The sequence below is a fragment of the Pseudomonas sp. R19M genome, from assembly GCF_050312585.1.
GTDB classification, from domain to species: Bacteria; Pseudomonadota; Gammaproteobacteria; order Pseudomonadales; family Pseudomonadaceae; genus Aquipseudomonas; species Aquipseudomonas palleroniana.
Genome location: NZ_JBNPJV010000054.1, coordinates 1 through 55,705 on the forward strand (window position 1 = coordinate 1; position 55,705 = coordinate 55,705).

Sequence of the window (55,705 nt, forward strand, 5' to 3'; positions counted from 1 at the left end):
CTGACCCACTGCAATCGGGAGCAAGCCCCCTCCCACACTTGAGGTGTGAACGATTAAGTCGGGTAGGTAATCCGCCCATCCACCAGGGTGTAACGCACCGTCGCCGGCAGGCTATGGCCGATGAACGGGCAGTTTTCGCCCTTGGACAGCCAGTGTTCCCCTGCCACCGTGGAACTGCCCGTGTCAAACAGCACCAGATCCGCCGCAGCCCCCACCGCCAACTTGCCCACCGGCAAGCGCAGCGCCTGGGCCGGGCCTGTGCTCAGGCGTGCCAGCAATGTCGGCAAATCGAGCAAACCTTCATCGACTAACGTCATGGCCAGTGGCAGCAACAGCTCGACGCTGCTGATGCCCGGCTCTGTCGCGCCAAAGGGTGCCAGTTTGGCATCGCGCTCATGGGGTTGGTGATGGCTGGAGATCGCCGACACCACGCCGGACTTCACCGCCGCACGCAAACCTTCACGGTCGGCACGGGTGCGCAGTGGCGGCTGCACGTGATACAGGCTGGAGAAGTCGATCAGCGCCTCATCCGTCAGGATCAGTTGATACAGCGCCACATCCGCCGTCACCGGCAAGCCACGGGCCTGGGCCTGCGCGATCAGGGCGACGCCCCGGGCGCTGGTCAGTTGGCTGAAATGCGCGCGTACGCCGCTTTGTTCCACCAGCAGCAGGTCACGGGCCAGGGCGACGGTTTCGGCGGTCTCCGGGATGCCCGGCAAACCGAGGAAGCTGGCGACGGCGCCTTCATGGGCCAGGCCGCCTTCGGCCAGGTCGTGGTCCTGGGAGTGGAAGACCACCGTCAGGTCGAATGTGGCCGCGTATTCCAGGGCGCGTAACAGCGTGCGGGTGCTGCGAAAGCTTTCCAGCCCATTGCCGAAGGCCACGCAACCGGCGTCGCGCAGGGCGATCAGCTCGGCGAGTTGCTCACCGTCCAGGCCCTTGCTCAAGGCGCCGACAGGGAACACTTTGCAATTGCCGGCTTCGCGGGCGCGGTCGAGGATCAACTCGGTCACGGCCGAGGTATCCAGTACCGGCTTGGTATTCGGCGGGCAGCACAGGCTGGTCACGCCACCGGCGGCGGCGGCGCGGGTTTCACTGGTGATGTTGCCTTTGCGGCTGTAGCCCGGTTCACGCAGGGCGACGTTCAGGTCCACAAGGCCCGGAGCGGCCACCAAGCCCTTGGCGTCGATGGTCTCGTGGGCGCTGAAACCGCTGGGCGCGGCACCGATGGCGATGATCTTGCCGGCTTCCAGGTGAAGATCGACAACTTGATCCAGGCCACTGGCCGGATCGATGACACGGGCGCCGAGAATGCTGAGCTTCACTGGGCGTTCTCCTGCTCGAATTGACGTTGCGCGGTTTGCCCGCTCATGGCCATGGACAGTACCGCCATGCGGACCGCGATGCCGTAGGTCACCTGGTTCAAGATCACCGACTGCGCACCGTCGGCCACCGCCGACTCAATCTCCACGCCACGGTTGATCGGGCCTGGGTGCATCACGATGGCATCCGGCTTGGCGCCGGCCAGACGCGCAGTGGTCAGGCCGAACAGGCGGTAGAACTCACCTTCGCTGGGCAGCAGGCCACCAGCCATGCGCTCGCGTTGCAGGCGCAGCATGATCACCACGTCCACATCCTTGAGCCCTTCGGTCATGTCGGTATAGACCTTCACGCCGTATTGCTCGATGCCTATGGGCAGCAGGGTTTTCGGGGCGATCACACGGATGTCCGGGCAGCCCAGGGCTTTCAGGGCGAGCATGTTCGAGCGCGCAACCCGCGAGTGCAGGATGTCGCCGACGATGGCCACCGAGAGGTTTTCAAAGCTGCCCTTGTGCCGACGAATGGTCAGCATGTCGAGCATGCCCTGTGTCGGGTGGGCATGACGGCCGTCGCCGCCATTGATGATCGCCACCTGCGGGCATACGTGCTCGGCGATGAAGTGCGCGGCGCCGGAGTCGCCGTGGCGGACCACGAACATGTCGGCGGCCATGGCTTCCAGGTTACGCAGGGTGTCGAGCAGGGTTTCGCCCTTGCTCGCCGACGAGGTGGACACGTTCAGCGTGATCACGTCGGCCGACAACCGTTGGGCGGCCAGTTCAAAGGTGGTGCGGGTGCGGGTGGAGTTCTCGAAGAACACATTGCAGATCGTCTTGCCGCGCAGCAGCGGGACCTTCTTCACCGCCCGGCCACCGACTTCGAGGAACGAGTCGGCCGTGTCGAGGATTTCGGTGAGCAGTTCGCGGGGCAAACCGTCGAGGGACAAGAAGTGTTGCAACTGACCCTGAGCATTGAGCTGCAGCGGGCGCTTGGCATCTAGAGGCGTCATCGCGGGGACTCTTTACAAGGCGGTTTAAAGGGCGAGGTCTTGCAGTTCGAGTTCGAGCGGCGTGGGACCGGACAATTTTACCCGCTGGTGGGCCTGCAGCGACAGTGTGGCGCCGACCACATCCGGGCTGATCGGCAATTCGCCAGCATCCAGGTCCAGCAGGCACACCAGCGTCACGCTGGCTGGGCGACCGTAGTCGAACAATTCGTTCATGGCGGCGCGGATGGTGCGTCCGCTCATCAGTACGTCGTCGATCAACACCAGGTGCTGGCCTTCAATCTCGAACGGCAGGGCCGAAGGGCGTACTTGCGGGTGCAGGCCGTTCTGGCTGAAGTCGTCGCGGTAGAAGGACACGTCCAGAGTGCCGAGCGGCGACTCGCTGCCCAGCGCTTCCAGCAAGGCTTGGGCCACCCAGACACCGCCGGTGCGGATGCCGATGAAGCGTGGTTCGCTGATGCCACGGTGTTGCAGATGGGCCGTAAGGCGCGTCGCCATCTGGCTGATCAGGTCGGCGGGATTGGGCAGGCTCATGGGTGCTCCTTCTAGGTCTCGCGCTGGCAAGATCCGGGCTCAAACGTAAAAAGACGCGGCAAGCCGCGTCAGTCAGGATTCAAATAAAGCGGTGTTTTCGTCCAGCCAACCCTGCAGCAGCAGGGCGGCGGCAATAGCGTCCACGGGGTTGTCGCGGTAGCTGCCTTTCTGGCCGCCACGGTCGCGGCGCTCGCCCTTGGCTTCAAAGGTGGTGAGGCGTTCATCGTGGGTATAGAAGGGCAGGTTGTAGCGCCCATTGAGGCGGCGGGCGAACTTTTCGGCGCGCAGGCACATGTCGCTGGGGGTACCGTCCATGTTCAAGGGCAGGCCGACCACGACGGCGTCGGGTTTCCACTCCTTGATCAGGGCTTCGACCTGGTTCCAGTCCGGCACGCCGTTCTGGGCTTTCAAGGTACACAGCTCGCGGGCCTGGCCGGTAATCACCTGGCCGACCGCTACGCCGATCTGTTTGGTGCCGTAGTCAAAACCGAGGATCAGACGCAAAGCCATCAGGCGTGCCCCGCCTGGCTGGTCAGCAGGTTGAGGTTGACGCGCAGCTTGGCGGCGGCCGCTTCCAGGCGCAGTTCACTGGCGGTGTTGAACAGAATGTCGGCATCGAAGGGGCAGGTCAGCCAGGCGTTACTGGCCAGTTCCGCCTCCAGTTGCCCGGCCTCCCAGCCGGCGTAACCGAGGGTGATCACGCTTTGCTCAGGGCCAACGCCGTCGGCAATGGCGAACAGCACATCCTGGGACGTGGACAACGACACACCTTCCAGGTCGACCGTGGCCTGGAACTTCGGCCCAGTGGGGTGCAGCACAAAACCGCGATCGGTTTGTACCGGCCCGCCGATATAGATCGGTACGCCCTGGCAGCGGGCCGGTGGGTCAACCTCCGGTCGCAGTTGCTCGAGGATGTCGGCCAGGTTCAGCTCTTGCGGGCGGTTCACCACCAACCCCATGGCACCCTTGGCGGTGTGCTCGACGATATAGGTCAGGGTCTGCGCAAAGTTCGGGTCGGCCATATGGGGCATGGCGATCAGGAATTGGTGCTTGAGGTAGGTCGGGTTGACGTTTTTCATGTCCACTAGTGTGGCGTTGGAGGGGCTAACTGACAAGCTGGGGATGTGCGGCAAATGGCAATTGTCATCAATTGCTGGACAACCGATCACCCCGGGCGAACTTCCAGGTGCGGATGATTTCCAGGCGGTCCACGTCGTTCAAGTCACCGCTGAACGGCGCAAAGGGCGCTGCCAGGCGCACGATGCGCTGGGCGGCCTGGTCGAGCAGGGGCTGGCCGGACGACTCCAGCACTTGCACCTCATAGAGCGTGCCGTCGCGGTTGATCGACACCAGCAAGCGCAGATTGCCGTAGATCTGCTGGCGCCGTGCCTCATCCGGGTAATTGAGGTTGCCGATGCGTTCGACCTTCTTGCGCCACTCGTCCTTATACCAGGCACCCTTGTCGCGCATGGTCGAGGCAGCGTTCAAGCGATAGATGCGTGGGCGCTTGGCATAAAGTTGTTGTTCGTTGGCCAGCTCCGCCTCCAGGCTGGAAATCTGGTCGGAGAGCTGCGAGCTGTCGAAAGTCGGCGCCGGTTTCACCGGCTCGGGTTGCGGCTCGGTCTTGGTCTTCTCGCGCTGGGCCGGGGCTTTTTGCGGTTTGGGTGCGACGGTGGTCACGGCAGGTTTGGGCGTGGCTTGCTTGACCTCGGGCTTGGGCGTCGGCGGTGGGGTGACTTTATTGACCTTGTTGTCCTGGAATGGCGCCACTTCGGTGGTCTTGGGCACCGCTTTCTTGTCCAGGGTGCCGCTGCCTTGCTGGTTTTCCTGTGCCAGAAAGTCTGCTTTCTCGGGCTTTTTCTCGCTCTTGAACGTGGCGAGGGTGATCTCCAGGGTCTTGGTGATCTGCTTGGGTTCGGCGAAAGTGAAACCCAGGCCGAGGAGCAATGCGAGGTGGACCAGTGCCGCGAGGAACAGGGTAAATCCGAGCCGATCAGCCGGGCGCACGCCGCTGTGGGAGAGTTCGGGGGGCAGATTGGACGGGAGGGTCATGGCAAGAAAACCAACATCGCGCGTTTCACAGGTGGCGCATGATAACGCAATGTTGGTTTGTGTCCGGCTGTTCTATGTCACTTGGCTTGTAGCTTGCGCTCAATCGCCGCCATCAGCATTTCGCCGATATTCGTGCCGAAAGCATTGTCGATCTCGCGAATGCAGGTCGGGCTGGTGACGTTGATTTCGGTGAGGTTTTCGCCGATGACGTCCAACCCGACGAACAGCAGGCCCTTTTCACGCAGGGTGGGGCCGACCTGGGCTGCAATCCAGCGATCCTTGTCCGACAGAGGGCGCGCTTCACCGCGACCACCGGCCGCCAGGTTGCCGCGCGTCTCGCCCGCCGCCGGGATGCGTGCCAGGCAATAGTCCACCGGTTCGCCGTCGATCATCAGGATGCGTTTGTCGCCGTCCTTGATCGCCGGCAGATAGGCCTGGCCCATGATCTGCTGGGCGCCCAGGGCGGTCAGGGTCTCCAGGATCACCGACAGGTTCGGGTCACCGGCGCGGTGGCGGAAGATCGACGTACCGCCCATGCCGTCCAGCGGCTTGAGGATCACGTCACCGTGCTTGGCGGCAAATTCACGCAATACATCGGCGCGACGGCTGACCACGGTCGGCGGCGTGCACTGTGGGAACAGCGTGGCGAACAGCTTTTCATTGCAGTCACGCAGGCTCTGCGGCTTGTTGACGATCAGTACCCCGGCGCGCTCGGCCTGTTCCAGCAGGTAGGTGGAGTAGACGAATTCCATGTCGAACGGCGGGTCCTTGCGCATCAGGATCACGTCCAGATCGCTCAGCGGGCTGTCGATTTCGTCCGCAAGTTCGAACCACTTCTCAGGGTTGGCAAACACCTGCAGCGGGCGCATGCGTGCGCGGGCCTCGCCGTCGCCCTGGTACAGGTCGCGCTGCTCCATATAGAACAACGTCCAACCGCGGGCCTGGGCGGCCAGGAGCATGGCCAGCGAGCTGTCCTTTTTATAGGAAATGCTGGCGATAGGGTCCATGACAATGCCGACGCGAACGCTCATGGGGGATTTCCTCTAGCAAATAAGGGCGCATAAAAGTGGCGTCAGAGTGGCGCTGCGGCTGTTGTGGGTCAAGGAAAAACCACTGGGCGGGCCGCTCGATAGATTGCGCCCTGAGACTGTGCTAAAAAGACTGCCACGGCGCAGCAGCCCTCCAATTCCAAGGCTTCTGGCGTTCATCCTGTGCAACATCAGGCAGTACACACCGAAAACCGATTCGCTGTGGCGATGGTAGAGCAGATATGGAACAGCATTCCCACGCCTTGAGAGTGATGGTGATCGACGATTCGAAAACGATCCGCCGCACCGCCGAGACCCTGTTGAAGAACATGGGGTGCGAGGTCATCACGGCCATCGATGGTTTTGATGCCTTGGCGCGGATCGTGGATCATCACCCGCACATTATCTTCGTCGACATTATGATGCCGCGCCTGGATGGCTATCAGACCTGCGCACTGGTGAAGAACAACCCGGCGTTCAAGTCGATCCCGGTGATCATGCTGTCCTCCAAGGATGGCCTGTTCGACAAGGCCAAGGGGCGTATCGTGGGTGTCGATCAGTTTTTGACCAAGCCTTTCAGCAAGGAAGAGCTGCTGAGCGCGATCAAGGCCTACGTGCCTGCCTTCGCCGCAGTAGAACAAGCACACTGATACCGCCTCACAAGGGCCGGCATCCATCAAAGTAATGGGGAAAACCATGGCACGTGTTCTGATCGTCGACGATTCGCCGACCGAAATGTACAAACTGACCGGCATGCTGGAAAAGCATGGCCACCAGGTACTGAAAGCCGAAAACGGCGCGGACGGCGTGGCCCTGGCCCGCCAGGAAAAACCCGACGCCGTGCTGATGGACATCGTGATGCCGGGTCTCAATGGCTTCCAGGCCACCCGTCAGTTGTCCAAGGAGCCGGAAACCAACGGCATCCCGATCATCATCATCACCACCAAAGACCAGGAAACCGACAAGATCTGGGGCGCACGCCAGGGCGCCAAGGATTACCTGACCAAGCCGGTGGATGAAGACACCCTGATCGCCACCCTGAACAAGGTGTTGGCCGGCTGACGGTTCACCATCATGACCGAGTCGCAAACCGCCTTCGAGTTGCTGCTGGACATCGACCGCCGCTGCCGCCTGCTGGCCGCCGACCTGCCGTCCCAGGAAACCCGCCAGCAGCGCTGGAGCGGGATCGCCTTTCGCGTGGGGCCGAACGGTTATGTGGCGCCCATGGGCGAAGTCGCCGAGGTGCTGCATGAACCGCGTTGCACCTTGATGCCCGGGGTCAAACCCTGGGTCAAGGGCGTGGCCAACCTGCGCGGGCGCCTGCTGCCGGTGATGGATCTGGGTGGGTTCCTCGGCCTTGAGCGGTCACCGGCGCCCAAGCAGCGGCGGGTGCTGGTGGTGGAGTTCAACGACCTGTTCGTCGGTCTGCTGGTGGATGAGGTGGTGGGCATGCAGCATTTCGCGCAAGACGCATTGATGGCGAGCGCCACCCCCGGCGCGCCGTATATTCAAGGCCAGTTCAACGGCGACCCGCCGTGGCAGGTCTTCAGCCCCTTCGCTCTGGCCCAGGCCCCAGGTTTCATGGATGTTGCCGCATGACCACCGCTACCACGTCCAAACCCGAGGCTGGGTCGCGCAGCCGTTCGCAGATCATCGTGCTGTTTATCGCGTTGATCGTGTTCATCATGCTGCTGTTTGCCAACTTTGCGTACCTCAACACCCAGTCCACCTACGACAAGCAGTACATCGGCCACGCCGGTGAATTGCGCGTGCTGTCGCAGCGTATTGCCAAGAACGCCACCGAAGCCGCCGCCGGCAAGGCCGCGGCGTTCAAGTTGCTGGGCGATGCACGCAATGACTTTGCCCAGCGTTGGGGTTACCTGAAAAAAGGCGACCCGCAAACCGGCCTGCCGGCGGCACCCCACGCCGTGCGTGCCGAAATGCGTGCGGTGCAGACCGACTGGGAAGCGCTGCTGAAAAACACCGACGCGATCCTTGCCAGCGAACAGACCGTGCTGTCCCTGCACCAAGTGGCTGCGACACTGGCCGAGACGGTGCCGCAGTTGCAGATGGAGTCGGAAAAAGTCGTCGACATCCTGCTACAACGCGGTGCCCCGGCCAGCCAGGTGGTATTGGCCCAGCGCCAATCGCTGTTGGCCGAACGTATCCTCGGCGCGGTGAATACCGTGCTGGCCGGCGACGACACCTCGGTACAGGCCGCCGATGCCTTTGGCCGCGATGCCAACCGTTTCGGCGAAGTGCTCAATGGCATGCTCCAGGGCAACCCAGGGTTGCGCATCAGCCAGGTCGAGGACCACGACGCCCGGGCGCGGTTGGCGGAAATTGCCGAGCTGTTCGAGTTCGTCTCCGGTTCCGTGGATGAGATCCTTGAAACCTCGCCGCAACTGTTCCAGGTACGGGCCTCGGCGAGCAATATCTTCAACCTTTCGCAAACCCTGCTCGATGAAGCCTCGCACCTGGCCACCGGCTTTGAAAATCTCGCCGGCGGGCGCAGCCTCGACACCATTGGCGGCTACGTGCTGGGCCTGCTGGCGCTGACCTCGATCATCCTGATCGGCTTGGTGATGGTGCGCGAAACCAACCGGCAACTGCATGAAACCGCTGAAAAGAACGAGCGCAACCAGAACGCGATCATGCGTCTGCTCGATGAGATCGAAGATTTGGCCGACGGCGACCTGACCGTCACGGCCTCGGTGACTGAAGATTTCACCGGCACCATTGCCGACTCCATCAACTATTCCGTGGACCAATTGCGCGACCTGGTCGCCACCATCAACCTCACGGCCGGGCAAGTGGCCGGTGCGGTGCAGGACACCCAGGCCACCGCCATGCACCTGGCCCAGGCTTCGGAACACCAGGCCCAGCAGATCGCCGAGGCCTCCACCGCAATCAAGCAAATGGCCCAGTCCATCGATCAGGTGTCGGCCAATGCCGCCGAATCCTCGGCGGTGGCCGAGCGCTCGGTGGAGATTGCCAACAAGGGCAACGAGGTGGTGCACAACACCATCCACGGCATGGACAACATCCGCGAACAGATCCAGGACACCGCCAAGCGCATCAAGCGTCTGGGTGAGTCGTCCCAGGAAATTGGCGATATTGTCAGCCTGATCGACGACATCGCCGACCAGACCAACATCCTCGCCCTCAACGCCGCGATCCAGGCGAGCATGGCCGGGGATGCCGGGCGCGGGTTTGCGGTGGTGGCCGATGAAGTGCAACGGCTGGCCGAGCGTTCGTCGGCCGCGACGCGGCAAATCGAGACCCTGGTGCGCGCGATCCAGGCCGACACCAACGAAGCCGTGATCTCCATGGAACAGACCACCACCGAAGTGGTACGTGGCGCGCGACTGGCCCAGGACGCCGGCGTCGCGCTGGAAGAGATCGAGGGCGTATCGAAAACCCTGGCGGCGCTGATCCAGAGCATCTCCAACGCGGCGCAACAGCAGACGTCGTCGGCGGGGCAGATTTCCCTGACCATGAACGTGATCCAGCAGATCACCACCCAGACGTCGTCGGGTTCCACCGCCACCGCGGAAAGCATTGGCAACCTGGCAAAAATGGCCAGCCAGTTGCGCAGGTCGGTATCCGGGTTCACCTTGCCGGCGGCCAAGCAAACCGATGATTGAAACGCGATGCAACTGTGGGAGGGGGCTTGCTCCCGATGGCGGTGCATCAGTCACCTGAGCCATTGGCTGAACCACCGTCATCGGGAGCAAGCCCCCTCCCACAGTTGGCCGCCGCAGGCCACAGGTTTCAAGAACACCAGCCACTCATGAATTCTAAGCGGAGCAGTTATGGTTGATCGGCACGACTACGTGGCCCTCGAATGGGTCAAGGGCGACATTGCCGAAACCCTGAAACAGGCTCGTTCGGCGCTGGACACATTTGTCGAAACCGGCGACAGCGAAGCCATCGACGAGTGCCTGGCCGGCATCCACCAAGTGCAGGGTGCGCTGCAAATGGTCGAATTCTACGGTGCCGCCTTGCTCGCCGAAGAACTCGAAGAGCTGGCCCTGGCGTTCCAGGCCGGGCGTGTCGGCCAGCGCGATGAAAGCATCCGCCTGCTGCAACAGGCCCTCGGCCAATTGCCGCTGTATCTGGACCGCGTCCACAGTGCCCGGCGTGACCTGCCGCTGGTGGTACTGCCGCTGCTCAACGACCTGCGCAGCGCGCGCGGTGAAAGCCTGCTGTCGGAAACCAGCCTGTTCAGTCCGCAACTGCTGACGATTGCGCCGTTGAGCGATGAGGTCCTGGCGCAACGTGCGCCGCCTGAACTGCATGAGCAACTGCGCCAGTGGCACCAACTGCTGCAACAAGCCTTGGCCGGCCTGCTGCGTGAAGATCACGGCCCCAGTAACCTGGTGGACATGGCGCGGGTCTTTGCGCGCCTCGAAGCGTTGTGCCAAGGCGCGCCGTTGTTGCCGTTGTGGCAGGTCACCTCGGCGCTGGTCGAAGGCATGCTCACCGGGGTGATCGCCAACAGCCCGGCTTTGCGCAGCCTGCTCAAGGCCAGCGACAAACAACTCAAGCGCCTGCTGGCCCAGGGGATCGGCGGGATCAACCAGCCGGCACCGGATGAACTGCTCAGGAGCCTGCTGTTCTACGTGGCCAAGGTCACTCGGCCGACGCCGCGCATGCAAAGCCTCAAGGAGCGCTACGGCCTGGACGAAGCCTTGCCCGACAGTGCCGTGGTCGATGCCGAGCGTGCGCGCCTGGCCGGGCCGGATCGCGACGGCATGGGTTCGGTACTCGGCGCTTTGTGTGAAGAGCTGGTGCGGGTCAAGGAGCGCCTGGATCTGTTCGTGCGCAGCGACCGGCAACACACCAGCGACCTTGATGCGTTGCTGGCGCCGCTGCGCCAGATAGCCGATACCCTGGCGGTACTGGGGTTTGGCCAGCCGCGAAAGGTGATCATCGATCAACTGGCCGTGGTCCTCAGCCTTGTCCAGGGGCAGCGCGAACCCAACGATGCGGTGCTGATGGACGTCGCCGGTGCCTTGCTGTACGTCGAGGCCACCCTGGCGGGCATGGTCGGCACCGTGGAACCGCAAAGCCGTGAAGAAAGCCGTCTGCCCACGACCGACCTGACCCAGATTCACCAACTGGTGATCCGCGAATCCTGCCAATGCCTGCGGCAAGCGCAGGAGCTGGTCATCGACTGCATCGAAGCGGACTGGGACCGCCAGCGCCTGGAGTCGCTGCCGCAGCTGCTGAGCCAGGTGCGCGGTGCGCTGGCGATGATTCCCCTGCCACGGGCGGCCAGCCTGATGCGGGGTTGCTCGGATTACGTCGACGAACAGTTGATGCTCAGCGACAGCCCACCTGCCGAGGTGCAATTGGGGCACTTTGCCGAGGTGGTCAGCAGCCTGGAATACTACCTGGAGCGCATGCTCCAGGACCCTGACGCTTCGGGTGAGCGGGTGCTTGAGCTGGCGACCCAGGGTTTGGCCGCGCTGGGCTACCTGCCTGCCGAAAAGCCCTGGCGCCAGGCGCTGGTCGCGCCCGACGGGGCGCTGTCGGCCGAGATCATCCCCAGCCAGTCCCAGTTCGATGCCTTGGCCAGCCCGGCCTCGCGCTTGAACCCGCCGGCCCTGCACCGCCCCGGCAGCTTGCTGCCGCCACCGGCCGACGAAGAACCGATTGACGATGAGCTGCGCGAGGTCTTCCTCGAAGAAGTCGACGAAGTGCTCGAGGTGTTGCACCGCTACCTGCCGGACAGCGCCGACAAAACCGCCCAGGGCGAAATGCGCCGGGCGTTCCACACCCTCAAGGGCAGCGGTCGCATGGTGCGCGCGCTGGTCCTGGCCGAGCTGGCCTGGGCGGTGGAAAACCTGCTCAATCGGGTCCTGGAGCGCAGCGTGACCCTTGGCCTTGAAGTGCAACAGGTGCTGGATGAAGCGGTGGCCCTGTTGCCGACACTGGTCGCCGACTTCGCCAACGACGAGCAGCGCCAGCGCGATGAAGTCGATGCCCTGGCGGCCCGTGCCCATGCCTTGGCCAGCGGCGCCGAACCGCATGACCCGCTGTTGCTGGAGATCTTCCGCAACGAAGCCCAGAGCCATCTCGAGAGCCTCAACCAGTTCCTGCAACAGGCCGCCGAACACGTGCCGCTGCAAGTCAGCGATGAGCTGCAACGCGCCCTGCATACGCTCAAAGGCAGTGCCTATATGGCCGGTGTTCTACCCATCGCCGAACTGGCGCGCCCCCTTGACCACCTGACCCGCGAATACAAAGCTCACCGCCTGCCGCTGGACCTGGACGAAGTGGAGTTGCTGCTGGAGGCCGAAGGCTTGTTCCAGCGTGGGCTGCGTGATTTGGACAGCGACCCCCTGGCGCCGATAAAAGGCGCGCAAGACCTGATCAGCCGTACCCAAGGCCTGCTCGATCAACAACTGCAAGCGTTGCTCGACGCACCCAATACTGGCCTGCGTACCAAGCGCGACCCGCAATTGATCACCAACTTCCTGGCCCAGGGCATGGATATCCTGCTCGACGCAGAAAGCCTGTTACGGCGCTGGCAGCAGCACCCTGGCGAGCGCCAGGAACTGACGGCGCTGCTGGACGAATTGACCACCCTGGGCGAGGGCGCACACGACGCCGACCTGCACAGCATCGACGCACTCTGCGAAGCCTTGCTCGACCTGTATGGCGCCGTGGAAGAGAGCAGCCTGGCGGTCAGCGAACGGTTTTTCCAGGAGGCCGAACAGGCCCATGAAGCGCTGATCAACATGCTCGACCAACTGGCCGCCGGCCAGGAAATCAGCCCGGCACCGGCGCGGGTCGAAGCCTTGCGCGAGCTGCTGGATGAAGCCCTCGACCCCTCCGCCACCGGCCTGATCAAACGTGACGGCAGCCGCGCTCCGAGCATTACCGAACTGGGCGCCGCGACTGCAAGGCTCGACCACGACACGGCCATGGACGATGAACTGGTCGAGATCTTCCTGGAAGAAGCGGTCGATATCCTCGACAGCGCCGGGCAATCGCTCAAGCGTTGGTTGCTGGAGCCCGACAGTGCCGCGCCGTTGTCGTCATTGCAACGCGATCTGCACACCCTCAAGGGCGGTGCGCGCATGGCCGAAATAGGGCCGATCGGCGACCTGGCCCATGAGCTGGAGGGCCTTTATGAGGGCCTGGTGGACCGCCGCTACAGTTATTCCACCGAGCTGTCCCAGGTGCTGATGGCCTGCCACGAGCGGCTGGCCTTGCAACTCGAAGAACTGCAACACCACCAGCCCTTGAGCGACAGCGGCGAGCTGGTCGCCAGGGTGCGCGCATTGCGCCAGGGCAGCACTGCGCCCGCTGCCGCCACGGCAGCGCCCACCCAGGGCGCCGACCCTGAGCTGCTGGATATCTTCCTCGAAGAAGCCGCCGATATTCTCGACAGCTCCGGCAGTGCGCTGGCGCGTTGGCAGGCTGAGCCGAGTAATCGTCAGGAGGTGGAAACCCTGCTGCGTGACCTGCACACCCTCAAGGGCGGTGCACGCATGGTCGAAATCGCGCCGATTGGCGACTTGGCGCATGAACTGGAATTTCTCTGCGAAGGGTTATCCGCCGGCCAGCTGGCGCCTTCCGCCGAACTGTTCGCGTTACTGCAAGGCTGTCATGACCGCCTGGCGCAGATGATCGACGCCGTAGCACAGGGGTTGCCGGTTGGCTCGGTGGACAAGCTCATCGGGCGCATCAAAAGCCTGGTGCAGGCCGGCGACGAGCCGCCGGTACCGGTCGCCTTGCCCGGCGGCAAGACCGAGGCTGCGGTCGACCCTGCGGCGGACATGGTGAAAATCTCCGCCGACCTGCTGGACGACCTGGTTAACCTGGCCGGCGAAACTTCGATCCTGCATGGGCGCATCGAGCAGCAAGTCAACGACGCACGTGTTGCCCTCAATGAGGTGGAGACCACGATCGAGCGCATGCGCGACCAGTTGCGTCGCCTCGAGACTGAAACCCAGGGCCGCATCCTCAGTCATCAGCAGGCCGAGGCCGAGCGCCTGGGCTATGAGGAGTTCGACCCGCTGGAAATGGACCGCCATTCGCAGCTGCAACAATTGTCGCGAGCGCTGTCGGAGTCGGCGTTCGACCTGTTGGACCTCAAGGAAACCCTCGACCGCCGCAATCAGGACGCCCACAACCTGTTGCAGCAACAAGCCCGCATCAACACCGAGTTGCAGGAAGGCTTGATGCGCACGCGCATGGTGCCGTTTGAACGGATGCTGCCGCGCCTCAAGCGTATCGTGCGGCAGGTGGCGGAGGAGTTGGGCAAGGACGTGGAGTTCGTGGTCGGCAATGCCGAGGGCGAAATGGACCGCAACGTGCTGGAACGCATGGTGGCGCCGCTGGAACACATGTTGCGCAACGCCGTCGACCATGGCCTGGAGTCGCGCGAGGTACGGCTGTTGGCCGGCAAGCCGGAGAAGGGCCGCATCACCTTGGACCTGACCCATGAAGGCGGTGATATTGTCTTCGACATGCGCGACGACGGCGCCGGCGTACCCTTGGACGCGGTGCGGCGCAAGGCGATCAAGCGCGGCCTGCTGGCTCCTCAGCAGGAGATGAGCGACCGCGATGTATTGCAGTTCATTTTGCAGCCAGGCTTTTCCACTGCGGAAAAAATCACGCAGATTTCCGGGCGTGGCGTCGGCATGGACGTGGTGCATGAAGAAGTGCGCCAACTGGGCGGCTCGATGGTGATCGACTCGACACCGGGCATGGGCGTGCACTTCCGTATTCGCCTGCCGTTTACCGTCTCGGTCAACCGTGCGCTGATGGTGCAATGCGCCGACGATCAATACGCGATCCCGCTCAACACTATTGAGGGGTTGGTGCGCGTGCTGCCCCATGAACTGGCGGGGCACTATCAGCAAGACCCACCGAGTTATGAATACGCCGGCCAGCGCTACGAATTGTTTTACCTTGGCGATCTGTTGCATACCGGCGCCCGCCCGAAATTGCTCGGCCAGTACCAGCCGGTGCCGGTGCTGCTGGTGCAATGCAATGAACGTCACGTGGCGGTACACGTGGACGCCATGGCCGGTACGCGAGAGATCGTGGTGAAAGCCCTGGGGCCACAGTTTGCGGGCGTGCAGGGTTTGTCCGGCGCGACGATCCTGGGTGACGGACGCGTGGTGCTGATCATCGACTTGCTCGCCCATATCCGCGCCCGGCAACCGGCCTTGCCGGCCCAGGTGGTCGATGCGCCGCTGGTGCTCAACGACCCGCTGAAAAAGCGCCCGCTGCTGGTGCTGGTGGTGGACGACTCGGTCACTGTGCGCAAAGTCACCAGCCGCCTGCTGGAGCGCAACGGCATGAACGTCCTCACCGCCAAGGACGGCATCGATGCCATTGCCGTGCTTGAAGAACACACGCCGGACCTGATGCTGCTCGACATTGAAATGCCGCGCATGGACGGCTTTGAAGTGGCGATGCAGGTGCGCAACGACCCGCGCCTGATGCGCCTGCCGATCATCATGATCACCTCGCGTACCGGCCAGAAACACCGCGATCGCGCCATGGCCATTGGTGTCAACGACTACCTCGGCAAGCCGTATCAAGAGTCGGTGCTGCTGGAAAGCATCGCCTATTGGAGCAAGTCCCATGCTTGACCACCGTGCCAGCCTAGTCACCGGCCTGCTGCTACCTCTGGCTGACCGCCACTTGGTGTTGCCCAACGTCGCCGTGGCCGAACTCATCGACTTCCAACGCGGCGAACCGGCCAGCGATGCTCCCCCTTGGTATTTGCGGCAAGTCACCTGGCGCGATCGGCAGTTGCCATTGATCAGTTTTGAAGCGGTGTGCGGTGAAGCCATTGTCACGAGCGAGCGCTCGCGGATCGTGGTGCTGAATACGCTGGGTGGGCGGCCGACATTGAAGTTCATTGCGATGGTGATCCAGGGGATTCCCCGCTCGTACAAGCTCGACAGCCAGTTGAGCTATGTGGACGTCCCCCTGTGCCCCCTGGAGTTGGCGGCGGTGCAGGTGGGGGAGCAAGTGGCGAAGGTGCCGGACTTGATGGGGCTGGAAGCGCTGCTGGTCGAGTCCGGCCTGGCCTGAATTGCTCTGTTTTCAGGCCTTGTACGAATCAACGTGTTGGGGCAGGCCACGTCCCGGGTCGGTTGACCGAGCAACAACCTGAAAAAACTGTCGGAGCATTCTTTGCTGCCTGTAGGAGTAACGAAGGTAGGCGGTTGCTCAGGATTTTTCCTGCAAGATTTTGGGACGTGCATGAACTTGTCGCGTGCAGTCGTCGCGCCTAGTCTTCGTCCCGTCATCGCAAAAAACGGTGACACGGACGTGCAAGTCCGGTTACATGTCGGCGCACCAGCGCCCATAGCCATTCAGTGGGCGTTTTTATGTCTGCTGTACTTGTTATGGCGGCTGTGCGTGGGAGATTCTTCGGGATCTGCCGGGGTCCGATATGCCCGGTCTTGCACACCTGCGCACGGCTGCCACCTTAATTCGCGTGCAAGCGGAAGAGGGCAGTTTCCATCCCATATCGGAGCTGCGAATCATGATCAAACCTACGCCTCACCCACCAATCTTCACCGTAAACCCTCATCAAAACACCGAAACCCTGCTGGTCAACGCCAGCGAAACCCTGTCCTCCCTCAACGCTCTCACCTGCAATCTGGCTTTTGACCTGGACACGTCCCAGCGCGCCGTTATGCTCGGGATCCAGCAAATGGTGGAGTTGGGGCAGTTGTTGGTGGATCGTGCGCTGGAGCAAGTCAGCCCGTCGCCGGAAATGTGAAGCGGTCCCTCTGCGGGACTGCTTACTGACAAACACCGCTGAGCGAGTGTGGGAGGGGGCTTGCTCCCGATAGCGGTGGGTCAGCCAAGGATGTATCGACAGGTAGCAAGCCATCGGGAGCAAGCCCCCTCCCACACACAAATATGTTCGCTTCCAGACCTAGGCATGCCATAGGTCATAGGCACTTTGCATCGACAGCCAAAGGCGTTCGGCAACTTCAACTACGGGGTTACCGGCACGGTGCTGGGCATTCCGGAAGGCGTGCTGTTGCGAGCGGCCGGTGCTGCGCAAAAGGCGGCGGGGACGTCCCGGGCGGAGTTTGGAGACTGGTGGGGAGACGCGCCGTACGGCGATGATCAGATTGACCAGCACTGGATCAAGGAGGGTATCGAATATGCGAAAAGCCAAGGATATTAAATGGCCGGTTCAAGGCCTGCTCAACGGGCTGCTGGTGATGTGTCTCGGGTACTTGGCGATCAGTTGGTTGATGAGCTCCGGTACGCCGCAGTTGGATGAGGTAGTACTCAAGTATTCCCTGGGTAACGGCACCTCTATCTACGGCGCTCGGGATGGTCAGGGGGGCGCGACGGTGGGTTTTTCCTACAGGTACTACGTGCATAAGGATCTGGGAAATGATCAGGAACTACTCAAGACATTGGTCTCGGCACATCCCTTTCTGAAAACCCAGGAGCCCACTGTGCAAGTCAGTGGGCATGAGGGCGTGCTTCGCTTGGATGTTCGGGGGCGAGTGTATGAGTACAGCAGCTACGTTCTTGAAAGCCTTGGAGGAGTCAAGGTGGTGATGGCGTTGTGATTGACCGATGCTGCGCGTTGGGCCTGCAACATTCAATGTAGTGAGCGGGCTTGCCCCGCGCTGGGTGGCGCAGCCGCCCCAAACCCAGGCGCCTCGGTCTATCTGAAACACCCCAGCGTCCCTGTTGGGGCGGCTTCGCCACCCAGCGCGGGACAAGCCCGCTCACTACAGGAAGTGTTTTTGCCTTGAGCACGTGGGCGCACCAGCGTCTATAGCCATTCAGTGGGCGTTTTTTATGTCTGCTGTACTTGTGATTGCGGCTGTGCGCGGGAGATCCCTTGTGCTTTAAAACTTGATCGTTCCCAAAATGGGACCTATCGTTCCCTTTTTGGGACTCTTTGGCCGCCGTCATGCATACCTTGCCGCTCAGCACTGTGCTCTTTACCGTCACTCAGCAAAAAGTGCTTGGCCTGCTTTACGGCAAGCCCGATCAAAGTTTCTTTACCAATGAAATCGCACGCTGGGCCCAAGTGGGCAAGGGCAGTCTCACCCGTGAGCTGGAGCGTTTGCAGTTGGCAGGTATCTTGAACATGACACGCCAGGGCAATCAGACCCACTACCAAGCCAACCCCCAATGTCCGATTTACTCGGAGTTGTTGGCCATCGTGCGCAAGACCTTGAGCCTGGACGAGCCATTGCGTAATGCACTGACACCGTTTGCCGAACAGATAACCTGGGCCTTTATCTACGGTTCCATCGCCAAGGGCGAGGCGCACTCATCCAGTGACATAGATGTCATGTTGGTTGGCGAAAGCCTCAACTACAGTGAAGTCATGGAGCAGTTGATGCCGCTGGAAGAACAGCTGGGCCGCACCATCAACCCGACGCTTTACACCCCTGAAGACTGGATAGGCAAATGGCATGCGGGGAACAGTTTTGTACGGCGGGTCATGCAGCAGGACAAGATCAACCTGATTGGGGACAACCCCCTGGAACCCACGGATGGACAACAAGGCACACCTGGAGAACCTGCAACGTAGTGGTGGCTTAAAGGCTGAACCGCCGGATCGCAAGGAGTGCGATGGGTTGATGCGTTCAGCCAGGGATCGGTTGAAGGACGCTGGTAATCCACAGTTATCGTTCGCCAGTCGTTTCGATCTGGCCTATAACGCCGCTCATGCTCTCGCTCTCACGGCGCTACGCCTGCAAGGGTATCGCTCTGAGAAACGCTATCTGGTCTTTCAATGCCTGATTCATACCTGCGACGTGAGTAAGGTGGCGGTGAGGTTGCTGGCGCTATGTCATGAGCGTCGTAACCTGGCGGAGTACGAAGGTTATATGGATGAAGACGATTCGCTGTTAGCCCAGTTGATTGACAACGCGAGGACATTGCTGAGTAGCGTGGAGTATCTGTTGGCGAGCTATCAGTGGGAATGACTTGATCAAATGTGGGAGTACTTGAAAACCGCCAACCCTCCCATAGAACGTGAATGCCTGTATTCATTCGGGTTATCGTTAACCCAAGCGTAACAGTCCAACGACCAGCTTGATTGATACCCCCCAGTTTCACTCCTAAGGTACAGCCCACGACAGCAATCCTCGTGGAGCGACCATGACAACAACAATCACCCCCGACTCGCGCTGGACGCGGCGGCGCGACGAGAAGCAGCGGCGCCTCGGGTTGGTCCGGCAATACGCAGACGGGGCCGTGCTGGCCAGTGACAAAATCGTCGAGGCCCTTGAAGCTCTGATCCTCCCCGGCGACCGCGTCGTGCTGGAAGGCAACAACCAGAAGCAGGCCGATTTCCTCTCGCGCTCCCTGGCCAAGGCCGACCCGGCCAAGCTCCACGATTTGCACATGATCATGCCCAGTGTCGGCCGTTCCGAGCACCTGGACCTGTTTGAAAAAGGCATCGCCCGTAAGCTGGATTTCTCTTTCGCCGGCACCCAATCCCTGCGCATCAGCCAGTTGCTGGAAGATGGCCTGCTGGAAATCGGCGCGATCCACACCTATATCGAACTCTATGCGCGACTGGTGGTGGACCTGATCCCCAACGTGGTGCTGTCTGCCGGCTTCATGGCGGACCGCGCCGGCAATATCTACACCGGCGCGAGTACCGAAGACACCCCGGCTTTGATCGAGCCCGCTGCGTTCAGCGATGGCATCGTCATCGTGCAGGTCAATAAGTTGGTGGACGACGTTACTGACTTGCCCCGCGTCGATATCCCGGCGAGCTGGGTGGATTTTGTGGTGGTGGCCGACAAGCCGTTCTACATCGAACCGCTGTTTACCCGCGACCCGCGCCACATCAAGCCGGTGCATGTGCTGATGGCGATGATGGCGATCCGCGGCATCTACGAAAAACACAACGTGCAGTCGCTCAACCACGGCATCGGTTTCAACACCGCCGCGATTGAATTGATTCTGCCCACCTATGGCGAATCCCTCGGTCTCAAAGGCAAGATCTGCCGTAACTGGACCCTGAACCCACACCCAACCCTGATCCCGGCCATCGAAAGCGGCTGGGTGCAGAGCGTGCATTGTTTCGGCACCGAGCTGGGCATGGAAAACTATATCGCCGCACGGCCCGATGTATTTTTCACCGGCCGTGATGGCTCGATGCGCTCCAACCGGATGTTCTGCCAACTCGCCGGCCAATACGCGGTGGACCTGTTTATCGGCGCCACCCTGCAAGTGGACGGCGATGGGCATTCCTCCACCGTCACCCGTGGCCGCCTCGCCGGTTTCGGTGGCGCGCCGAACATGGGCCACGACCCGCGCGGCCGCCGGCATGGCACACCGGCCTGGCTGGATATGCGCCACGACGACGCGCCGGAAGCCTTGCTTGAGCGCGGCAAGAAACTCGTGGTGCAAATGGTCGAGACCTTCCAGGAAGGTGGCAAACCCACCTTCGTCGACACGCTGGATGCGGTGGAAGTCGCCCGTAAAAGCGGCATGCCGCTGGCGCCGATCATGATCTACGGCGATGACGTCACCCACCTGCTCACCGAAGAAGGCATTGCCTACCTGTACAAGGCGCGCTCGCTGGAAGAGCGCCAAGCGATGATCGCCGCCGTTGCAGGCGTAACGGCCATCGGCATGCGCCACAACCCCAAGGACACCGCCCGCATGCGTCGTGAAGGTTTGATCGCCTTGCCCGAAGACCTCGGCATCCGCCGTACCGACGCCACCCGCGAGCTGTTGGCCGCCAAGAGCGTGGCCGACCTGGTGGAGTGGTCCGGTGGTTTGTACAACCCGCCCGCCAAGTTCAGGAGCTGGTAAATGCGCGCCCTCAAACTGCATGAACTCAGCCTTGCCGATCGGCTGGCCGACCTGGCCGTCGATGCGCTGATCGATGAGGCCGACCTGTCGCCCAAACCCGCCTTGGTGGACCGTCGCGGCAACGGCGCCCACAGCGATCTGCACCTGGGCCTGATGCACGCCTCGGCGTTGTCGTTGTGGCCGATGTTCAAGGCCATGGCCGAGGCGGCGATCGAATTCGGTGAAATCGGCCTGCCCCTGCGCGAAGCCCTCGGGCGGCTGGGTCGCGAAGGTGAGCAAGCGATGCTGATCACCACTCAAGGCGTGAACACTCATCGTGGGGCGATCTGGGCGCTCGGTCTGCTTACCGCCGCCGCCGCGTTGCAACCCCGCGCTATCACGCTGACTGCCGCCAGGCTGGCCCTGCTCAATGACCGCTATGCGCCGCAGCCCTTGAGCCACGGCGTACAAGTTGCGCAACGCTACGGCGCGCGTGGTGCTCGCGAGGAAGCCCAGCTCGGCTTCCCTTCGGTGATGCAACGCGGCTTGCCGCAACTGCGTAAAAGCCGCCTGCAAAACGTCGGTGAGCAGAACGCTCGGCTGGACGCGTTGTTGGCGATCATGACCGAGCTGGCGGACACCTGCGTGCTCTACCGTGCCGGCCCTGAAGGGGTCAGCGCCATGCAGCAGGGTGCCCAAGCCGTGTTGGAGGCCGGCGGCAGCGCCACCCTCGCCGGGCGCCGCCGACTGCACGAATTGGACCTGCAACTGCTGGCCCTGAATGCCTCCCCCGGCGGCGCTGCCGACCTGTTGGCCGCCTGCCTGTTTATCGACCGCCTCGACGGAGCGTTGTGATGGAAACCTTATCCTTTGAATTCCCCGCCGGGGCGCCGCCCAAAGGTCGTGCATTGGTGGGATGTGTCGGTTCGGGAGACCTGGAAGTGCTGCTGGAGCCAGGCACGGCGGGCACGCTGACGATCCAGGTGCAAACCTCGGTGAATGGCGCTGAACAACGTTGGCGTCACCTGTTTGAGCGGATTTTCCAGGAGCAGACGCCACCGGCGTTGCGCATTGATATTCACGATTTCGGCGCGACGCCCGGCGTGGTGCGGCTGCGTCTGGAGCAGGGTTTCGAGGAGGTCGGGCATGACTGACTTGCTGGCTAAACACAGCTTCGTCGAACTGGGCGCTCGTCAGCGGGCCAAGGCATTGCTGGACGCCGGCTCCCTGCGCGAACTGATCGATCCGTTCCAGCGCGTGATGTCGCCCTGGCTCAGTCGCCAGGGCGTGGTACCCCAGGCCGACGATGGCGTGGTGATCGCCAAGGGCAGCATGGCCGGGTTGCCGGTAGTGATCGCGGCCATCGAAGGGAATTTCCAGGGCGGCAGCCTCGGTGAAGTCGGTGGCGCAAAAATCGCTGGCGCCTTGGAGCTGGCGGCCGAAGACAACCGCAACGGTGTGCCCACGCGTGCCGTGCTGTTGCTGGAAACCGGTGGCGTGCGCCTGCAGGAAGCCAACCTGGGCCTGGCCGCGATTGCCGATATCCACACGGCGATTGTCGACCTGCGCCAATACCAGCCCGTGGTCGGCGTGGTGGCCGGCAGTGTCGGTTGCTTTGGCGGCATGTCCATCGCGGCCGGGCTGTGCAGCTACCTCGTTGTCACCCGTGAAGCCCGCCTGGGCCTGAATGGCCCGCAAGTGATCGAGCAGGAAGCGGGCCTGGATGAGTATGACTCCCGTGACCGGCCTTTCATCTGGAGCCTCACCGGAGGGGAGCAGCGCTTTAACAGTGGCCTGGCCGACCGCTATGTCGCGGACGATGCCGTGCAGATCCAGCAGACCGTCACCGCGCTGCTGCAACAAGGCTTACCCGCTAAACAGCGCAGCCGTCAGGCCGAGTACTACTTGGCGCGCCTGGCCGAACTGGACGCCACGCCGCAGATCGATCCGGCGACGGTGCGCAAGCTGTATCAAGGAGAACGCCCATGAGAGGCTTGCAGTGGTTCAACGCATTGAGCGCCGGGGCGACGCCTGTTGAGGGCTTGCCGGCTTCATTGAGGGTCGCCGACGCTGCCTTGGGCGGGCAAGCCGTGCGCTTTATCGCCGTGGTCACCGACCCACAAAACCGCTTTGCCCGTGCCCGCAATGGGGAAGTCGGCTTGCTCGAAGGCTGGGGCCTGGCCAAGGCGGTGGATGACGCCATCGCCCGTGGCGACCGGCGTCCGATCATTGCCATCGTCGATGTGCCCAGCCAAGCCTACGGGCGTCGCGAAGAAGCCCTCGGCATTCATCAGGCCCTGGCCGCCGCCGCCGACAGTTACGCCCGCGCTCGGTTGGCCGGGCACCCGGTGATTGCGCTCTTGGTGGGCAAGGCTATGTCGGGTGCGTTTCTCGCCCACGGCTACCAGGCCAATCGCTTGATCGCCCTGCGCGACCCGGGCGTGATGGTGCATGCCATGGGCAAAGCTTCTGCCGCGCGGGTGACCCTGCGCAGCGTCGAAGAGTTGGAAGCCCTGGCGGCCAGCGTGCCGCCCATGGCCTACGACATCGACAGTTATGCCAGCCTCGGTCTGCTCTGGGAGACGCTGTCGGTCAGCCAGATCGAACAGCCTACGGCGGATGACGTGGCGCGGGTCAGCGACTGCCTGGTGCACGCGATCAAGGATATCGCCAGCACCGATCTGAGCGGGCGCCTGGGCGCCTCCAATCGCGCCGCCTCCAGCCACGTACGCCAACTGCTGCGGGAGCAATGGTGAACGCGCACGATTTGCTCTGGGGCATGACCCCGGCGCAACTGCCTGCCGATGCACCGGCCTGGGCGCTGGACGCGATCAGCGCCGGCCACCCGGTGGTGGTGCGTCGCGCCATCACCGAGCCTGGCTCTGTGGCGGTCGGTGTGCGTGGGCGTTTACGCGAGCAACGTTTTGCCACGACCATGCCCCTGCACTCGGTGCAGCGCAGCGTCACGCCGCAAGCCCTGCGTGAGCGGCGCTCGTCGCGGGAGGTGCCGGCATTGCGCGCGCTTGATCAGCTGCGTCCGTTGCTGGCGTCTTTGGACTGGGGCGTCAGCGGCAGCGCCGGCTTTGAGTTGGCCAGCGGCATCGAAGCGCTGCATGCCCAAAGCGATCTGGATTTGATTTTGTGTGCGCCTGAACCGCTTGATCGGCATGCCGCGCGGGACCTGCTGGCGTTGTTGGACACGGCGGTATGCGCGGTGGACCTGCAACTGCAAACGCCCTTCGGCGCGGTCGCTTTACGCGAATGGGCTGGCCCATCACGCCGAGTGCTGTTGAAAACCGTCAGCGGCGCGCACCTCGTATTCAACCCCTGGCAGGCCGTGGCATGAGCAGCCTGCTGGTGTTTCCGGGGCAGGGCGCGCAACGGCCGGGCATGCTCCAGCCATTGCCTGCCGTTGTGCTGGATGAAGCCAGCCATGCCTTGGGTGAAGACGTTCGCCGACTCGACTGCGCGCAAGCCCTTGAGTCGACGCGTGCCGTGCAATTGTGCCTGTTGATCAGCGGCGTGGCCCACGCCCGCCAGCTGCAATACACACCGGATTACGTGGCGGGCCTCTCCATCGGTGCTTATCCGGCCGCGGTGATCGCCGGTGCCCTGGATTTTGCCGACGCGGTCAGACTGGTCAGCCTGCGCGGCGAACTGATGCAGCAGGCTTATCCACAAGGGTATGGCATGACGGCGATCATCGGTGCTCAGCTAGCCACCGTCGAAGCCTTGCTGGCCGCTATCCACAGCCCGCAAACCCCGGTGTACCTGGCCAATATCAATGCCGACAACCAGGTCGTCATTGCCGGCAGCAACGCGGCGATGGCGCTTGTCGCCGAGCGCATCAAGGGCAACGGCATTGCCAAGCGCCTGGCGGTGAGCGTGCCGTCCCACTGCGCGCTGCTGGAGCAACCCGCCCAGGTGTTGGCACAAGCCTTCGTTGCACTCAAGGCGCCGCGCATCACCTACCTGAGCAGTACGCGTGCCCGACCTATCCACAACCCCGAGCAACTGCGCGATGACCTGGCGTTCAACATGTGCCGCATCGTCGACTGGCGCGGCACCGTGCAAAGCGCCTACGAGCGCGGCGTGCGTCTGCAAATCGAATTGCCACCGGGCTCCGTGCTGACCGGCCTGTCACGCCGGGTGTTCGAGCAAGGCACGGTGATCGCCTATGAAGGCGCGCGCCTGGACACCTTGCAGGCCCTGCTGCAAGAGGAGGAACGCCGCCACCGATAAAGCCCCACCCAAGGCATTCGAAGTACAAAAACAACAATTTCGATCGAGCACTTTGAGGACAACAACAATGATTATCTACGGTGTGGCATTGCTGGCGATCTGCACGCTAGCGGGCGTGATCATGGGCGACATGCTCGGCGTGTTGCTGGGCGTCAAATCCAACGTGGGCGGAGTGGGCATTGCGATGATCCTGCTGATCTGCGCCCGTCTGTGGATGCAAAAACGCGGTGGCATGACCAAGGATTGCGAGATGGGCGTGGGCTTCTGGGGCGCGATGTACATCCCCGTGGTGGTGGCGATGGCGGCGCAACAAAACGTGGTGACGGCCCTGCACGGTGGGCCGGTGGCGGTACTGGCGGCCATCGGTTCGGTACTGGTGTGCGGTTGCACGATTGCCCTGATCAGCCGCACCCACAAAGGCGAACCGCTACCCGATGAAGAGCCGCTGATCGCGTCGGCAGGAGGTCGCTGATATGTGGGACCTCATCGAGAAAGGTCTGGAACATAACGGCCTGGTTACCGCATTCGCCTTCGTGGGTGTGGTGATGTGGATTTCCGTGGTGCTGTCCAAGCGCCTGACGTTCGGGCGCATTCATGGCTCGGCGATTGCCATCGTTATCGGGCTGGTACTGGCCTGGGTCGGCGGCACACTCACCGGCGGGCAAAAGGGCTTGGCCGATGTGGCGTTGTTCTCCGGCATTGGCCTGATGGGCGGTGCGATGCTGCGGGATTTCGCCATCGTTGCCACCGCGTTTGAAGTGCAAGCCACCGAAGCGCGCAAGGCTGGGTTGATCGGCGTGATCGCGTTGCTGCTGGGCACGGTGCTGCCGTTTATTGTCGGCGCCAGCATGGCCTGGGCCTTTGGTTATCGCGATGCGGTCAGCATGACCACCATCGGCGCCGGTGCGGTGACGTACATTGTCGGCCCGGTGACCGGCGCGGCGATTGGCGCGACGTCGGATGTGATGGCGCTGTCGATTGCCACCGGCTTGATCAAGGCGATTCTGGTGATGGTCGGCACCCCGGTGGCGGCGCGCTGGATGGGCTTGGATAACCCGCGCTCAGCGATGGTGTTTGGCGGTTTGGCCGGCACGGTGAGCGGGGTGACGGCGGGGCTGGCGGCGACGGATCGGCGGTTGGTGCCTTATGGTGCGCTGACGGCGACGTTTCATACCGGGCTTGGGTGTTTGCTCGGGCCTTCGGTGCTGTACTTCATTGTGCGTGGGCTGGTTGGCTGACTCTGGAGTTTGTGTTGTCTGGTCTGGCGTCATCGGGAGCAAGCCCCCTCCCACACTTGATTGGGTTCACATATCAAAATGCAGGAGGGGGCTCCCACATTTGATTGGGGCGCAGATCAAAATGTGGGAGGGGGCTTGCTCCCGATAGCGGTCTGGCGGTTGGCATACATCCGACACTCCGCCAGCAACGCGAGCAAATTCGGGTCGCGTTCCTTGGCCTTCAAGAACACCACGCCAATATGCTGCTGCAACCGATACCGCGGTTGCAGCGGTATCAGTTTCACCCGGTTCTCATACACCGCCGCAATCCTTCCCGGCAGCAGGGCATAGCCCACTCCCGAACTGACCATGCTCAGTAACGTGAAAATGTCATTCACCTGCATCGCGACCTTCGGTTCGAACCCCGCTTGCTTGAATACGCGATTGCCATCCTGGTGGGTGGCGAAGCCTTGCGTGAGGGTGATGAAGGTGGCGTCGCGAACGGCGGCGAGGTCGATCTGCTGCTCGCGATCGAACGGCGAGTCGGCCGGGGTGGCGAGGAAGATGTCGTCCGAGAACAGCGCGATCTGTTCGCAGTCAGGGTCGTTGGCGTGCTCATCGAGGGAGATCAGGATCGCGTCCACTTCCATATTCTTGAGCTTGTAGAGCAGGTCGAAGTTGGAGCCCAGGATCAGGTCGATGTTGAGTTCGCTGCGCCGGATTTTCAGGCCCATGATCAGTTGCGGCACGGTCTTGACCGTCAGCGAATACAACGCGCCGAGCTTGAAGCGTTCGGCGGAGAAACCCGCGGCTTCACGGGTCAGGCGCACGCTGTCGACCACATCGGCGACCAGTTTTTGCGCGCGCTCCTCCAGCACGTAGGCACTTTCCAGCGGGGTGAGGTTGCGCCCTTCATGTTTGAACAGTGGGCAACGCAGGGCATTTTCCAGGGAGTGGATGGCGCGGTGCACGCTGACGTTACTGGTTTGCAGCTCGGCGGCGGCGCGGGCCAGGTTACCGGTGCGCATGAACGCCAGGAAGATTTCCAGCTTCTTGAGGGTGAACTCTTCGTCGATCAGCATGGCCGTGGCTCTTGTTCGAATGCGTTCGATTGTGCCCGCAAAACCGCGTGGCGTCCTCGGAACGTCACAAGACGCTTGCACTCTTATGCGCAAGGTTGGACGCTAGCTCGCCAATGGTTAACGGTTAGGGAGGTCGGTGACAGATGTACCACGGTGAACGATTCAACGCCTGGAGCCATTTGCTCGGCACAGTGGCGGCGTGTATTGGTGCAGTGTGGATGTTGGTGGTGGCGAGCCTGGATGGCAGCCCGTGGAAGATTGTCAGCGTGGCGATTTATGGCTTTACGTTGCTGGTGCTGTACAGCGCGTCGACCGTGTACCACAGCGTGCGCGGGCGGCGAAAAGAGATCATGCAGAAGGTCGATCATTTCTCTATCTACCTGCTGATTGCCGGCAGTTACACGCCGTTCTGCCTGGTGACCTTGCGTGGCCCGTGGGGTTGGACGCTGTTCGGCATCGTGTGGGGGCTGGCGGTGATCGGCATCCTGCAGGAGATCAAGCCGCGCTCCGAGGCGCGCATCCTGTCGATCGTGATCTACGCGGTGATGGGCTGGATTGTGCTGGTGGCCGTCAAGCCGCTGATCGCCGCGCTGGGCACGGCGGGGTTTACCTGGCTGGCGGCGGGTGGGGTGCTGTACACCGTCGGCATCATCTTCTTTGCCTTGGAGGACCGGCTGCGGCATTCCCACGGGATCTGGCATCTGTTCGTGATCGGCGGCAGCCTGCTGCACTTCGTGGCGATCATGCATTACGTCTTATAAGCGCTCCAGTAGCTCCCTGGCGCGCAGTCCGAAGATCTCCACCAGCTTGGCCAGCATATGCGGCGGCGGCTCGTCGGCGCGGGTCAAGGCATACAGGGTGATGGGCAGCGGCGGTGTGAGCGTGCGGATGCAGGTGGTGGTCGTCGAGGCACCTGATGCAGTGAAGGGATCGATCACCGTCAAGCCCGCGCCGGACTCCACCATGGCCCGGGCCAGGGAGTAGGTCTGTACGGAGAGGGTCACCCGAGGCGCCGGGTCGACGCTTTCCAGGTAACTCTCGAGTTTTGCCGCCAGTGGGTCAGCGCTGGACAAGCCAATCAGCGGTGCGCCGGCCAGATCCGATAAAGGCAAAGGTTGAGCCGACGCGGTTTCGGGCCAATAGCCTTTGGACGCCAACGCCACCAGCACACCGTTGGCCAGCACCTGGGTGGCCAGCCCCGGATGGCCGGAGAAGTTGAGCGTCAGCGCCAGGTCGATCTCGCGCATCAACAGCTTGTGGACCAGCTCGCGGCTGTGGTCGCTGGACAGCTCGCAGGCGATGTCCGGGTAGTCACGCTTCCACTCCAGCACCGCCGGTGGCAACAGTGACAATGCCAGCGCCGGAATCGCACCGATGCGCACGCTTTGCCCAGGCTCGTGGCGCAGGCTCTTGGCCAGGCGCCGCACCCCTTGCAGGCTCTGGGTGACTTTCTCCACTTCACTTTCCAGCGCCAGGGCTTCCGGGGTGGGCTGCAATTTGCCGCGCACCCGCAGGAACAGCGGGAAGCCGAGCTGCAATTCGGCGTGTTGCAACACCTTGGTCACCGCCGGTTGCGAGACGTGCAACAACTGCGCGGCGGCGCTGACGGAGCCGGTCTGGCGGATGGCCTGGAAAATTTCGATATGCCGCAAGCGCATGGCTAGTCCATAACCTTTGTTTATAGGTGGACCATCTTTATTCATTGTCGGTGACCTGTCACCTGCCTCTACCCTTGGAACCTCTTACTTCAACCACGGGTGGCGGGGATGGCCAAGCGAGTTTGCATCATCGGCGGTGGCGTCATCGGTTTGGCCAGTGCTTACGCGTTGGTGCGGGCGGGCCATGAAGTGACACTGATCGAGGCTCGCGACAGTGTGGGCAGTGAAACCAGTTTCGCCAACGGTGGGCAGTTGTCTTATCGCTACGTCGCGCCGTTGGCCGACGCCGGTGTCCCCCTGCAAGCCATTGGCTGGTTGCTGCGCGGTGACTCGCCGCTAAGGCTACGCCCGCGCCTGGACCTTCAGCAATGGCGCTGGATGGCCGCGTTTCTTGGTGCCTGCCGTGGCTCGGTCAACAAGAGCAATGCCGCGCACCTGCTGCGCCTGGCGTCCCTGAGCCAGGACACGTTGCAGCGCTGGCGCGAGGATGATCATCTGGATGGTTTCGACTGGCGGCGTAACGGCAAGTTGGTGACCTTCCGCCACGCGGCCACGTTTGAACAGGCACGCAGCAAAGTCACGGATATCCTCCAGCAGCAAGTGCTGTCGGCGGTGGATTGCGCGCGGCTTGAACCCGCACTGGCAGACGGTGGTTTTGTCGGCGGCATTTACACGCCGAACGAGGAAGTTGCCGATTGTCATGCCTTTTGCCGGCGGCTCGCCGAGCGGCTTGAGGCGTCGGGCCGGTGCAGGTTTTTACTGGGGCGGCGGGTGACTGCGATTCGCCACGCCAACGGCGTGGTGCGCGCCGTCGAGTTGGGCGATGAAGTGCTGCCCGTGGAACAACTGGTACTCGCGGCCGGCCATCGCAGTGCTGAGTTGGGCCTGCCGGGGTTGGCGCTGCCACTGTATCCGCTCAAGGGCTACAGCCTGAGCGTGCCCATCGGCCCACAGCACCGGGCGCCGAGTGTGAGCATCACCGACTACGACCGCAAGATCGTCTACGCGCGCATCGGTGAGCAACTGCGGGTGGCGGCCATGGTGGACATCGTCGGTTTTGACGCCCGCCTTGAACCCAAGCGCCTGGCGCTGATGAAGCGTCAGGCGTTGGAGACTTTCCCTCTGGCCGGCGACTATGCCCACGCGGTCGAATGGGCAGGCATGCGTCCGGCCACTCCGACCGGCGTGCCGCTGATCGGCGCCAGTGTTTATAGCAACCTGTGGTTGAACCTGGGCCATGGCGCGCTCGGGTTTACGCTGGCCAGCGGTAGCGGCCAACTGCTGGCCGAGTTGATTGGCCAGCAGGTTCCTTCCATTGATATGCAGGGCCTGGCGCCCCGCGCTACATGAGGATGTCCCATGACCATCAGCCGAATCGACAGCAACGAGCGCCTCTCTGACGCCGTCACCTTCAAGGGTCTTGTATTTCTTTCGGGTCAGGTGCCGGGCGAAGGCCAGGACGTGGCGACACAAACCCGCGAGGTCCTGGCAAAGATCGATGCGCTGCTGGCCCAGGCCGGTAGCGATAAGGACCATCTGCTCAATGCGACTATTTATCTGAAAGATATCGGCGCGGGTTTTGCCCCGATGAATGAAGTGTGGTCCGCATGGCTATCCCCGGGCATGGCGCCAACGCGCACCACGCTGCAAGCGGAGCTGGCGCGGCCCAGTGTACAGGTGGAAATCAGCGTGATCGCTGTACGTCAATAATCCGAACAACCAACGGAGCATAACAATGAAAAAAATCCTGTTGAGCGGCTGCACCCTGGGGCTTTTACTCGGGGCACAGGCTTATGCGAACGAAGCACCGCTGGAGGGCACGCTGAGCAAGATCGCCAGCAGCCGGTCCATCACCCTGGGCTACCGCGACGCATCGGTGCCGTTTTCCTACGTAGGGGATCAGAGCGGCAAGCCCATGGGGTATTCGGTGGAGTTGGCGAACAAGATCGTCGAGCGCATCCAGCAGAAAACCGGGGTGGCGGACCTCAAGGTCAAATACAACCTGGTGACCTCCCAGACCCGCATTCCCCTGGTGCAGAACGGCACCGTCGACCTGGAGTGCGGGTCCACCGGGGTGACGGCCGAGCGACAGAAGCAGGTGGCCTTCTCCTATGGCTTTATCTACGTGAAGGGCCAGTTGCTCACCGCCAAGGACAGTGGCATCCAGGGGTTCGACGACCTCAAGGGCAAGAACGTGGTGACCACTGCGGGCACCACCAACGAGCGCTTTCTCAAGAGCTATGACGCCGAGCACAAAACCAATATGTTCGTGATCAGCGCCAAGGATCATGGCGAAGCGTTCAAGATGCTGGAGACCGGCCGTGCGGCGGCGTTCTACATGGATGACGCGCTGCTGTACGGCGAGCGCGCCAAGGCCAGGGACCCGCACCACTGGGTGGTGGTCGGCAAGGAGCAATCGAGGGAAATCTACAGCTGCATGGTGCGCAAAGACGACCCGCAATTTCTGGCCGTGGTCAACGAGACACTCGGCGACCTGTATCGTAGCGGGGAGATCAACGGGATTTACCAGCGCTGGTTTGAACAGCCGATTCCGCCCAAGGGCCTGAACCTGGAATTCCCGATGACCGCTGAGTTGAAGGCGATTATCGCCAAGCCGGTCAGTGATCCGGTGGACTGATAACCCCGCCTGGATAGAGGTGGATGTGGGAGGGGGCTTGCTCCCACATTATCGGGATTAGTTTTACCAAACAGGCTTAGAAATCGCCCCACAGTTGTTGGGCCACCGCCAGCGCCACCACCGGTGCCGTCTCGGTACGCAACACCCGTGGGCCAAGGCGGGCGGCATGGTAGCCGGCGCCTTGGGCGGTTTCGACTTCGGCGTCCGTCAGCCCACCCTCGGGGCCAATCAGGAAGGCCAGGCTCGAGGGCTTGGCATGGCTGACCAGCGGCGCCGCGACCGGATGCAGCACCAGCTTCAGGTCGGCCTCGGTCTGCTTCAACCAGTCCGCCAACAGCAGCGGCGGATGGATCACCGGCACCGTTGAACGTCCGCATTGCTCGCAAGCGCTGATCGCCACCTGGCGCCAGTGCAGCAGGCGTTTGTCGGCGCGTTCGTCTTTGAGGCGCACCTCGCAACGCTCGCTGAAAATCGGGGTAATGGCGTTGACGCCCAATTCGGTGGCTTTCTGGATCGCCCAGTCCATGCGCTCGCCCCGGGACAGGCCCTGGCCGAGGTGGATGTGCAGCGGTGATTCGGCCTGGCCTGCGAAACGTTCCGTCAGCTGCACGGTGACGCGCTTTTTGCCGACTTCCAGCAAGCTGCCCAGGAATTCCTGGCCGGAGCCGTCGAACAATTGCACGGCGTCGCCTTCCGTCATGCGTAGCACGCGGCTGATGTAATGCGCCTGGGCTTCGGGCAATTCGTGATCGCCGAGACTCAGCGGGGTGTCGGTGAAGAAACGGGACAATCTCATTTGTGTTCTCTGGAAAAGGGTCTGCAGAGCGGACGCGCAACGTCCGGGGATGCGTTCCCACGCAGAGCGCGGGAACGATCAGTCAGCCGGGATCGCGGAAGTCGGGGTGGAAGTTGTTGGGCACCGCCACGCTGACGCGGCTGTTGGTCGCAATATCGATGCCTTCGCTGGCCACCTCGGCGAGGAAGTCGATCTGCTGTGGCGTAATCACATAGGGCGGCAGGAAATACACCACGCTGCCCAGCGGCCGCAACAGCGCGCCACGTTCCAGGGCATGTTCGAATACCTTCAGGCCACGGCGTTCCTGCCAGGGGTAGGCGGTCTTGGTGGCTTTGTCCTGGACCATCTCGATGGCCAGCACCATGCCGGTCTGGCGGACTTCCGCGACGTGGGGGTGGTCAACCAGATGCGCAGTCGCGCTGGCCATGTGCTGGGCCAGGGCCTGGTTATTTTCGATGACGTTGTCTTCTTCGAAAATATCCAGGGTGGCCAGGGCCGCCGCGCACGCCAACGGGTTGCCGGTGTAGCTGTGGGAGTGCAGGAAGGCGCGCAGGGTGGGGTAGTCGTCGTAGAACGCGCTGTACACGTCTTCGGTGGTGACCACGGCGGCCAGCGGCAGGTAGCCGCCGGTGAGGGCCTTGGACAGGCACAGGAAGTCCGGGCGGATGCCGGCCTGTTCACAGGCGAACATACTGCCGGTGCGGCCGAAGCCCACGGCGATTTCGTCGTGGATCAGGTGTACGCCGTAGCGGTCGCAGGCTTCGCGCAGCAGCTTGAGGTAGACCGGGTGGTACATGCGCATGCCGCCGGCGCCCTGTATCAGCGGCTCGACGATGACGGCGGCGACCGTTTCATGGTGCTGCGCCAGGGTCTGTTCCATGGCCTGGAACATAGTGCGCGAGTGTTCTTCCCAACTCATGCCCTCAGGGCGCAGGTAGCAGTCCGGGCTGGGCACTTTGAGGGTGTCGAGCAGCAGCGCCTTATAGGTTTCGGTGAACAGCGGCACGTCGCCTACCGACATCGCGGCGATGGTCTCGCCATGGTAGCTGTTGGTCAGGGTGACGAAGCGCTTCTTGTTCGGCAGGCCCCGGTTGAGCCAATAGTGAAAGCTCATTTTCAGCGCGACTTCGATGCAGGACGATCCATTATCGGCGTAGAAGCACCGGGTCAGGCCCTCAGGCGTCATTTGCACCAGGCGCTCGGACAGCTCAATCACCGGCTGGTGGCTGAAACCGGCGAGGATCACGTGTTCAAGCTGGTCGACCTGATCCTTGATGCGCTGGTTGATGCGCGGGTTGGCGTGACCAAACACATTGACCCACCAGGAACTGACGGCGTCGAGGTAGCGCTTGCCTTCGAAGTCTTCCAGCCACACGCCTTCACCGCGCTTGATGGGGATCAGCGGCAATTGCTGGTGGTCTTTCATCTGGGTGCAGGGATGCCACAGCACCGCGAGGTCGCGTTGCATCCACTGGTTGTTCAAGCCCATCGGTTTTCTCCTCGAAGCGGTCCTGCGCACCACGCAGGCGAAACAATCGCGCAAGCCTATGCAATGGGCGGCCGTGTCACAACCCATTACGTGCGAATAGGCAGTAAACACAGGACGGTCTGTCACGTTTCTTCTGGATAGTCCTTAATCCCTTGTTAATTTAATCTGCCTACTCTCAATATCGTATTTCTTGATATTTCAAAGCAAAATTTTCCGCTTTAATTCGATAGGTAAATCGCTAGGCTTGGCACAGCTCTTACGGGATTAAGTACATGCAGCTACGCAATTCAGAGGCCCGCTATGGTTGGGTCAGTATGGTCTTGCACTGGGGCGTTGCCCTGGTGGTGTTTGGTTTGTTCGCCCTGGGCTTGTGGATGGTCGGTCTCGACTATTACAGCGCCTGGCGCAAAGAAGCTCCGGATTTGCACAAGAGCATCGGCATCACGCTGTTTGCCATCATGCTGGTGCGGATCGTCTGGCGCTTGATCAGCCCGCCGCCACCACCGCTGGCCAGCTATAGCCGCCTGACCCGTATGGGGGCCGCATTTGGCCACGCGTTTCTCTATGTCGGGCTGTTTGCCGTGATGATTGCCGGTTACCTGATTTCCACCGCCGATGGTGTCGGTATCCCGGTGTTTGGCCTGTTTGAAATTCCTGCCTTGGTTTCCGGTCTACCGGACCAGGCAGATACCGCGGGTGTGGTGCATTTGTACCTGGCCTGGGTGCTGGTGGTTTTCGCCGGTTTGCATGGCGTGGCTGCATTGAAACACCACTTTATCGATCGTGATGTGACCCTGACGCGAATGCTGGGGCGCAAAGCCTGATGTTCAACCTCGACTCACAAGGAATAGAAAGCATGTTGAAAAAGACTCTCGCCGCTCTGGCAATCGGTTCTGCCCTGCTGTCCGCAGGTTCGGCAATGGCTGCCGACTATGTGATCGACAAAGAAGGCCAGCACGCCTTCGTCGACTTCAAGATCAGCCACCTGGGCTACAGCTATATCACCGGTACCTTCAAGGACCTGGACGGCAAGTTCAGTTTTGACGCGGCCAAGCCTGAAGACGCCAAGATCGAAGTCAATGTGCGCACTGCCAGTGTGTTCACCAACCATGCTGAACGTGACAAGCACGTCAACAGCAAGGACTTCCTGGAGTCGGGCAAATTCCCGGACGCCAAGTTCGTTTCCACCAGCGTCAAGCCAACCGGCAAGAATGCTGATGGCAAGCAGACTGCCGATGTGGCTGGCGACCTGACCTTCCACGGCGTGACCAAGCCTATCGTGGTCAAGGCTACGTTCCTGGGCGAAGGCAAGGATCCATGGGGCGGCTACCGTGCCGGCTTTGAAGGGACCACCTCGATCAGCCGCAAGGAGTTCAACCCGGGTGGCATGGACGTAGGTCCACAGTCCGACGTGGTTAATCTGTACATCACCTTTGAAGGTGTGAAAGCGAAGTAATTTTCGCCTCGCATACAAAAATGCCCCGCATCTTTCGATGCGGGGCATTTTTTATGGGGCTTGAAAACTCAGCGGTTGCGGGTCAGCAGCGCTGGTTTTTCACCACGAGGACGGCCTGGCAGTTGATCCAACTGCTCGGGTGTCGGGAAGCGGTCGGCTTTGGACTCCTTGTGGATGATCTTCGGCGCCGGGCCACCACGCGGGTTCTGCACGGCAGGTTCAGACGAGCGAGGCTGGTCGTCACGGGCCGGGCGGCGGTTACGCGAATCTTCGCGACGGGCCTGGCCGTCACGTGATGCGCCATTACGTCCGCCATTGCGCTTGGCCGGTGGGGTGCCGGCGGTGCCGCCGCTGCTGTTGCGTGGGCCGTTCTGGCGGCCGCCTTGAGGCTGGCCGCTGCGCGGAGCGCCCGCGCCTGCGCCCTGTGCCGGAGCACCTGGGCGGCGGCCACGGCCCTGGGCCGGTTTGGCCTGAGGCACGTAGTCGACACGGTTACCGAAGTTATCGATATCGTCGTCCAGGAACTCGTCCGGAGCACGGTCGGCTGCGGCGCGGGGCGGCTGGCTCGGCTGGCGCTGTTCGCGGGCCGGGGTGCCTTCGCGGGGCTTCTGCTCGCGGGCTGGGCGTTCGCCACGGCCGTTGCTCGCGGACTTTTCCTTGCCCTTGTCTTTGCCCTTGTCACGACGCCCGCCGCCACCACCGCCGCCGTTCGGGCCATCGCCCTTAGGACCGCGTGGGTTGCGTGGGTTGCGCACGTCCGGACGCTCGCGCGCTTCAGGCTTTTCAGCCTCTACGGCGCTGGCATCGAAGCCCATCAGGTCGCCGTCGGCGATCTTCTGCTTGGTCATGCGCTCAATGCTTTTCAGCAGTTTTTCTTCGTCCGGTGCAACCAGGGAAATGGCTTCACCCGAACGACCGGCGCGGCCGGTACGGCCGATACGGTGCACATAGTCTTCGTCGACGTTAGGCAGTTCGAAGTTGACCACGTGCGGCAACTGGTCGATATCCAGGCCTCGGGCGGCGATGTCGGTGGCAACCAGGATGCGTACGGTGCCGGCCTTGAAGTCGGCCAGGGCCTTGGTGCGCGCGTTCTGGCTCTTGTTGCCGTGGATGGCGACGGCGGTGAGGCCGTGTTTGTCCAGGTACTCGGCCAGGCGGTTGGCGCCGTGCTTGGTACGGGTGAACACGAGCACCTGTTCCCAGGCGCCGGCGGTGATCAGGTGGGCCAGCAATGCACGCTTGTGGCTGGCGGCCAGGCGGAACACGCGTTGCTCGATACGCTCGACCGTGGTGTTCGGCGGCGTGACTTCGATGCGCTCCGGGTTGTGCAGCAGCTTGCCGGCCAGGGCGGTGATGTCCTGGGAGAACGTCGCCGAGAACAGCAGGTTCTGGCGCTTGGCCGGCAGGCGGGCGAGGACTTTTTTCACGTCATGGACAAAGCCCATGTCGAGCATGCGGTCGGCTTCGTCCAGTACGAGGATTTCGACGTGGGACAAGTCGACGCTGCCTTGACCGCACAGGTCGAGCAAGCGACCCGGGCACGCCACCAGCACGTCAACACCCCGGGACATGGCCTGAACCTGCGGGTTCATGCCGACGCCGCCGAAGATGCAGGCACTGACGAACTTCAAGTCGCGGGCATACAGCTTGAAGCTGTCATGCACCTGGGCTGCGAGTTCGCGGGTTGGGGTCAGGACCAGTACGCGCGGTTGGCGCGGGCCGTGACGCTGGGATTTGTCTGGGTGACCGTTGGGGAACAACCGCTCCAGAATCGGGAGGGCGAAACCACCGGTTTTACCAGTACCTGTCTGTGCCGCAACCATCAGGTCGCGACCTTGCAACACGGCGGGAATGGCCCGCTGTTGCACCGGAGTAGGCTCGGTATAGCCCGCAGCCTCGATGGCGCGGACTAAAGCCTCGGAGAGACCGAGGGAAGCAAAGGACATGAGTAATCCTGTTTTAGTTAGGGCTTGGCCCAAAGGGATAATCTTGCCGGGCGTGAATGGCGCTTAGGGGAGCGCAACCCCGTCCGGTCCTGCTGCGTCTGGCGGGCACTCCACCGGCTCGCGCGGGCTGAAAGCTGCGCAGTAGCTGGGTTAGGTGCCTTTTTCAAGACCTCAGCGGCCGGGCGTAAGCCTGGCGGAAAGGCCGGAGTATAACAGAGCAATCACTGCGCGCTGCTTTCCTGCTGCTCAACGGTTCCTGCGGGCGTGGTAATCGGGGTGCTGTGTAGGTGGGCATCGCCGTATTTTGCGCTCAATACGGCATAGGCCGGCTCTTGTTTGAAGCGCTTGAGCTCGGCGGCGAAACGTTGCACCAGCAGGTCCATGCCCGCGCCACGGCGTACGGCCAGAAATTGCTGCTGGCGACTGACCACCAGCGGTGCCTGGCTGACCTTGCCTTCCAGGCCCAGGTCCTTGATCACATGCATTCCCACGCGACGGTCCGTGATCAGCAGGTCGATGCGCCCCAGCATGAGTTTGCCGAAATTGGCTTCGTGGCTGGGAGCGGGTTCGCGGTTGAAGGCCGTGGAGTCACTGAAGGCGCTGCCATACAGGTAGCCTGGCGAGATGCCGACCGTCAGGCCGCGCAACTCGTCCAGGGTCTTGGCGGGGTGAGGGCGTTCGTTGGCGTAGAACAGCACGAACTCGACCTCCGATAACGGCTCGCTGGGGTAAAGCAGCAGGGCATCGCGGTCGTGGCTGTGGAAAATATCCAGCGCACCATCGGCGTGGCCTTGGTCGAGCATTGCCAGGCAGCGCTTCCAGGGCAGGAACTGCCATTGCACATCCACCCCCAGGCGCTGGAACACGGTCACCGTGGTTTCATAGTCGAGCCCGCGCATGGTGCCGTTGTCGTCGTAGACGTAGGGCGTCCAAGGCTCAGTGACAATGCGCAGCTTCTCGCCGTAAGCGGCCAGGCTCAGGCAAGCGAAAAGCGCAGCAGTCAACAGCTTTAAAATGACAGGCATGCCGGGAGATTACGACGCTCCAGCCCTAAAGAGAAGCTCTGGCACGCGCATTGGCGGCGCGAGTTATTTCGCCGGAGCGTCCATCAAGTGGGCATGGGCCTTGATCGGAGGTGGCGCGGATTTCGCAGTTCCGTGGCTACGTAAAACGACAAAGGCCCTCGTTTGGACGAGGGCCTTGGCACAACCGGGCAAGCGTTAGCGTGGCAGCTTGAGGTTGTTCCAGATGGCGAGGCTGGGTTCAGCCTGGTTCAGGGTATAGAAATGCAGCCCTGGCGCACCGCCTTGTAACAATTGTTCGCACATTTGCGTGATGACCTGTTCACCGAACGCCTGGATGCTCTTGACGTCATCACCATAGGCTTCCAGTTGCTTGCGCACCCAGCGTGGGATTTCAGCGCCGCACGCGTCGGAGAAACGCGCTAGCTTGCTGTAGTTGGTAATCGGCATGATGCCCGGCACGATTGGGATGTTCACGCCCATGGCCCGTACACGCTCGACGAAGTAGAAGTAACTGTCGGCGTTGAAGAAGTACTGGGTGATCGCGCTGTCGGCGCCGGCATTGGCCTTGCGTACGAAGTTGCGCAGATCGTCTTCGAAGTTACGTGCCTGAGGGTGCATCTCCGGGTAAGCCGCCACTTCGATATGGAAGTGATCGCCGCTTTCTTCGCGGATGAAGCTCACCAGGTCATTGGCGTGGCGCAGTTCACCGCTGGCCATCCCCATACCGGACGGCAGGTCACCACGCAGGGCGACGATACGCTTGATGCCGGCTTGCTTGTATTGGGTCAGCAGGCTACGCAGGTCGGCCTTGCTGTCGCCCACGCACGACAAGTGCGGAGCGGCGGGAACTTTGACTTGGCTTTCCAGCTGCAGCACGGTGTTGATCGTACGGTCGCGGGTGGAACCGCCGGCACCGTAGGTGCAGGAGAAGAAGTCAGGGTTGTAGCGGGCCAGTTGCTCAGCAGTGGCCATCAGTTTTTCATGCCCAGCATCGGTCTTGGTCGGGAAGAACTCGAAGCTGTAGCGACGGTCTTGGGACATGGTCGGATCCTTGGAAACTCAAAATGCCGGGAGGTGTACACCGTCAATGTGGGAGGGGGCTTGCTCCCGATAGCAGTCGTTCAGTCAACAGAGCTGTTGAATGTGCTACCGCCATCGGGGGCAAGCCCCCTCCCACATAAAGCCCGCTCTCACGTGAGTAGAGAGCGGGCAGCAGGCAAATCAGTAGCGGTAAGCGTGCGGCTTGAACGGACCTTCAACGGTCACGCCGATGTAGTCGGCCTGGGTCTTGGTCAGTTGAGTCACAACGCCGCCGAAGCCGCGGACCATTTCCAGGGCCACTTCTTCGTCGAGTTTCTTCGGCAGTACTTCTACCGTCAGGCGCTCGGCTTTCTGGGCCGGCGACAGGTCGGCGTACTTCTGGCCGAACAGGAAGATCTGCGCCAGTACCTGGTTGGCGAACGAGCCGTCCATGATGCGGCTTGGGTGGCCGGTGGCGTTGCCCAGGTTAACCAGGCGGCCTTCAGCCAGCAGGATCAGGTAGTCGTCGTTCTGCGGGTCGAAATCGCCGGCACCGGTACGGTGAACCTTGTGTACCTGCGGCTTCACTTCTTCCCATGCCCAGTTCTTGCGCATGAAAGCGGTGTCGATCTCGTTGTCGAAGTGACCGATGTTGCAGACAACAGCACGCTTCTTCAGGGCTTTGAGCATGTTCGCGTCGCAAACATTCACGTTGCCGGTCGTGGTGACGATCAGATCGATCTTGCCCAGCAGGGCCTTGTCGATGCTCGCTTCGGTGCCGTCATTGACGCCATCGATAAACGGCGAAACCACTTCGAAGCCGTCCATGCAGGCTTGCATGGCGCAGATCGGGTCGACTTCGGAGACTTTGACGATCATGCCTTCCTGACGCAGCGACTGGGACGAACCCTTGCCCACGTCACCGTAGCCGATCACCAGGGCTTGCTTGCCCGACAGCAGGTGGTCGGTGCCGCGCTTGATGGCGTCGTTCAGGCTGTGACGGCAGCCGTACTTGTTGTCGTTCTTGCTCTTGGTCACCGAGTCGTTGACGTTGATGGCCGGGATTTTCAGCTCGCCCTTGGCCAGCATGTCCAGCAGGCGGTGTACGCCAGTGGTGGTTTCTTCGGTCACGCCGTGGACGCGGTCCAGGATGGCCGGGTATTTCTTGTGCAGCAGCTCGGTCAGGTCGCCGCCGTCGTCGAGGATCATGTTGGCATCCCAAGGCTTGCCATCTTTGAGGATGGTTTGCTCCAGGCACCACTCGTACTCTTCTTCGGTCTCGCCTTTCCAGGCGAATACCGGGATACCGGCGGCAGCGATCGCGGCAGCGGCCTGGTCTTGAGTCGAGAAAATGTTGCAGGACGACCAGCGTACTTCGGCACCCAGTGCAACCAGGGTTTCGATCAGCACGGCAGTCTGGATGGTCATGTGGATGCAGCCGAGAATCTTCGCGCCCTTGAGCGGCTGCTCAGCGGCATACTTGCGACGCAGGCCCATCAGGGCAGGCATTTCGGATTCGGCGATAAAGGTTTCGCGACGGCCCCAGGCAGCGAGGGACATGTCGGCGACTTTGTAGTCGTTGAAATCTGCAGGCGTGTTGACAGCGCTCATGAAGAGCCTCCATTCGTAGTGTGCGAATGGGCGCCGTTGTGCGTTTAGTATCAGGCCAGGGCAACCAGGCCGGACAACGCCCCATCCGAGCCTGACAGGTTGAACCTGCTGCAGCGCCCCTCGGACAGGTGGCGGGAGAACGGTATCAATCGTAGATGACCGTTTTGAAACGGTGGCGATTATAGCCGTGTGCGCCTGACTTCCCAAGCCTTTCCGTCGGTCATATGAAGATCGCTCATGGGGTTGATAGGCAATGGCTCATAGAGCCAGAGCCCAGGCTCTGCCATGATGTCACCCATCATTCGGCAAGACGCTTTGGAGTGACCATGAACTTCCACACCCGCAAGTGGGTAAAACCTGAAGACCTCAACCCCAACGGCACCCTGTTCGGCGGCAGCCTGCTGCGCTGGATCGATGAAGAAGCGGCCATCTACGCGATTGTCCAACTGGGCAACCAGCGCGTGGTGACCAAGTACATTTCCGAAATCAACTTCGTCAGCGCTTCGCGCCAGGGCGACATCATCGAACTGGGCATCACGGCTACCGAGTTCGGCCGCACCTCCATCACCCTGACCTGTGAAGTGCGCAACAAGATCACCCGCAAAAGTATCCTCACCGTGGAAAAAATGGTGTTCGTCAACCTCGGCGAAGATGGCTTGCCTGCGCCCCATGGGCGTACCGAGATCAAATACGTGAAGGACCAGTTCCAGGACGACGCCGTCGCCGGGTAGGTGTTGAATCTTTACCGGGTTATTCCGTAAGGATCTTTGCGTGGCTCTCTTATCACTCAGGCCTACACCCTGTAGAGAGAGCCCCGTGTATGAAAGTGTCAACCTCGCCTGTCCAATCTTCGTTTCCTCAAGCGCTCGAACAGGCGGTGAAGACGCCTCTGCTCAAGGAGGTGGGCCCGCGCAAGTTAAGCCTTCATCGTTACAGCGATGGCCGCGTAAAAGTGGTTCTGTCGCCGCCGGCGGTGAGCCATCTTGTGCTCAGTGGTGGCGGTGCGAAGGGTATCGCTTTCCCCGGAGTGCTACAGGCGCTCGAGCAGGCCAATAAGCTCCCTGGCGTCAAAGTGATTTCCGGTTCATCGGCCGGAGCGATTTCCGCGACGCTGATCGCCAGCGGCATGGGCGCGCAGGCGTTCGGTGAGTTGTCGAACAGTATCGACCTGCCCAGCCTGCTCAATAGCCAGGACCCGGTGACGGCCTGGCTGCAAACCATCAGCTCCGAACTTGGCAAGCTCGCCGGGCGTCTGCCTGGCGCCGCCGGCAACATTTCCCAACTGCTGCTGACCCTGTTGCCGCGCCTGCAAACCGAGGCCTCGCCGCTGGAGGAGATGATACGCAACGAGTCGCGCAAGTCGATCCTCGCCCATATCGCCGCAATGCCCGGGGCCAAGCCGCCCGCCGAGGTGATGAAGATCGCCGCCAGGCTCAGAGCCGGTGGTGCGCCGACGTTCCGCGATCTGGAGGTGTTGAGCCGGCATATCCCGGCGATCAAGTCACTCAATATCACCGGCACGGGCATGTTCGATGGGCGGCCGCAGTTGGTTGTGTTCAACGCCAGTCTCACTCCGGATATGGACATTGCCCGGGCAGCGCGTATCTCGGGTGCCTTGCCGGGGCTGTTCAAAAGCCCTGAGGAGCAAGGCCATGCATTCCAGGCACAGGCTCAGATCACGGCGTTTCAGGACGGTGGCCTGCTGGCCAATACGCCCGCGCCGGGGGTGATCGGCGGCGCCGTTGCGCAGGGCCCGTTGAATCGGCCCGAGTCGCTGGTCGTCGAGTTTGAGTCCGCAGCAGCAGGGCCGAAAAAAAGTGGGGGATTCTTCAGTCATTTGGTCGACCGCTTTACCGGTACGCCCCACGCCGCAGCGGGCGCTTATCAGGAGCAGCAACTCAAGGCGTATCGCGATCAGACGGTGACCTTGCCGCTGAAAACCAACAAAGGTGACTTTCGCGGCCTGCTCAACGGTACGGTCAACTTCACCATGACCCCCGAACAGAAACAGGAGTTGCAGGCACGCAGCCGGCAAGCGGTCGCAGGGCATCTGGATCAGCGTGCGCAGGCGCGTGAAGTGCACGAGTTTCCTTCATTGGAAAGTGCGGTGCTGGCGATGGACGATGAACTGCTTGCCGGCGTGCAAACGGAACTCCAGAAAGACCCGGCTGCCGCACAGGTGTTGATGTTTCGCAGGCATGCACAACAAGCCTTGCACGCCTTGGACAGCGCCATCAGCGAGGCCAATCAAGCCGGTGGCGCCCTCAAGGTCACGCCCAAGGTGGCGGCAGCCTTGCGTAATCTGGACGCGCTGGCTCGTAAACCTGAGCACATCGAGTGGCTGGCGCAGCGCTTGAGTGCGCCGGGCCAGCGCAACTTCCAGCAGTTGCTGCAAGTGGCTGCCAAACAGGCTTCGCCCCTGTCCAAAGTGATGAGCAGTGCCGTCGCTGAGATGAAAAGACGCGATATCGCGGTGAAAGCCGAGAATTTCACGCGTGAAGTGATTTACCCCTCAATGCGCCGCCCGGGCCAATCGAAGGCCAATCTTGAGTTATTGCAGCGCTCGGCGCGTGACTTGGCCGATGCGACCACGCCCGCCGAGTTCAACCGCGTACTCGACGGCATCATTGAGCACTACGGTGCGCGCAATAAACCCTGGAGCAAGCCGGTCAGGTCGACCACCGTTGAAATGGCCAAGGCCTGGCGCATTCCGGTTTAAATACGGTGCCACTGAACAGCCATCGTTGCGGCGTGTCGTAGCTACAGGAACCCCCTAAGGACACTGTAGATCATGGCCACCCCCGAAGACGGCAAGACCCCCAACCTGTCGCAGGAAGAGCAGCAGGACGTAGACAAAAACCAGCCGCCCCGCGCGGCTGTGTTGCATGAAATCATCCGTACCCAGGGCGACCAGGAACTGGAGCGCAACGTTGCGGCGTTGTGGTGGTCGGCGCTGGCAGCCGGGTTGACCATGGGGTTGTCATTGATGGCCATGGGGCTGCTCAACTCGCGCCTGCCGGAGGGCGAAGCCTTCAAGGTCATCGCCAGTTTCGGCTATTGCGCGGGGTTCCTCGCGGTGATCCTGGCGCGCCAGCAACTGTTCACCGAGAACACCCTGACCGCCGTGCTGCCGGTGATGAGCAAACCTACGCTGAACAATGCGGGTCGGCTGCTGCGGCTGTGGTCCGTGGTGCTGGTGGGTAACTTGTGCGGCACCTTGCTGGTTGCCTACGTGATGCTTCACTTGCCGATCTTCGACAGCAAGACCGACCTTGCCTTCCTCGAGATCGGGCGCAAGATCATGGAGAACGACGCCGGCCAGATGTTCGCCAAGGGCATCGTTTCCGGCTGGATGATCGCCACCATGGTGTGGATGATCCCGTCGATGGAAAGCGCCAAGATCTGGATCATCGTTCTGATCACCTACCTGATGGCGCTGGGCGACTTCACCCATATCGTGGTGGGGTCGGCGGAAGTGTCCTACCTCGTGTTTGCCGGTGAACTGTCGTGGCATGACTTCTGGCTGGTATTTGCCGGCCCGACCCTGGCCGGCAACATCATTGGTGGCAGCTTCATCTTTGCGTTGATCAGCCATGCGCAGATCCGCAGCGAAGGCAGCCTGCCCGGCAAACAAGCTGCGGACCCAAGGCATCCGCAGCCCATCAACAAGGATCAGTGAGGTTCGGGTGTGGCCTCGGGTTCGCCCTGGGTCACATGCTTGACCAGCTTGCCGATGCTCAAGCCCTGCAGCAGGATCGATGACAGCACCACGATGTAGGTGATGCTCAGCAACAGGTCGCGTTCCGGGCCCAGCGGCAAGGCCAGGGCCAATGCCACCGAAACGCCGCCGCGCAAGCCGCCCCAGGTGAGAATGCGGATGGTGCCACGCGGCACGCTGCGCCAGCGACGCAGCAGCAGGATCGCGGGAGCCACCGTCAGCAGGCGCGACAGCAGGATCGCCACGGCCAGCAAGCTTGCCGCGAATACATGCAGCCAGTTGAACGGCAGCAGCAACAGCTCCATGCCGATCAGCGCAAACAGCAGGGCGTTGAGCATGTCATCGAGCAGTTCCCAGAAACCGTCCAGGTAGCGCCGGGTCATGTCGTTCATCGCCAGCTTGCGGCCCAGGTTGCCGATGATCAGCCCCGCGACCACCATCGCAATCGGTGCAGAGACGTGCAGTTCGGTGGCCATCGCCGAGCCGCCGATGACCAGAGCGAGGGTCAGCATCACTTCGACCTGATGCTGTTCAATGCTTTTGATCATCAGGTACACCAGGTAACCAATCAAGCCGCCGAACACCACGCCACCCAACGCCTCGTGGGCGAACAGCATGGCGGTGGCACCCACGGTGGGGGTTTCGCCCAACTGCGCGATGCCCAGCAATACGGTAAACACCACGACCGCTGTGCCGTCGTTGAACAGCGATTCGCCGACGATGGTGGTTTTCAAGGGTTTCGAGGCGTTGGCGGTACGCAGTACGCCGAGCACCGCAATCGGGTCAGTGGGCGAAATCAGCGCGCCGAACAGCAGGCAGTAGAGGAAGCTCACGTGCCAGCCAAACAGGGCAAAGATGTAATACGCCAGGCTGCCGATCACCACGGTAGCAATCAACACGCCGAAGGTTGCCAGCAGGCCGATGGGCCAGCGGTAACTGCGCAGGTCGTTCAAATTGACGTGCAAGGCGCCGGCAAACAACAGGAACGACAGCATCCAGTTCATCAGCAAGTCGCCGAAGTCGATCTGGCCGATCAGTTGCTGGATGCGGTCTTCCAGGCCAGGGTAGCCAAGCACGCTCAACCCTTGCAGGATCAGTGAGAAGAGCAGGGCCGTGACCATCACGCCAATAGTGGGCGGCAGGCCGATAAAACGGAAGTTCACATAGGTGAGCAGTGTGGTGAGGCAAATGAAAGCGGCGACAAGTTCAAGCATCCGGGGTCCTTGGAAGTGGTTTGGATCGTTCGTCAATGGGTGGATGGACCGCAGCAGCGGTGGGATGTTGCAAGCGCTGGATAGAACCTTTTCGGTTCGACAGGGCTCATAGCGGGTGAGTGCGGTCGCGAATGTTTAGTGCTAAAACTCTAACCGCTGGTTAAAACAACAAAAGGAATCTGTGATGACGGTGGCATTCTGGTGTGTATTGATCGCGATTTTCCTACCTTACCTGTGCACGGGAGTGGCCAAGTTCAGCGGCGGCAAATTCGGACCGCGGCAGAACCACGACCCACGTGCCTTCCTGGATACCCTTGAAGGGTTAGCAAGACGCGCCCACAACGCCCAACTGAACAGCTTCGAGGTGACGCCGGCATTCGCCGCGGCGGTGATTATTGCGCACCTGGCCGGTACGGCGTCGCTGGTGACGATCAACGTGCTGGCCGTGTTGTTTATCACCAGTCGCCTGCTGTACATCATTTGCTACCTGGCGGACTGGGCGATGTTGCGTTCGCTGGTGTGGTTCGTGGGCATGGCGTTGATTGCGAGTTTCTTCTTTGTCTCGATCTGACGCCCGACGCAAACCCCTGATGTAGTGAGCGGGCTTGCCCCGCGCTGGGTGGCGAAGCCGCCCTAATCCAGGCACCGCATTCTTCCAGGCAGAGCTCAGGTGCCTGGTTTGGGGCGGCCTCGCCATAGGTCAGCATCAGGTGCCGGCTGGTGCGTCCGGCACCTGTGGCAATGCAGCACCTTTAGGCCACAACATCCAGATCTGCCCCTGTTGCTTCATGTTCCCGGCCAATTCACCCGCCGCATCCCCCGTGCCCCAGAACAAGTCCGCACGCACTTCACCCGTGATCGCGCCGCCCGTGTCTTGCGCGGCGACAGGCCTTGAGATCGGTGAACCATCGGGTTTGGTCGTCGACAGCCACAACAGGCTGCCGAGCGGAATGACCTTGCGATCAACGGCCACGCTATAACCGGCCGTCAACGGCACATTCAAAGAACCCCGTGGCCCTTCGTTACTGTCGGGGCGGGCGCTGAAGAACACGTAGCTGGGGTTGCTCGCCAGCAGTTCCGGAATGCGCTGTGGATGGGCCTTGGCCCAGGCGCTGATGGCGCCCATGGTCACGTCGTCTTTTTTCAGTTCGCCTTGCTCCACCAGCCAGCGCCCGATCGGGCGATAGGGGTAGCCGTTCTGGTCGCCGTAACCCACGCGTAGTTGGCGCCCGCCTGCCAGTTGAATACGCCCCGAGCCCTGAATTTGCAGGAACTGCAGGTCCATCGGGTTCGTCAGCCAGGCAATCGGCTTGGCGGTCGAGCCTTGGCTGTTGAGGGTGCCGGCGTCGTCATAGGGCTTGAGTACGCGACCTTCCAGGCGACCACGCAGGCGCTTGCCCTTGAGTTCGGGGTAGATACTTTCCAGGTTGACGATGATCAGGTCGTCCGGTACGCCATACACCGGCACATGGGCCGTGGCGGTTTCGGTCAGGCTGCCGGGGTAGACCGGCTCGTAGTAGCCGGTGATCAGGCCGTTCGGAGTGTTGTCGGCCGAGCGCAGGCCAAATACATCCAGGCGTTCCTTGAGAAAACCGCGAACCGCCTCGGCATTGCCCGGCACGCTCACTGCGGCCGCACAGGTCGCACCCCACACCGGGTCGGCCTTGAGGCGCTGGCAGGCACTGCGCCAGGATTCAAAACCGGCCAGCAGGTCGCTGTCGGACACGCTTGGCAAGGCTTCCCACGGCGCGCTCACATAAGTGGCGATAGCATGGGGTTTGGGGGCTTGCGGTTGATTGGCGTCTTTGCCGCCGTCACAGCCCGCCAGCAGCGCGATGATCGGCAGAGCCCACGCCAGGCGGCTCCAAGGTTTGAAGGTGAGATTCATACAAGCAATTCCTGAAGCGGTCACCCGTGCATTCACGCCAGCGGGCAACCCTTATTATTAATAGGGCTATTGGTCTTTGCGGGCGGGGCGAGGATACTGGCCGCCGTTCCCGTGACCTTGAAGCCATCATGACTTTTAAAAAACTGACCGTGGTATTGCTGGCCTGCCTGACGTTGTCCGCCTGTGGCGGTGTTGATCCGAACTCGCCGCTGGGTCAGCGCAAGGCGATCTTCAAGCAGATGCTCAAGACCGGCGAAGACCTGGGTGGCATGTTGCGCGGACGCATTCCGTTCGACGGTGCAAAGTTTGCCGAAGGTGCGGTCAAGCTGGACGCGTTGTCCCACGAACCGTGGAAACATTTCCCAAGCGTGCGTGAAGAAGACCATACCAGCGCCAAGGATAACGTGTGGCAACAACAGGCCCGTTTTCAGGAACTGGCGCGTAACCTTGAGGCGGCCACCGGTGAACTGGTGATCGCCAGCCAAGTCCAGCCTTACAAAGCCAGCAACCTGGGGCCTGCCGTGCAGAAAGTCGAAGATGCCTGCTCCGCCTGCCATAAGCAGTTCCGAGACCATTGACCGGTTTTATTTGTCGAGTTCTTCCACGGCGTCCTGCAGCTCTTTGCGCGAGTCGGCGAGCTTGTCCTTGCGCTTGTTGATCTTGTCGGCGTCACCCTTTTTCATCGCCTTGTCGAGGTCGGCCTGACGGCGGCTGACTTCGTGCTTGGCGTCGAGCACTTTGTTTTCACGTTCTTTGCGCAAGGAGGCGTCAGTGCAGTGGGTGGTGACTTCGCTCAGGGCTTTTTCCAGGCCGGCCTGCTGCTCGCTGTTACCGTGCACCTTGGCTTGTTCGATCTGCGTGCTGATGGCCTGGCGCTTGGCGGCGCAGCCGGTGAGTGGTGAGTCTTCTTCGGCTGCCAGCAACGGTGTGGTCATGAAGCTTGCGGCGGTCAATAGGGCAAGGGGGGCGAAAAAATTCATGTGGAACTCCAAAGTCGCGATCCGATGGCAGGATGAATTCTGCCGGGGTTAAAGGTAGTTGGCCTGGGTTCAAAACCCGTCTATTCCGGCCGTACGTAATGTTTGAGCCAGCGCCTGCACTTGCGGGTCGTGAAAAAAAGCGCTGAGTTGCGCGGCGCGACCCGGGCCTATGCCGTCGGTGGCGAGCCAGGCTTGTGTGTCCCGGGCAGCCAGGGTTTGCCAGCCGCCTTCCAGGTTGTTGCGTGCCGAGGGCGGTACGCCCAGGGCTTTGAGCCATTGTGCAAAAGGGCGTTGCCGGGCGCTGTGGATGTTGTCGAGCAGCCGCGCACGGCTGCGGTCGCCGAAGCCGTCAATGTTAGCAAGCTCTGTCGCATCCAGGGTTAACCAATCGAGAAAGCCTGCGATTAGACCGGCCTGGATCAATATGTTCCAGGTCTCGCGGCCCATATGCGGTAAAGCCAGGCCCTGGTTGCTGCTGAGCCAGGTCAGGCGCGCGAGCAACTGCTCCTCGCAGCCGGGGTCCAGTTGCCAGCAGCTCAAGGCATGGAACGCGTGGGCGTCGGGCACTTGCACTTGCACCCGGGTCTTGTTGCGCAGGATGACTTCGTCCAATCGTGGGATCACCTGGCCGGCCAGGCTGATGGACACCTGGTCTCCGGGGCGGATATCCAGGGTTTGCCAGCGCATGAGGGAGCCGACGCTGACCCGGCTGATCTGCCGATCATCCAGGCGCACGGGTTCCAGTTCCAGAATGGGGGTGATGCGCCCCGTGCGACCGATCTTGAATTGCACCTTGCGGACCAGTGCCAGGGCCTTGGCGGCCGGGTATTTCCAGGCGACTGCCCAGTAAGGTGCGGCGACTTGCCAGCGTTCGGCGGGTGCGCGCGCGGCCTGGTGCAGCACCACGCCATCGCTGGCGAAGGGCAGAGGTTGGTTGTACCAATAAGTGCGCCAATGCGCGGCTTCGCTGATGTGCTTGATAGGGTGGCTGTAACGTTCGCTGTCGCTGAAACCCCAGCGTGCCAGGGTCGCCAGGCGCTCGGAGAAGCTGGCCGGGCCTTCTGGCCAGGCCCAGACGAAAAGGCCGATTCCAGCGGCTTCGACGTCACTCAACTGGTGGCGGTTCATCAGGCCGGCTACTTTGCTGCGAGCATTGAGCCCGCCCTGTGCCGACTGCACGTGTGCATCCAGGCGCCAGTAAAGCTCGCCTTGCAACACGACATCGATGGGCTCCGGCAGTTGCTGGACGATCGTGGCGATCTTGCTGGCGGAGGCGGACCAGTCCTGGCCGAGCACGCCATCGCCGCGACTGATGACTTGGCTCAAGCGCCCGTTGCGATACACCAATGTCACCGCCACGCCGTCGACCTTGGGTTGAATCCAGACGTCTTGGCGGTGCCCAAGCCAGTCGCCGACGGCCGATTCATCCAGCAACTTTTCGAGGCCGGTGTGTGCCACCGGATGAGGCCGCGTGCCCCGTGAACTGGCCAGGGGTGAGTCGGTGTCCGGTGTGGGTTGGGGAAAACATTCGCGCCACCGGCTCAGGCGCTGGCGGGCCTGGTCGTAGAGCTCGTCACTGACGGGGGATTGGCCGAGGCGGTGGTAACGGTCATCCCACAGGTGTATTTGCCTGGCCAGGGCGTCGAACTGTGAGCGGGTCCGGTTGATGCAGTCTTCGGCCGTGGCCCAAAAAGGTAGAGCACTCAGCAGTAAAACCATCAGCAAGCGCATCATGAGCATCCTTGCTCGAAAAGGGTGCCCAGCCTAAGTGATCCACGCAGCCACAAAAAAGCCCCGAACGAGCGGGGCTTTTTACTGGGTGTTTCGGCTTACTTGAACAGCCCGCCCAAGGCTTTCACCGCGTCGTTGTTCTGTGCCTTGGCCTGCTGCTTTTGCTGGCTGGCGTCGACTTTGGCCTGGGATTCGGCGAGTTTGTTGCAACCTTTGTTGACTTGTTCCAGCGCAGCCTCAAAGGCCTTCACTTTCAAAACGTCGTTCTGGGCGTTGGCGGCATCGATCTTGGCTTGCAGGTCTTTGGCGTGTTGCTGGCAATCGCCGGAATTACCGCCGCCCAGTTGGGAGCTCAGGGCACCGCTCAGTGCGCTCAGGTCTGCGGCGTGAGCCGGCAGGGTGAACAGGCTGAGCAAAAGGGCGGCAGGGGCGAGCGTGGAAATGCGCATGAAAAACCTCAATGTTCGATTGCCTGCGCGCTTATCCGTCCCGGGCGGGCGCAGTGCAATATCCAGATGGAGGTGAAGGGCCCGAGAGGGCGCGGATTCTAGAGGGCCATTATTTGGCCTGCAAGGTTTGGATCCAAAATATGTGACCGTTGTGCGTAAACCTTCGGGCAATAAAAAGCCCCGCCGGGCTAACCGGCGGGGCCTTGGGTACTGCGAGCGATTACAAACCGGCAGCGGTGCGCAGGTCGTTGGCGCGGTCGGTTTTTTCCCAGGTGAAGGTGGTGAAGGTGTCGTCGCCGACGGTCTTCTGTGCAGGTGTACGGCCGAAATGGCCATAGGCTGCGGTTTCCTGGTACATCGGATGCAGCAGGTCGAGCATGGTGGTGATCGCGTAAGGGCGCAGGTCGAAGATCTCACGTACCAGCTTGATGATCTTGTCGTCGCTGATCTTGCCGGTGCCGAAAGTATTCAGCGAGATCGACGTAGGCTGCGCTACACCGATGGCGTAGGACACTTGAATCTCGCAACGCTCGGCCAGGCCGGCGGCGACGATGTTCTTGGCCACGTAACGACCGGCGTAGGCCGCCGAGCGGTCAACCTTGGATGGGTCTTTGCCCGAGAACGCGCCACCGCCGTGACGGGCCATGCCGCCGTAGCTGTCGACGATGATCTTGCGACCGGTGAGGCCGCAGTCGCCCACCGGGCCGCCGATGATGAACTGGCCGGTCGGGTTGATGTGGAACTGGGTGTCTTTGCTCAGCAGTTCGGCAGGCAGCACGTGCTTGACGATCAGTTCCATCACGCCTTCACGCAGGTCGGCGTAGGACACGTCCGGGTTGTGTTGGGTCGACAATACAACAGCGTCGATACCGACCACCTTGCCGCCGTCGTAGCGGCAGGTCACCTGGGACTTGGCGTCCGGGCGCAGCCATGGCAGCAGGCCGGATTTACGGGCTTCGGCCTGGCGCTGTACCAACTGGTGCGAGAAGGTGATCGGCGCCGGCATCAGCACGTCGGTCTCGTTGCTGGCATAGCCGAACATCAGGCCCTGGTCGCCCGCGCCTTGATCTTCCGGCTTGGCACGGTCCACGCCCTGGTTGATGTCGGGGGACTGCTTGCCGATGATGTTCATCACGCCGCAGGTGGCGCCGTCGAAGCCGACGTCGGAGCTGTTGTAGCCGATGTCGGTGATCACATCACGGACGATCTGCTCCAGGTCGACCCAGGCCGAAGTGGTCACTTCGCCAGCGATGATCGCTACACCGGTTTTCACCAGGGTCTCGCACGCCACGCGGGCGAACTTGTCTTGAGCAATGATGGCGTCCAGCACCGCATCAGAAATCTGGTCGGCGATTTTGTCCGGATGCCCTTCAGACACGGACTCGGAGGTGAAAAGGGAGTATTCGCTCATCTCGATGTTTTCCTGATATTTACCGATGGTGAGTGTCGCCAGCCGGTCGCTGAAAGTGGCGAACCTGGATCTGGAAACCATTACGTAAACCTACATAGAGGCTTTCCCCGGGAACGAGTCCCGCAGCGGTGGCCCAACGGGCCAGATCGTCCTGTTCAAAACCCAACCAGAGATCACCGCAGGCCTCCCTGGCCCAATTCTGGTTGTGGCTGCATAGATCCGTAACCAGCAGGCTACCGCCGGGGTGCAGCAACCCGGCCATTTGCTTGAGGGCGTCGGCGGGGGCGGCGAAATGGTGCAAGACCATATTCAGTACCACGCAGTCGGCCCGCAGGCTGGTGTGATTCAGGGCGTCAGCCAACTGCAGGCTGACATTGCCCAGTGCCTCGCGCTCGCATAACTGGCGCGCCAGCTCGAGCATGGCCGGGCTGTTGTCCAGCGCGGTGACCTGCTTGAAGCGGCGCGCCAGCTCCGGCAGGAAACCGCCATCGCCGGGGCCGACTTCCAGTGCGCTCGCCTCTTCACTGAAGCTCAGCTTGTCCAACAACGCCAGTACGCTCTCGCGGTACTGGGGCAAACCGGCGATCAGGTCCTGCTGGGCGCGAAACTTCTCGGCTACCCGTGAGAAAAAGTCCTGGCTGGCAGCGGCGCGTTGCCCGTGCACTTGAGCGATACGCGACTGTACATCCGTCGGCAGCCCGAGGTTGTCCACCTCCTCCAGCAAGGCCGCGTGCAGCTTGCCGCCGAGCAGTTCGGTGTGGGGCAGGGCGCGGCGGTAGAAGATCGCATTGCCTTCACGGCGGGTGGCCACCAGTTCGGCCTGGGCCAGCACCTTCAAGTGGTGGCTCATGCCCGACTGGCCGATGGCGAAGATCTGCGCCAGTTCCAGTACACCGAAGGAGTCGTTGGCCAGTGCACGCAATACGTTCAGGCGCAACGGATCGCCAGCGGCCTTGCACAAGGCTGCCAGTTCATCGCCGTCGTCGGGGCGCAGGGAGGGCACGGGTAGGTTCATAAGGCCAGCAGTCTAGTGGTGGGGGGAGGTCCCCGCAAGGTCAATATCAAAAAGTTTTGATATTGAACGATAAGTGGCGGTTATAAGCAGTCGGTATAGTCTTGGGACGAACCGGTGAAAGGTTTCTGCAGGCGATTGCCGCTTAAAGCACAGGAAAAACACCGCCAAGTGACTATCTGTCATTGCCCGCAGGCGGTGGCTGAGGGAAAATGCCGGTCCTTTTTTCCGTTTCTTTTATTCATTGTCTATTCAAAATCCCCAGGAGATCAGCGATGCCCAGCCGTCGTGAGCGTGCCAACGCCATTCGTGCCCTCAGCATGGATGCCGTGCAAAAAGCCAACAGCGGCCATCCCGGTGCCCCGATGGGCATGGCGGATATCGCAGAGGTACTTTGGCGTGACTACCTGAAGCACAACCCGAGCAACCCGTCGTTCGCCGACCGTGACCGCTTCGTGCTGTCCAACGGCCATGGCTCGATGCTGATCTACTCGCTGCTGCACCTGACCGGCTACGACGTCACCATCGATGACCTCAAGAGCTTCCGCCAGCTGCACAGCCGCACTCCGGGCCACCCCGAATTCGGCTACACCCCAGGCGTGGAGACCACCACCGGCCCCCTGGGCCAGGGCCTGGCGAACGCCGTCGGCTTCGCACTGGCTGAAAAAGTACTGGGCGCACAGTTCAACCGCCCTGGCCACGACATCGTCGACCACCACACCTATGTGTTCCTGGGTGATGGCTGCATGATGGAAGGCATTTCCCACGAAGTCGCTTCCCTGGCCGGTACCCTGGGCCTGGGCAAGCTGATTGCCTTCTACGATGACAACGGCATTTCCATCGACGGCGAAGTCGAAGGCTGGTTCACCGATGACACCCCGAAGCGTTTCGAAGCCTACAACTGGCAGGTGATCCGCAACGTCGACGGCCACGACCCGGAAGAAATCAAGACCGCTATCGACACCGCTCGCAAGAGCGCGCAGCCAACCCTGATCTGCTGCAAGACCACCATCGGTTTCGGCTCGCCGAACAAGCAAGGCAAGGAAGACTGCCACGGCGCCCCGCTGGGTGACGCGGAAATCGCCTTGACCCGCGAAGCGCTGAAGTGGAACCACGGCCCCTTTGAAATTCCAGCCGACATCTATGCCGAGTGGGACGCCAAGGAAAAGGGTCTGGCCACTGAAGCCGAATGGGATCAGCGTTTCGCTGCCTACTCCGCTCAGTTCCCTGAGTTGGCCAACGAACTGGTACGCCGCCTGGCCGGTGACCTGCCTGCCGATTTCGCGGAAAAAGCCTCGGCCTACATCGCCGAAGTCGCGGCCAAGGGCGAGACCATCGCCAGCCGTAAAGCCAGCCAGAACACCCTGAATGCCTTCGGCCCGCTGCTGCCTGAGATCCTCGGCGGTTCGGCTGACCTGGCCGGTTCCAACCTGACCCTGTGGAAAGGTTGCAAAGGTGTCTCGGCTGAAGATGCCAGCGGCAACTACATGTACTACGGCGTGCGCGAATTCGGCATGAGCGCCATCATGAACGGCGTGTCGCTGCACGGCGGCCTGGTGCCTTACGGCGCGACCTTCCTGATGTTCATGGAATACGCACGCAACGCCGTGCGCATGGCCGCGCTGATGAAGAAGCGTGTGATCCATGTGTACACCCACGACTCCATCGGCCTGGGCGAAGACGGCCCGACGCACCAGCCGGTCGAGCAACTGACCAGCCTGCGCACCACGCCGAACCTGGACACCTGGCGCCCTGCCGACGCAGTGGAATCCGCGGTGGCCTGGAAGCATGCGATCGAGCGCAAGGACGGCCCATCGGCGCTGATCTTCTCGCGTCAGAACCTGCAGCACCAGGTGCGTACCGACGCGCAGATCGCCGACATCAGCCGCGGCGGCTACGTGCTCAAGGACTGCGCCGGCGAGCCGGAACTGATACTGATCTCCACCGGTTCCGAAGTGGGTCTCACGGTTCAGGCTTATGACAAGCTGACCGAGCAAGGCCGCAAGGTTCGTGTTGTTTCGATGCCTTGCACCAGCGTGTTCGAAGCCCAGGACGCGAGCTACAAGCAATCGGTATTGCCGCTGCAAGTCGGCGCGCGCATTGCCATCGAAGCGGCTCACGCCGACTACTGGTACAAGTACGTGGGCCTGGAAGGCCGCGTGATCGGCATGACCACCTACGGTGAGTCGGCGCCGGCGCCAGCACTGTTCGAAGAGTTCGGCTTCACCCTGGAGAACATCCTGGGCCAGGCTGAAGAGCTGCTGGAAGACTAAAAGCACGTCTCCTTGTAGGAGCGAGCTTGTTGTGGCGAGGGAGCTTGCTCCCGCTGGGCTGCGAAGCGGCCCCAAACCGTGCGATCGATATGTGTCAGATACACTTCGTCAACCGGTCTGGGAGTGCTTCG

54 protein-coding genes and 1 riboswitch are annotated in these 55,705 nt (G+C 61.9%); of the genes, 32 read left to right on the forward strand and 22 right to left on the reverse strand.

The features are described 5' to 3' along the window. Positions 1–53: 53 nt before the first annotated feature. From ACQRBT_RS11040 to gshB, 7 genes are all read right to left on the reverse strand, one after another. Positions 54–1,325, reverse strand: coding sequence for a dihydroorotase (locus ACQRBT_RS11040; protein WP_412046163.1), 1,272 nt, complete (start codon positions 1,323–1,325; stop codon positions 54–56). After that, positions 1,322–2,326, reverse strand: coding sequence for an aspartate carbamoyltransferase catalytic subunit (locus ACQRBT_RS11045; protein WP_060753458.1), 1,005 nt, complete (start codon positions 2,324–2,326; stop codon positions 1,322–1,324). The genes ACQRBT_RS11040 and ACQRBT_RS11045 overlap by 4 nt, the downstream gene beginning before the upstream one ends. 24 nt (positions 2,327–2,350) lie before the next feature. After that, positions 2,351–2,857: a bifunctional pyr operon transcriptional regulator/uracil phosphoribosyltransferase PyrR gene (pyrR, locus tag ACQRBT_RS11050; protein ID WP_060753457.1), complete on the reverse strand. Its 507-nt coding sequence runs from the start codon at positions 2,855–2,857 to the stop codon at positions 2,351–2,353. A gap of 72 nt (positions 2,858–2,929) precedes the next feature. Further along, positions 2,930–3,367, reverse strand: coding sequence for a Holliday junction resolvase RuvX (gene ruvX / locus ACQRBT_RS11055; RefSeq protein ID WP_003195067.1), 438 nt, complete (start codon positions 3,365–3,367; stop codon positions 2,930–2,932). Then, positions 3,367–3,936: a YqgE/AlgH family protein gene (locus tag ACQRBT_RS11060; RefSeq protein ID WP_060753456.1), complete on the reverse strand. Its 570-nt coding sequence runs from the start codon at positions 3,934–3,936 to the stop codon at positions 3,367–3,369. Before ACQRBT_RS11060 ends, ruvX begins: the two co-directional genes overlap by 1 nt. 67 nt (positions 3,937–4,003) lie before the next feature. Continuing rightward, positions 4,004–4,909 carry an energy transducer TonB gene (locus ACQRBT_RS11065; protein WP_060753455.1) on the reverse strand — a complete coding sequence of 302 codons (906 nt, stop codon included), beginning with the start codon at positions 4,907–4,909 and terminating at the stop codon, positions 4,004–4,006. A gap of 77 nt (positions 4,910–4,986) precedes the next feature. Next, the gene (gene gshB, locus ACQRBT_RS11070; RefSeq protein ID WP_104994926.1) at positions 4,987–5,940 is read right to left on the reverse strand and encodes a glutathione synthase; all 954 of its coding nucleotides are present in this window, start codon (positions 5,938–5,940) and stop codon (positions 4,987–4,989) included. Between the two features lie 239 nt (positions 5,941–6,179). Between gshB and pilG the strand changes: the two genes are divergently transcribed. From pilG to madM, 20 genes are all read left to right on the forward strand, one after another. Beyond that, positions 6,180–6,587, forward strand: coding sequence for a twitching motility response regulator PilG (gene pilG, locus ACQRBT_RS11075; protein ID WP_060753454.1), 408 nt, complete (start codon positions 6,180–6,182; stop codon positions 6,585–6,587). 46 nt (positions 6,588–6,633) lie between these two features. Further along, positions 6,634–6,999: a twitching motility response regulator PilH gene (pilH, locus tag ACQRBT_RS11080; RefSeq protein WP_003234583.1), complete on the forward strand. Its 366-nt coding sequence runs from the start codon at positions 6,634–6,636 to the stop codon at positions 6,997–6,999. Between the two features lie 12 nt (positions 7,000–7,011). Continuing rightward, on the forward strand, positions 7,012–7,536 hold the full coding sequence (locus ACQRBT_RS11085) for a chemotaxis protein CheW (protein WP_412046162.1): 525 nt from the start codon (positions 7,012–7,014) through the stop codon (positions 7,534–7,536). Next, positions 7,533–9,584: a methyl-accepting chemotaxis protein gene (locus ACQRBT_RS11090; protein ID WP_060753452.1), complete on the forward strand. Its 2,052-nt coding sequence runs from the start codon at positions 7,533–7,535 to the stop codon at positions 9,582–9,584. Before ACQRBT_RS11085 ends, ACQRBT_RS11090 begins: the two co-directional genes overlap by 4 nt. Positions 9,585–9,752: 168 nt before the next feature. Beyond that, positions 9,753–15,557 carry an Hpt domain-containing protein gene (locus ACQRBT_RS11095; protein WP_412046161.1) on the forward strand — a complete coding sequence of 1,935 codons (5,805 nt, stop codon included), beginning with the start codon at positions 9,753–9,755 and terminating at the stop codon, positions 15,555–15,557. Further along, complete coding sequence (locus tag ACQRBT_RS11100; RefSeq protein WP_412046160.1) at positions 15,550–16,005, forward strand: chemotaxis protein CheW; 456 nt, start codon at positions 15,550–15,552, stop codon at positions 16,003–16,005. The genes ACQRBT_RS11095 and ACQRBT_RS11100 overlap by 8 nt, the downstream gene beginning before the upstream one ends. Positions 16,006–16,462: 457 nt before the next feature. Then, complete coding sequence (locus ACQRBT_RS11105; RefSeq protein WP_412046159.1) at positions 16,463–16,702, forward strand: DUF6124 family protein; 240 nt, start codon at positions 16,463–16,465, stop codon at positions 16,700–16,702. A 186-nt stretch (positions 16,703–16,888) separates the two neighbouring features. Next, the gene (locus ACQRBT_RS11110) at positions 16,889–17,119 is read left to right on the forward strand and encodes a polymorphic toxin type 44 domain-containing protein (RefSeq protein WP_205344390.1); all 231 of its coding nucleotides are present in this window, start codon (positions 16,889–16,891) and stop codon (positions 17,117–17,119) included. Then, entirely contained in the window at positions 17,097–17,516 is a 420-nt protein-coding gene (locus tag ACQRBT_RS11115; protein WP_161548661.1) for a hypothetical protein, read from the forward strand. The genes ACQRBT_RS11110 and ACQRBT_RS11115 overlap by 23 nt, the downstream gene beginning before the upstream one ends. A gap of 350 nt (positions 17,517–17,866) precedes the next feature. After that, positions 17,867–18,496: a nucleotidyltransferase domain-containing protein gene (locus tag ACQRBT_RS11120; RefSeq protein WP_244700931.1), complete on the forward strand. Its 630-nt coding sequence runs from the start codon at positions 17,867–17,869 to the stop codon at positions 18,494–18,496. Next, positions 18,459–18,893, forward strand: a complete 435-nt coding sequence (locus ACQRBT_RS11125; RefSeq protein WP_244700927.1) for a hypothetical protein — start codon at positions 18,459–18,461, stop codon at positions 18,891–18,893. Before ACQRBT_RS11120 ends, ACQRBT_RS11125 begins: the two co-directional genes overlap by 38 nt. 175 nt (positions 18,894–19,068) lie before the next feature. After that, positions 19,069–20,739 carry a malonate decarboxylase subunit alpha gene (gene mdcA, locus ACQRBT_RS11130; RefSeq protein WP_244700924.1) on the forward strand — a complete coding sequence of 557 codons (1,671 nt, stop codon included), beginning with the start codon at positions 19,069–19,071 and terminating at the stop codon, positions 20,737–20,739. After that, a complete protein-coding gene (locus ACQRBT_RS11135; protein WP_244700921.1) occupies positions 20,740–21,573 on the forward strand; it encodes a triphosphoribosyl-dephospho-CoA synthase in 834 nt (277 codons plus the stop codon). It abuts the gene before it with no gap. Then, positions 21,573–21,872 (forward strand): malonate decarboxylase subunit delta, encoded by a 300-nt coding sequence (locus ACQRBT_RS11140; RefSeq protein WP_060753441.1) that lies wholly within the window; start codon positions 21,573–21,575, stop codon positions 21,870–21,872. Before ACQRBT_RS11135 ends, ACQRBT_RS11140 begins: the two co-directional genes overlap by 1 nt. Beyond that, the gene (locus ACQRBT_RS11145; RefSeq protein WP_244700918.1) at positions 21,865–22,707 is read left to right on the forward strand and encodes a biotin-independent malonate decarboxylase subunit beta; all 843 of its coding nucleotides are present in this window, start codon (positions 21,865–21,867) and stop codon (positions 22,705–22,707) included. The genes ACQRBT_RS11140 and ACQRBT_RS11145 overlap by 8 nt, the downstream gene beginning before the upstream one ends. Then, on the forward strand, positions 22,704–23,474 hold the full coding sequence (gene mdcE / locus ACQRBT_RS11150) for a biotin-independent malonate decarboxylase subunit gamma (protein WP_104994915.1): 771 nt from the start codon (positions 22,704–22,706) through the stop codon (positions 23,472–23,474). The genes ACQRBT_RS11145 and mdcE overlap by 4 nt, the downstream gene beginning before the upstream one ends. Then, the gene (locus ACQRBT_RS11155; RefSeq protein WP_412046158.1) at positions 23,468–24,064 is read left to right on the forward strand and encodes a malonate decarboxylase holo-ACP synthase; all 597 of its coding nucleotides are present in this window, start codon (positions 23,468–23,470) and stop codon (positions 24,062–24,064) included. Before mdcE ends, ACQRBT_RS11155 begins: the two co-directional genes overlap by 7 nt. Continuing rightward, positions 24,061–24,960, forward strand: a complete 900-nt coding sequence (gene mdcH, locus ACQRBT_RS11160) for a malonate decarboxylase subunit epsilon (RefSeq protein WP_412046157.1) — start codon at positions 24,061–24,063, stop codon at positions 24,958–24,960. The genes ACQRBT_RS11155 and mdcH overlap by 4 nt, the downstream gene beginning before the upstream one ends. Before the next feature lie 67 nt (positions 24,961–25,027). Then, positions 25,028–25,432: a malonate transporter subunit MadL gene (gene madL, locus ACQRBT_RS11165; protein ID WP_060753436.1), complete on the forward strand. Its 405-nt coding sequence runs from the start codon at positions 25,028–25,030 to the stop codon at positions 25,430–25,432. A gap of 1 nt (position 25,433) precedes the next feature. Next, complete coding sequence (gene madM, locus ACQRBT_RS11170; protein WP_060753435.1) at positions 25,434–26,198, forward strand: malonate transporter subunit MadM; 765 nt, start codon at positions 25,434–25,436, stop codon at positions 26,196–26,198. Between the two features lie 116 nt (positions 26,199–26,314). Here madM and ACQRBT_RS11175 read toward each other — a convergent pair whose 3' ends face one another. Next, complete coding sequence (locus tag ACQRBT_RS11175; RefSeq protein ID WP_060753434.1) at positions 26,315–27,259, reverse strand: LysR family transcriptional regulator; 945 nt, start codon at positions 27,257–27,259, stop codon at positions 26,315–26,317. A 143-nt stretch (positions 27,260–27,402) separates the two neighbouring features. Between ACQRBT_RS11175 and trhA the strand changes: the two genes are divergently transcribed. Continuing rightward, positions 27,403–28,020 (forward strand): PAQR family membrane homeostasis protein TrhA, encoded by a 618-nt coding sequence (gene trhA / locus ACQRBT_RS11180; RefSeq protein WP_060753433.1) that lies wholly within the window; start codon positions 27,403–27,405, stop codon positions 28,018–28,020. On the opposite strand, the gene ACQRBT_RS11185 is transcribed toward trhA, so the two are convergent. Further along, positions 28,015–28,917: a LysR family transcriptional regulator gene (locus ACQRBT_RS11185; protein WP_244700909.1), complete on the reverse strand. Its 903-nt coding sequence runs from the start codon at positions 28,915–28,917 to the stop codon at positions 28,015–28,017. The genes trhA and ACQRBT_RS11185 overlap by 6 nt on opposite strands. A gap of 108 nt (positions 28,918–29,025) precedes the next feature. On the opposite strand from ACQRBT_RS11185, the gene ACQRBT_RS11190 reads away from it, so the two are divergent. From ACQRBT_RS11190 to ACQRBT_RS11200, 3 genes are read left to right on the forward strand one after another with little or no spacing between them, the layout of a single operon-like run. After that, on the forward strand, positions 29,026–30,267 hold the full coding sequence (locus tag ACQRBT_RS11190) for a D-amino acid dehydrogenase (RefSeq protein ID WP_244700907.1): 1,242 nt from the start codon (positions 29,026–29,028) through the stop codon (positions 30,265–30,267). A gap of 9 nt (positions 30,268–30,276) precedes the next feature. After that, positions 30,277–30,627 (forward strand): RidA family protein, encoded by a 351-nt coding sequence (locus ACQRBT_RS11195; protein WP_244384935.1) that lies wholly within the window; start codon positions 30,277–30,279, stop codon positions 30,625–30,627. Between the two features lie 25 nt (positions 30,628–30,652). Next, a complete protein-coding gene (locus ACQRBT_RS11200; RefSeq protein WP_060753429.1) occupies positions 30,653–31,555 on the forward strand; it encodes a transporter substrate-binding domain-containing protein in 903 nt (300 codons plus the stop codon). A 76-nt stretch (positions 31,556–31,631) separates the two neighbouring features. Here ACQRBT_RS11200 and ACQRBT_RS11205 read toward each other — a convergent pair whose 3' ends face one another. Both ACQRBT_RS11205 and ACQRBT_RS11210 read right to left on the reverse strand, forming a co-directional pair. Further along, positions 31,632–32,351 (reverse strand): 16S rRNA (uracil(1498)-N(3))-methyltransferase, encoded by a 720-nt coding sequence (locus ACQRBT_RS11205; protein ID WP_060753428.1) that lies wholly within the window; start codon positions 32,349–32,351, stop codon positions 31,632–31,634. A gap of 82 nt (positions 32,352–32,433) precedes the next feature. Then, entirely contained in the window at positions 32,434–33,840 is a 1,407-nt protein-coding gene (locus ACQRBT_RS11210; protein ID WP_060753427.1) for an adenosylmethionine--8-amino-7-oxononanoate transaminase, read from the reverse strand. Positions 33,841–34,112: 272 nt separating this feature from the next. Between ACQRBT_RS11210 and ACQRBT_RS11215 the strand changes: the two genes are divergently transcribed. Both ACQRBT_RS11215 and ACQRBT_RS11220 read left to right on the forward strand, forming a co-directional pair. Beyond that, the gene (locus ACQRBT_RS11215) at positions 34,113–34,664 is read left to right on the forward strand and encodes a cytochrome b (RefSeq protein ID WP_244384937.1); all 552 of its coding nucleotides are present in this window, start codon (positions 34,113–34,115) and stop codon (positions 34,662–34,664) included. Between the two features lie 32 nt (positions 34,665–34,696). Then, on the forward strand, positions 34,697–35,296 hold the full coding sequence (locus ACQRBT_RS11220; RefSeq protein WP_060753425.1) for a YceI family protein: 600 nt from the start codon (positions 34,697–34,699) through the stop codon (positions 35,294–35,296). A 68-nt stretch (positions 35,297–35,364) separates the two neighbouring features. Here the strand turns inward: ACQRBT_RS11220 and ACQRBT_RS11225 are convergent, their stop codons facing one another. From ACQRBT_RS11225 to ahcY, 4 genes are all read right to left on the reverse strand, one after another. Next, a complete protein-coding gene (locus tag ACQRBT_RS11225; protein WP_104994909.1) occupies positions 35,365–37,242 on the reverse strand; it encodes a DEAD/DEAH box helicase in 1,878 nt (625 codons plus the stop codon). A gap of 221 nt (positions 37,243–37,463) precedes the next feature. Then, positions 37,464–38,267 carry a substrate-binding periplasmic protein gene (locus ACQRBT_RS11230; RefSeq protein ID WP_412046156.1) on the reverse strand — a complete coding sequence of 268 codons (804 nt, stop codon included), beginning with the start codon at positions 38,265–38,267 and terminating at the stop codon, positions 37,464–37,466. A gap of 195 nt (positions 38,268–38,462) precedes the next feature. Further along, entirely contained in the window at positions 38,463–39,308 is an 846-nt protein-coding gene (gene metF / locus ACQRBT_RS11235; RefSeq protein WP_060753421.1) for a methylenetetrahydrofolate reductase [NAD(P)H], read from the reverse strand. Between the two features lie 180 nt (positions 39,309–39,488). Then, complete coding sequence (gene ahcY / locus ACQRBT_RS11240; RefSeq protein ID WP_060753420.1) at positions 39,489–40,898, reverse strand: adenosylhomocysteinase; 1,410 nt, start codon at positions 40,896–40,898, stop codon at positions 39,489–39,491. 21 nt (positions 40,899–40,919) lie between these two features. Further along, positions 40,920–41,026, reverse strand: a riboswitch (S-adenosyl-L-homocysteine riboswitch). A 198-nt stretch (positions 41,027–41,224) separates the two neighbouring features. Here ahcY and ACQRBT_RS11245 point away from each other — a divergent pair. The 3 genes from ACQRBT_RS11245 (at position 41,225) to ACQRBT_RS11255 (ending at position 44,577) form a co-directional block, all read left to right on the forward strand. Then, a complete protein-coding gene (locus ACQRBT_RS11245; protein WP_060753419.1) occupies positions 41,225–41,629 on the forward strand; it encodes an acyl-CoA thioesterase in 405 nt (134 codons plus the stop codon). An 89-nt stretch (positions 41,630–41,718) separates the two neighbouring features. Continuing rightward, positions 41,719–43,617: a patatin-like phospholipase family protein gene (locus ACQRBT_RS11250; RefSeq protein WP_104994907.1), complete on the forward strand. Its 1,899-nt coding sequence runs from the start codon at positions 41,719–41,721 to the stop codon at positions 43,615–43,617. Positions 43,618–43,689: 72 nt separating this feature from the next. Next, on the forward strand, positions 43,690–44,577 hold the full coding sequence (locus ACQRBT_RS11255; protein WP_090368272.1) for a formate/nitrite transporter family protein: 888 nt from the start codon (positions 43,690–43,692) through the stop codon (positions 44,575–44,577). On the opposite strand, the gene ACQRBT_RS11260 is transcribed toward ACQRBT_RS11255, so the two are convergent. Beyond that, positions 44,571–45,830 carry a cation:proton antiporter gene (locus tag ACQRBT_RS11260; protein WP_090368274.1) on the reverse strand — a complete coding sequence of 420 codons (1,260 nt, stop codon included), beginning with the start codon at positions 45,828–45,830 and terminating at the stop codon, positions 44,571–44,573. The genes ACQRBT_RS11255 and ACQRBT_RS11260 overlap by 7 nt on opposite strands. Before the next feature lie 184 nt (positions 45,831–46,014). On the opposite strand from ACQRBT_RS11260, the gene ACQRBT_RS11265 reads away from it, so the two are divergent. Continuing rightward, on the forward strand, positions 46,015–46,401 hold the full coding sequence (locus ACQRBT_RS11265; protein WP_198763232.1) for an MAPEG family protein: 387 nt from the start codon (positions 46,015–46,017) through the stop codon (positions 46,399–46,401). A gap of 135 nt (positions 46,402–46,536) precedes the next feature. Here the strand turns inward: ACQRBT_RS11265 and mltA are convergent, their stop codons facing one another. Next, a complete protein-coding gene (gene mltA, locus ACQRBT_RS11270) occupies positions 46,537–47,718 on the reverse strand; it encodes a murein transglycosylase A (RefSeq protein WP_060753414.1) in 1,182 nt (393 codons plus the stop codon). Between the two features lie 128 nt (positions 47,719–47,846). Between mltA and ACQRBT_RS11275 the strand changes: the two genes are divergently transcribed. Continuing rightward, a complete protein-coding gene (locus tag ACQRBT_RS11275) occupies positions 47,847–48,296 on the forward strand; it encodes a c-type cytochrome (protein WP_198763231.1) in 450 nt (149 codons plus the stop codon). A gap of 6 nt (positions 48,297–48,302) precedes the next feature. Here the strand turns inward: ACQRBT_RS11275 and ACQRBT_RS11280 are convergent, their stop codons facing one another. The 5 genes from ACQRBT_RS11280 to ACQRBT_RS11300 all read right to left on the reverse strand — a co-directional run bounded on the left by ACQRBT_RS11280 (position 48,303) and on the right by ACQRBT_RS11300 (position 53,304). Further along, on the reverse strand, positions 48,303–48,698 hold the full coding sequence (locus tag ACQRBT_RS11280; RefSeq protein ID WP_060753412.1) for a DUF1090 domain-containing protein: 396 nt from the start codon (positions 48,696–48,698) through the stop codon (positions 48,303–48,305). Positions 48,699–48,767: 69 nt separating this feature from the next. Further along, complete coding sequence (gene ligB / locus ACQRBT_RS11285; protein ID WP_412046155.1) at positions 48,768–50,432, reverse strand: NAD-dependent DNA ligase LigB; 1,665 nt, start codon at positions 50,430–50,432, stop codon at positions 48,768–48,770. 95 nt (positions 50,433–50,527) lie between these two features. After that, a complete protein-coding gene (locus tag ACQRBT_RS11290; RefSeq protein WP_060753410.1) occupies positions 50,528–50,878 on the reverse strand; it encodes a hypothetical protein in 351 nt (116 codons plus the stop codon). A 220-nt stretch (positions 50,879–51,098) separates the two neighbouring features. Further along, the gene (gene metK, locus ACQRBT_RS11295; RefSeq protein WP_060753409.1) at positions 51,099–52,289 is read right to left on the reverse strand and encodes a methionine adenosyltransferase; all 1,191 of its coding nucleotides are present in this window, start codon (positions 52,287–52,289) and stop codon (positions 51,099–51,101) included. A gap of 19 nt (positions 52,290–52,308) precedes the next feature. Next, positions 52,309–53,304, reverse strand: coding sequence for an ArsR/SmtB family transcription factor (locus tag ACQRBT_RS11300; protein ID WP_244700901.1), 996 nt, complete (start codon positions 53,302–53,304; stop codon positions 52,309–52,311). A 272-nt stretch (positions 53,305–53,576) separates the two neighbouring features. Between ACQRBT_RS11300 and tkt the strand changes: the two genes are divergently transcribed. Continuing rightward, positions 53,577–55,574, forward strand: a complete 1,998-nt coding sequence (gene tkt / locus ACQRBT_RS11305; protein WP_090368286.1) for a transketolase — start codon at positions 53,577–53,579, stop codon at positions 55,572–55,574. Positions 55,575–55,705 lie beyond the last annotated feature (131 nt).

Excerpts from the sequence above, each read along its gene's own strand:
- ACQRBT_RS11065 (WP_060753455.1), bottom strand. The coding sequence starts at position 4,909 with ATGACCCTCCCGTCCAATCTGCCCCCCGAACTCTCCCACAGCGGCGTG.
- ACQRBT_RS11275 (WP_198763231.1), top strand. The coding sequence starts at position 47,847 with ATGACTTTTAAAAAACTGACCGTGGTATTGCTGGCCTGCCTGACGTTG.
- ACQRBT_RS11085 (WP_412046162.1), top strand. The coding sequence starts at position 7,012 with ATGACCGAGTCGCAAACCGCCTTCGAGTTGCTGCTGGACATCGACCGC.
- ACQRBT_RS11190 (WP_244700907.1), top strand. The coding sequence starts at position 29,026 with ATGGCCAAGCGAGTTTGCATCATCGGCGGTGGCGTCATCGGTTTGGCC.
- mdcH (WP_412046157.1), top strand. The coding sequence starts at position 24,061 with ATGAGCAGCCTGCTGGTGTTTCCGGGGCAGGGCGCGCAACGGCCGGGC.
- ACQRBT_RS11255 (WP_090368272.1), top strand. The coding sequence starts at position 43,690 with ATGGCCACCCCCGAAGACGGCAAGACCCCCAACCTGTCGCAGGAAGAG.
- ACQRBT_RS11280 (WP_060753412.1), bottom strand. The coding sequence starts at position 48,698 with ATGAATTTTTTCGCCCCCCTTGCCCTATTGACCGCCGCAAGCTTCATG.
- ACQRBT_RS11155 (WP_412046158.1), top strand. The coding sequence starts at position 23,468 with ATGGTGAACGCGCACGATTTGCTCTGGGGCATGACCCCGGCGCAACTG.
- ACQRBT_RS11140 (WP_060753441.1), top strand. The coding sequence starts at position 21,573 with ATGGAAACCTTATCCTTTGAATTCCCCGCCGGGGCGCCGCCCAAAGGT.
- ligB (WP_412046155.1), bottom strand. The coding sequence starts at position 50,432 with ATGATGCGCTTGCTGATGGTTTTACTGCTGAGTGCTCTACCTTTTTGG.
- madM (WP_060753435.1), top strand. The coding sequence starts at position 25,434 with ATGTGGGACCTCATCGAGAAAGGTCTGGAACATAACGGCCTGGTTACC.
- ACQRBT_RS11245 (WP_060753419.1), top strand. The coding sequence starts at position 41,225 with ATGAACTTCCACACCCGCAAGTGGGTAAAACCTGAAGACCTCAACCCC.
- metK (WP_060753409.1), bottom strand. The coding sequence starts at position 52,289 with ATGAGCGAATACTCCCTTTTCACCTCCGAGTCCGTGTCTGAAGGGCAT.
- ACQRBT_RS11215 (WP_244384937.1), top strand. The coding sequence starts at position 34,113 with ATGCAGCTACGCAATTCAGAGGCCCGCTATGGTTGGGTCAGTATGGTC.
- ACQRBT_RS11260 (WP_090368274.1), bottom strand. The coding sequence starts at position 45,830 with ATGCTTGAACTTGTCGCCGCTTTCATTTGCCTCACCACACTGCTCACC.
- pilH (WP_003234583.1), top strand. The coding sequence starts at position 6,634 with ATGGCACGTGTTCTGATCGTCGACGATTCGCCGACCGAAATGTACAAA.
- ACQRBT_RS11265 (WP_198763232.1), top strand. The coding sequence starts at position 46,015 with ATGACGGTGGCATTCTGGTGTGTATTGATCGCGATTTTCCTACCTTAC.
- madL (WP_060753436.1), top strand. The coding sequence starts at position 25,028 with ATGATTATCTACGGTGTGGCATTGCTGGCGATCTGCACGCTAGCGGGC.
- ACQRBT_RS11185 (WP_244700909.1), bottom strand. The coding sequence starts at position 28,917 with ATGCGCTTGCGGCATATCGAAATTTTCCAGGCCATCCGCCAGACCGGC.
- ACQRBT_RS11120 (WP_244700931.1), top strand. The coding sequence starts at position 17,867 with ATGCATACCTTGCCGCTCAGCACTGTGCTCTTTACCGTCACTCAGCAA.
- ACQRBT_RS11100 (WP_412046160.1), top strand. The coding sequence starts at position 15,550 with ATGCTTGACCACCGTGCCAGCCTAGTCACCGGCCTGCTGCTACCTCTG.
- metF (WP_060753421.1), bottom strand. The coding sequence starts at position 39,308 with ATGTCCCAAGACCGTCGCTACAGCTTCGAGTTCTTCCCGACCAAGACC.
- ahcY (WP_060753420.1), bottom strand. The coding sequence starts at position 40,898 with ATGAGCGCTGTCAACACGCCTGCAGATTTCAACGACTACAAAGTCGCC.
- ACQRBT_RS11290 (WP_060753410.1), bottom strand. The coding sequence starts at position 50,878 with ATGCGCATTTCCACGCTCGCCCCTGCCGCCCTTTTGCTCAGCCTGTTC.
- ACQRBT_RS11225 (WP_104994909.1), bottom strand. The coding sequence starts at position 37,242 with ATGTCCTTTGCTTCCCTCGGTCTCTCCGAGGCTTTAGTCCGCGCCATC.
- ACQRBT_RS11095 (WP_412046161.1), top strand. The coding sequence starts at position 9,753 with ATGGTTGATCGGCACGACTACGTGGCCCTCGAATGGGTCAAGGGCGAC.
- pyrR (WP_060753457.1), bottom strand. The coding sequence starts at position 2,857 with ATGAGCCTGCCCAATCCCGCCGACCTGATCAGCCAGATGGCGACGCGC.
- ACQRBT_RS11210 (WP_060753427.1), bottom strand. The coding sequence starts at position 33,840 with ATGGGCTTGAACAACCAGTGGATGCAACGCGACCTCGCGGTGCTGTGG.
- ACQRBT_RS11045 (WP_060753458.1), bottom strand. The coding sequence starts at position 2,326 with ATGACGCCTCTAGATGCCAAGCGCCCGCTGCAGCTCAATGCTCAGGGT.
- ACQRBT_RS11105 (WP_412046159.1), top strand. The coding sequence starts at position 16,463 with ATGATCAAACCTACGCCTCACCCACCAATCTTCACCGTAAACCCTCAT.
- ACQRBT_RS11135 (WP_244700921.1), top strand. The coding sequence starts at position 20,740 with ATGCGCGCCCTCAAACTGCATGAACTCAGCCTTGCCGATCGGCTGGCC.
- ruvX (WP_003195067.1), bottom strand. The coding sequence starts at position 3,367 with ATGGCTTTGCGTCTGATCCTCGGTTTTGACTACGGCACCAAACAGATC.
- ACQRBT_RS11195 (WP_244384935.1), top strand. The coding sequence starts at position 30,277 with ATGACCATCAGCCGAATCGACAGCAACGAGCGCCTCTCTGACGCCGTC.
- ACQRBT_RS11300 (WP_244700901.1), bottom strand. The coding sequence starts at position 53,304 with ATGAACCTACCCGTGCCCTCCCTGCGCCCCGACGACGGCGATGAACTG.
- ACQRBT_RS11230 (WP_412046156.1), bottom strand. The coding sequence starts at position 38,267 with ATGCCTGTCATTTTAAAGCTGTTGACTGCTGCGCTTTTCGCTTGCCTG.
- ACQRBT_RS11205 (WP_060753428.1), bottom strand. The coding sequence starts at position 32,351 with ATGAGATTGTCCCGTTTCTTCACCGACACCCCGCTGAGTCTCGGCGAT.
- ACQRBT_RS11060 (WP_060753456.1), bottom strand. The coding sequence starts at position 3,936 with ATGAAAAACGTCAACCCGACCTACCTCAAGCACCAATTCCTGATCGCC.
- tkt (WP_090368286.1), top strand. The coding sequence starts at position 53,577 with ATGCCCAGCCGTCGTGAGCGTGCCAACGCCATTCGTGCCCTCAGCATG.
- ACQRBT_RS11220 (WP_060753425.1), top strand. The coding sequence starts at position 34,697 with ATGTTGAAAAAGACTCTCGCCGCTCTGGCAATCGGTTCTGCCCTGCTG.
- ACQRBT_RS11145 (WP_244700918.1), top strand. The coding sequence starts at position 21,865 with ATGACTGACTTGCTGGCTAAACACAGCTTCGTCGAACTGGGCGCTCGT.
- ACQRBT_RS11125 (WP_244700927.1), top strand. The coding sequence starts at position 18,459 with ATGGACAACAAGGCACACCTGGAGAACCTGCAACGTAGTGGTGGCTTA.
- ACQRBT_RS11115 (WP_161548661.1), top strand. The coding sequence starts at position 17,097 with ATGCGAAAAGCCAAGGATATTAAATGGCCGGTTCAAGGCCTGCTCAAC.
- mdcA (WP_244700924.1), top strand. The coding sequence starts at position 19,069 with ATGACAACAACAATCACCCCCGACTCGCGCTGGACGCGGCGGCGCGAC.
- ACQRBT_RS11200 (WP_060753429.1), top strand. The coding sequence starts at position 30,653 with ATGAAAAAAATCCTGTTGAGCGGCTGCACCCTGGGGCTTTTACTCGGG.
- mltA (WP_060753414.1), bottom strand. The coding sequence starts at position 47,718 with ATGAATCTCACCTTCAAACCTTGGAGCCGCCTGGCGTGGGCTCTGCCG.
- trhA (WP_060753433.1), top strand. The coding sequence starts at position 27,403 with ATGTACCACGGTGAACGATTCAACGCCTGGAGCCATTTGCTCGGCACA.
- pilG (WP_060753454.1), top strand. The coding sequence starts at position 6,180 with ATGGAACAGCATTCCCACGCCTTGAGAGTGATGGTGATCGACGATTCG.
- ACQRBT_RS11090 (WP_060753452.1), top strand. The coding sequence starts at position 7,533 with ATGACCACCGCTACCACGTCCAAACCCGAGGCTGGGTCGCGCAGCCGT.
- gshB (WP_104994926.1), bottom strand. The coding sequence starts at position 5,940 with ATGAGCGTTCGCGTCGGCATTGTCATGGACCCTATCGCCAGCATTTCC.
- ACQRBT_RS11250 (WP_104994907.1), top strand. The coding sequence starts at position 41,719 with ATGAAAGTGTCAACCTCGCCTGTCCAATCTTCGTTTCCTCAAGCGCTC.
- mdcE (WP_104994915.1), top strand. The coding sequence starts at position 22,704 with ATGAGAGGCTTGCAGTGGTTCAACGCATTGAGCGCCGGGGCGACGCCT.
- ACQRBT_RS11175 (WP_060753434.1), bottom strand. The coding sequence starts at position 27,259 with ATGCTGATCGACGAAGAGTTCACCCTCAAGAAGCTGGAAATCTTCCTG.